Source organism: Enterobacter mori LMG 25706 (assembly GCF_000211415.1).
Classification (GTDB): domain Bacteria; phylum Pseudomonadota; class Gammaproteobacteria; order Enterobacterales; family Enterobacteriaceae; genus Enterobacter; species Enterobacter mori.
This window is the reverse complement of record NZ_GL890779.1, coordinates 77012-124404: the sequence shown is the minus strand read 5'-3', so window position 1 is coordinate 124404 and position 47393 is coordinate 77012. Positions and strand designations below refer to the sequence as shown.

General features: G+C 56.2%; 33 protein-coding genes. 25 read left to right on the top strand and 8 right to left on the bottom strand.

The genetic code is table 11. From position 1 onward, the window contains the following. The first annotated feature begins 55 nt into the window (after positions 1-55). Positions 56-832, top strand: coding sequence for an enhanced serine sensitivity protein SseB (sseB, locus tag ENTMO_RS0117920; protein WP_010433977.1), 777 nt, complete (start codon positions 56-58; stop codon positions 830-832). Positions 833-849: 17 nt separating this feature from the next. Here the strand turns inward: sseB and ENTMO_RS0117915 are convergent, their stop codons facing one another. From ENTMO_RS0117915 to ENTMO_RS0117900, 4 genes are all read right to left on the bottom strand, one after another. Continuing rightward, a complete protein-coding gene (locus ENTMO_RS0117915; protein ID WP_010433975.1) occupies positions 850-1620 on the bottom strand; it encodes a MurR/RpiR family transcriptional regulator in 771 nt (256 codons plus the stop codon). Further along, on the bottom strand, positions 1620-2465 hold the full coding sequence (gene sseA, locus ENTMO_RS0117910; protein WP_010433968.1) for a 3-mercaptopyruvate sulfurtransferase: 846 nt from the start codon (positions 2463-2465) through the stop codon (positions 1620-1622). The genes ENTMO_RS0117915 and sseA overlap by 1 nt, the downstream gene beginning before the upstream one ends. A gap of 90 nt (positions 2466-2555) precedes the next feature. Next, a complete protein-coding gene (locus ENTMO_RS0117905; RefSeq protein ID WP_010433966.1) occupies positions 2556-3923 on the bottom strand; it encodes a 6-phospho-alpha-glucosidase in 1368 nt (455 codons plus the stop codon). A 12-nt stretch (positions 3924-3935) separates the two neighbouring features. Next, on the bottom strand, positions 3936-5480 hold the full coding sequence (locus tag ENTMO_RS0117900; protein WP_010433964.1) for a PTS transporter subunit EIIC: 1545 nt from the start codon (positions 5478-5480) through the stop codon (positions 3936-3938). Positions 5481-5766: 286 nt separating this feature from the next. Here ENTMO_RS0117900 and ENTMO_RS0117895 point away from each other — a divergent pair, with 286 nt between their 5' ends. The 13 genes from ENTMO_RS0117895 (at position 5767) to ENTMO_RS0117835 (ending at position 25356) form a co-directional block, all read left to right on the top strand. Further along, positions 5767-10719, top strand: a complete 4953-nt coding sequence (locus ENTMO_RS0117895; protein ID WP_010433962.1) for an alpha-2-macroglobulin family protein — start codon at positions 5767-5769, stop codon at positions 10717-10719. Between the two features lies 1 nt (position 10720). Continuing rightward, a complete protein-coding gene (gene pbpC, locus ENTMO_RS0117890; RefSeq protein WP_010433960.1) occupies positions 10721-13045 on the top strand; it encodes a peptidoglycan glycosyltransferase PbpC in 2325 nt (774 codons plus the stop codon). A gap of 156 nt (positions 13046-13201) precedes the next feature. Further along, a complete protein-coding gene (ndk, locus tag ENTMO_RS0117885; RefSeq protein ID WP_010433958.1) occupies positions 13202-13633 on the top strand; it encodes a nucleoside-diphosphate kinase in 432 nt (143 codons plus the stop codon). A 147-nt stretch (positions 13634-13780) separates the two neighbouring features. Next, positions 13781-14947 carry a bifunctional tRNA (adenosine(37)-C2)-methyltransferase TrmG/ribosomal RNA large subunit methyltransferase RlmN gene (locus ENTMO_RS0117880; RefSeq protein ID WP_010433955.1) on the top strand — a complete coding sequence of 389 codons (1167 nt, stop codon included), beginning with the start codon at positions 13781-13783 and terminating at the stop codon, positions 14945-14947. 293 nt (positions 14948-15240) lie between these two features. Next, positions 15241-16239, top strand: a complete 999-nt coding sequence (gene rodZ, locus ENTMO_RS0117875; protein ID WP_010433952.1) for a cytoskeleton protein RodZ — start codon at positions 15241-15243, stop codon at positions 16237-16239. 26 nt (positions 16240-16265) lie between these two features. Then, a complete protein-coding gene (gene ispG, locus ENTMO_RS0117870; protein ID WP_010433949.1) occupies positions 16266-17384 on the top strand; it encodes a flavodoxin-dependent (E)-4-hydroxy-3-methylbut-2-enyl-diphosphate synthase in 1119 nt (372 codons plus the stop codon). 80 nt (positions 17385-17464) lie between these two features. After that, on the top strand, positions 17465-18739 hold the full coding sequence (gene hisS, locus ENTMO_RS0117865; protein WP_010433947.1) for a histidine--tRNA ligase: 1275 nt from the start codon (positions 17465-17467) through the stop codon (positions 18737-18739). A 13-nt stretch (positions 18740-18752) separates the two neighbouring features. Then, the gene (locus ENTMO_RS0117860) at positions 18753-19373 is read left to right on the top strand and encodes a YfgM family protein (protein WP_010433945.1); all 621 of its coding nucleotides are present in this window, start codon (positions 18753-18755) and stop codon (positions 19371-19373) included. A 10-nt stretch (positions 19374-19383) separates the two neighbouring features. Continuing rightward, positions 19384-20562 carry an outer membrane protein assembly factor BamB gene (gene bamB / locus ENTMO_RS0117855; RefSeq protein ID WP_010433943.1) on the top strand — a complete coding sequence of 393 codons (1179 nt, stop codon included), beginning with the start codon at positions 19384-19386 and terminating at the stop codon, positions 20560-20562. Positions 20563-20674: 112 nt separating this feature from the next. Then, on the top strand, positions 20675-22147 hold the full coding sequence (gene der, locus ENTMO_RS0117850; RefSeq protein WP_029485161.1) for a ribosome biogenesis GTPase Der: 1473 nt from the start codon (positions 20675-20677) through the stop codon (positions 22145-22147). Between the two features lie 299 nt (positions 22148-22446). Continuing rightward, complete coding sequence (locus tag ENTMO_RS0117845; RefSeq protein ID WP_010433937.1) at positions 22447-23991, top strand: peptide MFS transporter; 1545 nt, start codon at positions 22447-22449, stop codon at positions 23989-23991. 58 nt (positions 23992-24049) lie between these two features. Beyond that, positions 24050-25084 (top strand): Gfo/Idh/MocA family oxidoreductase, encoded by a 1035-nt coding sequence (locus ENTMO_RS0117840; protein ID WP_010433935.1) that lies wholly within the window; start codon positions 24050-24052, stop codon positions 25082-25084. 50 nt (positions 25085-25134) lie between these two features. Further along, positions 25135-25356: a zinc ribbon domain-containing protein gene (locus tag ENTMO_RS0117835; protein ID WP_010433933.1), complete on the top strand. Its 222-nt coding sequence runs from the start codon at positions 25135-25137 to the stop codon at positions 25354-25356. On the opposite strand, the gene ENTMO_RS0117830 is transcribed toward ENTMO_RS0117835, so the two are convergent. The 3 genes from ENTMO_RS0117830 to xseA are packed head-to-tail and all read right to left on the bottom strand — an operon-like array spanning position 25353 to position 28155. Next, entirely contained in the window at positions 25353-25703 is a 351-nt protein-coding gene (locus ENTMO_RS0117830; RefSeq protein WP_006811517.1) for a protealysin inhibitor emfourin, read from the bottom strand. The two genes, ENTMO_RS0117835 and ENTMO_RS0117830, sit on opposite strands and share 4 nt — an antisense overlap. Next, on the bottom strand, positions 25704-26723 hold the full coding sequence (locus tag ENTMO_RS0117825; RefSeq protein WP_010433927.1) for a M4 family metallopeptidase: 1020 nt from the start codon (positions 26721-26723) through the stop codon (positions 25704-25706). A 58-nt stretch (positions 26724-26781) separates the two neighbouring features. Next, positions 26782-28155, bottom strand: a complete 1374-nt coding sequence (gene xseA, locus ENTMO_RS0117820) for an exodeoxyribonuclease VII large subunit (RefSeq protein WP_010433926.1) — start codon at positions 28153-28155, stop codon at positions 26782-26784. 159 nt (positions 28156-28314) lie between these two features. On the opposite strand from xseA, the gene guaB reads away from it, so the two are divergent. The 3 genes from guaB (at position 28315) to ENTMO_RS0117805 (ending at position 34939) form a co-directional block, all read left to right on the top strand. Continuing rightward, positions 28315-29781, top strand: a complete 1467-nt coding sequence (gene guaB, locus ENTMO_RS0117815) for an IMP dehydrogenase (protein ID WP_010433923.1) — start codon at positions 28315-28317, stop codon at positions 29779-29781. Between the two features lie 67 nt (positions 29782-29848). Next, positions 29849-31426, top strand: coding sequence for a glutamine-hydrolyzing GMP synthase (gene guaA, locus ENTMO_RS0117810; protein WP_010433920.1), 1578 nt, complete (start codon positions 29849-29851; stop codon positions 31424-31426). A gap of 156 nt (positions 31427-31582) precedes the next feature. Continuing rightward, on the top strand, positions 31583-34939 hold the full coding sequence (locus tag ENTMO_RS0117805) for an SIR2 family protein (protein WP_010433917.1): 3357 nt from the start codon (positions 31583-31585) through the stop codon (positions 34937-34939). 666 nt (positions 34940-35605) lie between these two features. On the opposite strand, the gene ENTMO_RS0117800 is transcribed toward ENTMO_RS0117805, so the two are convergent. Continuing rightward, a complete protein-coding gene (locus ENTMO_RS0117800) occupies positions 35606-36436 on the bottom strand; it encodes a MurR/RpiR family transcriptional regulator (protein ID WP_010433913.1) in 831 nt (276 codons plus the stop codon). 291 nt (positions 36437-36727) lie between these two features. On the opposite strand from ENTMO_RS0117800, the gene ENTMO_RS0117795 reads away from it, so the two are divergent. The 8 genes from ENTMO_RS0117795 to ENTMO_RS26705 all read left to right on the top strand — a co-directional run. Next, positions 36728-38233 (top strand): CoA-acylating methylmalonate-semialdehyde dehydrogenase, encoded by a 1506-nt coding sequence (locus tag ENTMO_RS0117795; protein WP_010433910.1) that lies wholly within the window; start codon positions 36728-36730, stop codon positions 38231-38233. An 11-nt stretch (positions 38234-38244) separates the two neighbouring features. Continuing rightward, positions 38245-40170 (top strand): 3D-(3,5/4)-trihydroxycyclohexane-1,2-dione acylhydrolase (decyclizing), encoded by a 1926-nt coding sequence (gene iolD, locus ENTMO_RS0117790; RefSeq protein ID WP_010433907.1) that lies wholly within the window; start codon positions 38245-38247, stop codon positions 40168-40170. A gap of 299 nt (positions 40171-40469) precedes the next feature. Further along, positions 40470-41456, top strand: a complete 987-nt coding sequence (gene iolG / locus ENTMO_RS0117785) for an inositol 2-dehydrogenase (protein WP_010433904.1) — start codon at positions 40470-40472, stop codon at positions 41454-41456. A gap of 31 nt (positions 41457-41487) precedes the next feature. Beyond that, a complete protein-coding gene (locus ENTMO_RS0117780; protein WP_010433901.1) occupies positions 41488-42417 on the top strand; it encodes a substrate-binding domain-containing protein in 930 nt (309 codons plus the stop codon). Positions 42418-42465: 48 nt separating this feature from the next. Next, a complete protein-coding gene (locus ENTMO_RS0117775) occupies positions 42466-44013 on the top strand; it encodes a sugar ABC transporter ATP-binding protein (protein ID WP_010433898.1) in 1548 nt (515 codons plus the stop codon). Positions 44014-44024: 11 nt separating this feature from the next. Further along, positions 44025-45053: an ABC transporter permease gene (locus ENTMO_RS0117770; protein ID WP_010433895.1), complete on the top strand. Its 1029-nt coding sequence runs from the start codon at positions 44025-44027 to the stop codon at positions 45051-45053. An 8-nt stretch (positions 45054-45061) separates the two neighbouring features. Next, entirely contained in the window at positions 45062-46195 is a 1134-nt protein-coding gene (locus tag ENTMO_RS0117765; protein WP_010433892.1) for a Gfo/Idh/MocA family protein, read from the top strand. A 12-nt stretch (positions 46196-46207) separates the two neighbouring features. Further along, positions 46208-47393 (top strand): bifunctional 5-dehydro-2-deoxygluconokinase/5-dehydro-2-deoxyphosphogluconate aldolase (locus tag ENTMO_RS26705; protein ID WP_010433887.1); only part of this gene is annotated, 1186 nt, incomplete at its 3' end.

Here is a 47393-nt window from a genome sequence, read left to right as displayed (position 1 = left end):
TCTCCCTTGAGGGAGAGGGCTGGGGTTAGGGGGATATGCATCATCTGGAATTGTTATGTCAGAAACCAAAAACGAATTAGAAACCCTGCTGGAGCAGGCGGCGACCGAGCCCGCCCACCGTCCGGCATTTTTCCGCACGCTGCTGGAATCCACCGTCTGGGTGCCGGGCACCGCGGCGGAAGGTGAGCAGGTCGTAGAAGACAGCGCGCTGGATCTGCTGCACTGGGAAAAAGACGACGGCACCTCGGTGATCCCGTTCTTCACCTCGCTGGAAGCGCTGCAGAAAGCCGTTGAAGAAGAACAGGCGTTCGTGGTGATGCCGGTACGTACCCTGTTTGAAATGACGCTGGGCCAGACGCTGTTCCTCAACGCTAAATTGCCGACCGGGAAAGAGTTCACGCCGCGTGAAATCAGCCACCTGATGGGCGAAGAGGGTAACCCGCTCAGCACTCAGGAAGTGCTGGAAGGGGGCGAAACGCTGCTGCTGTCTGAAGTGGCTGAACCGCCCGCGCAGATGATTGACTCTCTGACCACGCTGTTCAAAACGCTCAAGCCCGTCAGGCGCGCGTTCCTCTGCTCTATTAAAGAGCGCGCGGACGAGCATCCGGTACTGCTGATTGGTATTGAGGCGGACGGCGATATCGAGGATATCATTCAGGCGGCGGGAAGCGTGGCGACCGACACGCTGCCGGGCGATGAGCCGATCGATATCTGCCATGTGAAGAACGGTGAGAAGGGCATCAGCCACTTTATTACCGAGCACATCACCCCGTTTTACGAGCGCCGCTGGGGCGGCTTCCTGCGCGATCTTAAAACTAACCGCATCATCTGATTACGGCGGGGTGAATATCACCCCGTTGCTTCCAGCAGCAGTAAATCCATCAGCAGCACCAGATTTGACTCAAACGACGTCACACCCGCGGCTTCGGCGGCGTAGTGTACCGCTTCGTCATACAGGGCAAAGTGCACGTCCGCCATCCCCGCCAGCGTATTGGCCGAGGCGCGGGTAAAGGCAACGATTGTCATGCCGACGTTTTTGGCAATCCGCGCTTTATCCAGCACCTGCTCCGTTTCGCCGCTGCGCGAGACGGCAATAAAAACCTGATAGCGTGCGGCATTGCTGAGAAAAATATTTCGGCTGTCTCCCGGCCCGGAGATAAACGCCGTTTTGCCCAGCACCTGCAGCTTCTTGGTCAGGTACTCCGCAAACAGATAAGAAAAACCGGCGCCGTAGAGAAAGAAGCTCTCTTTCTGGCGCAGCAGGTCGGCAAACTGCTGGCGCTTCTCCTGCGTGACCCACCGGAAGGTGTGCTGATAGTTGGCGATAAACTGATTAAACAGCGCCGGGAGTTCTGGAAGGGAGGGCGCCTGAGCGGCAATATGCGGCGTGTCGGAAAGCAACTGCTTGCAGTGCCAGATAAACTCGCTAAAGCCGCTGAACCCCAGCTTTTGGCACAGCCGCATGATGGTGGCGGTCGAAACAAACGTCGCCTGCGCCAGCTCGCGCACCGTGATGTTGCCCACCAGCAGCGGATGCTCCGTGAGGTGGGCGAGGACGCGATACTCCGCGCGGGTTAGCGATGCCCCGCGCGTTAACAGCGTGGCCAGGCGGTTATCCATTATTTCGCGGGTTCGACAGGCAGATCGTCTCGCGCACCCCATTCGCTCCAGGCGCCGTCGTAAAGCGTGACGTCGTTCGCGCCGAGCGTGGCTAGTGCCAGGATCACTACGCAGGCCGTTACGCCGGAGCCACAGCTGGCAATAATCGGACGATGTAAATCCACGCCTGCACGGTCAAAAATGGCGCGCAGCTCGTCGGTGGTTTTCAGCTCGCCCTCAAATACCAGATCGCCCCACGGCACGTTCAGCGCGCCCGGAATATGTCCGCGCTTCAGCCCCGGACGCGGTTCATCCGCTTCGGCATTAAAGCGTGGAGCAGGACGGGCATCGACGATTTGCGCCGTTTTTTCATGGCTCACGACCAGCACGTCGGTCAGGCGTTTCACCACGTGCGCGTCGAACGTGGCATCAAATTCGCCTTCCGGCAGCGTCACGTCGCCCTGCTGAAGCGGCAGCTCGTCGCGCTTCCAGCCCGCAAGCCCGCCCGCCAGAATCGACACTTTTTCCACGCCGAAGTTTTTCAGCATCCACCACGCCCGCGGGGCGGAGAAGAGGTTACCCTCATCGTAAACAACGAGGTGTTTGTCTTTGCTGACGCCCAGCTCGCGCATCGCCACGGAAAATGCTTCCGGGCGCGGCAGCATGTGAGGCAGGGGAGAGGTGTGATCGGAGAGGGCGTCGATATCAAAAAATACCGCGCCAGGTAGATGTCCGGCACGGTATTCACCGGGCACGTCGCGATGCTCTTGCCCTGGCGGAGCCATACGCGCGTCAATAATTTGAACTTCCGGATCGTCGCCGTGCTCAATCAGCCAGTCGGCGGCGACGAAATATGAGGTGGACATGAGTTGCCTCCATTCTTTTCCGTAAAAAAGGATTGTCGGTGTTTTTTCTGACACCGACAAGCAAACCACGTTCAACTCGCGAGCAAGCCCCTATTTTTTCACCTTTTCGCCGTCCTGCCAGGCTTTTTGCAGTGCAGGCCAGTAGTCGCGGTTGGCTTCAATCATCTCATCCAGAATCGCTTTCGCGTGCTCCATGGTCGGCACGGTGCGGTTGAGGGTGAACGCCTGCAGCGCTTTCTCATAGCTGCCCTCGATGGTCGCCTCCACCAGCAGCTGTTCCGAGGTGAGCTGCTGTTGCAAAAGGGTCTGATGGAACAGCGGCACCTGACCGACGCGAATCGGTTCCGGGCCTTCGGAGGTGATATAAGCGGGCACTTCCACCACGGCATCGTAAGGCAGGTTGGTAATCGCACCGCGGTTTTCCACCATCACCAGATGGCGGCTCCGCAGGTTAAAGGCCAGCGAGCAGGCGACGTCAACGATGAATTCACCGTGGACGCCTACGTGGAAGGCATCCGGCAGAACCCCGGTGCGCTTGTACTCTTCGGCGGCGGCGAACAGCTTTTTCTCGCGCCCGTCCATCACTTCATTGGCGCGGGTATAGTCCGGGTTCTGATGCTCTACAATCTGGTTCGGCATCAGGTAGTACTGCAGATACGGGTTCGGCAGATACTCCGGAAAGTTGTCCATGATCGGCTTAATGTTGCGCCAGGTCTTCACCCAGGACGGATCGGAATGCTGCGGATCGGTTTTGGCCGCATCTTCCGTCAGCAGGCCAAACTTCGCGATATGTTTGCGCAGCTCCGGCAGCATGTCCTCGCCGTCCACCAGCACGCGGGTAAACCAGCCGAAGTGGTTCAGACCGAAGTAGTCGACTTCGAGCTTGCGGCGATCGACGCCCAGAATCGCCCCCATATTACGCATGGCAGCCACCGGCATATCGCAGATGTTCAGCACCCGCGCATTTGGCCGCAGGCGACGCACGCCCTCCGCGACGATCGCCGCCGGGTTGGAGTAGTTCACGATCCAGGCTTTCTCGTGCGCGTAGCGATCGACCAGATCGATAAGCTCGACCATCGGCAGGATCGTGCGCAGCCCGTACGCCAGCCCGCCGGGTCCGCAGGTCTCCTGCCCGACCACGCCGTGACGCAGCGGGATCTTTTCATCCTGCTCGCGCATCTTGTACTGGCCGACGCGCATCTGGGCGAAGACAAAATGTGCGCCGCTGAAGGCCACTTCCGGGTCACTTGTGACGGTAAATTTGATGCTCTGGCTGTGGTCGCGAATGACCTTCTCTACGACGGGCGCAATGGTGTTCTGACGCGCCTCGTCGATATCGTAAAGGCGAATTTCGGCCAGCGGGAAATCCTGCAGGCGCACCATCAGGCTTTTCACAATACCCGGCGTGTAGGTGCTACCGCCGCCGGCAATCGACAGGATAAATGGGGGTGTAAACATCTTTAGCTCCTCTCAGAGAAACGTCTCAACGGCTTCTCGCATTTTTTTGACGTGCAGCCCGTAGACCACCTGAACGTTGTTACCTTGTTTGATAATCCCTTTCGCGCCAGTCGCCTTCAGGCGCGGCTCGTCGATGATGGCGACATCCTTCACCGTGACGCGCAAGCGGGTGTAGCAGTTATCCACCACTTCAATGTTTTCCCGGCCGCCCAGCCCCACCACGATGGACTCGCCCAGCCCGTCGTTATTGCCTTTGGCCTGGTACTCCTGCTTGCTGTACAGGCGAGTCTCCTTATCGTCATCCTCACGGCCGGGCGTCTTCATGTTGAAGCGCAGGATCAGGAAGCGGAACACCACAAAGTAGAGGGCGAACATGATCAGCCCGACCAGGAGGTACATCGGCCAGTTGGACTTCTCCGTGCCGAGCGGCAGGTTGTAAAGGATGAAGTCGATAATCCCGTTGGCGCCGATGGCGTGAACGCCCAGCAACGAGAACAGCATCATGCCGATGCCGGTCAGCACCGCGTGCACCACGAAGAGCAGCGGGGCGACAAACAGGAAGGAGAACTCAATCGGCTCGGTCACGCCGACCAGCAGCGAAGTCAGCGCCGCCGGGATCAAAATGGCTTTCGCAATGGCTTTACGCTCCGGCTTCGCGGTCATGTACATCGCCAGCGCGGCGGCAGGCAGGCCGAACATTTTGCTGATGCCGCGCGCATCCCACACCACGGTGCTGCTGAGCTGTTTCACGTCCGGGCAGGCCATCTCGGCGAAGTAGATATTGCGCGCGCCCTGATAGGTTGCGCCGCATACCTCCTGCGTGCCGCCCAGCTCGGTATAGAGGAACGGCGTATAAACCAGATGATGCAGGCCGGTGGGGACTAGAATGCGTTCAAGGAAACCGTAGATTGCCACGCCAAACGGCCCGGAGCCTTTGATGGCCAGTGCCAGGGCGCTAATGCCGTGCTGGGCAAACGGCCACAATTCACTCATGACCACGCCGAGCAGCATGGAGACGGGGAGCATGACGATAGCGACAAAACAGTGGCCGGAGTAAATCGCCATCGCGCCGTTAAACTGCACGCCGGAGTATTTGTTGTAGAGATACCCGGAGAGCGCGCCGGTCAGGATCCCGGCGAACACGCCCATCTCCAGCACCTGCACGCCCAGCACCATGGTCTGTCCAGCCGCTTGCATCTGCTCGGCAGGCGCAAGCGCGCCCTGTAGTTGCAGCGTGACGTTCATGGCGTTGATGAATACCACAAAGGTCACCAGCCCAATCAGCGCGGCATAGCCTTTATCGCGCGTCGCCAGACCTATCGGGATACCGACGGCAAACACCAGCGCCAGGTTAACCAGTACCGATACGGCAGATTTCGCGATGAGCTGGCCGATATTCTGAATCAGAGGATGGCCAAGAAACGGCAGGTACTCGGCAAGATTGCCGTTACCCAGCACGTTACCAAAGGCGATAAAAAGACCGACAATCGGTAAGATAAGTACCGGTCCGTACAATGATTTTCCGAAATTTTGTAGGGCGTTCACGGCTCGTTTCATGGCTTTCTCTCTTATTGAACCGCGCACTCGGGGTGCGTCATGGTCATAAAACTAGCAGTCTTCAGGCACGCTTATCCAGCTATCTTCTTGTTTTAAAAACAAATGACGTGAAAGGTAACATGTGACGTTATGTGCTGTGATCGCGGTTCCATCACGGCGTAGCGGCGTGATGTCATTCTGCGAGGCGCTTTCAAGATCCTAAAATTGGACTTTTTGAATTAATGAAACTTGCGGATAATACTTATCCGGACGACGACCAACAGGCTCCATGGGCCAGGGACAAAGGATGAAACCGTTTCGCTTAGCCGCGCTCTCTCTTGCGCTGCTTACCACGTTTACGCTTGTCGGCTGTGATAACAGCGACGATAAATCTCAGGCTGCGGCTCCCGCGGCATCCACCGCATCAACACCGAAAGGCGCGGAAAAGCCCAATGCTGAAACGCTGGCTAAACTCGCCGCCCAGAGTCAGGGAAAAGCGCTGACGTTGCTGGATACCTCTGAGGTTCAGCTCGACGGTGCCGCCACGCTGGTGCTGACCTTTTCTGTTCCGCTGAATCCCGATCAGGATTTTGCGAAAACAGTGCATGTCGTGGATAAGAAAAGCGGCAAGGTTGACGGGGCGTGGGAACTTGCGCCTAACCTGAAAGAGCTTCGACTGCGCCATCTGGAACCTAACCGCAGCCTGGTCGTCACCGTTGAACGCGACCTGCAGGCGCTGAATAAAGCGACCTTTGGCATCGATTATGAAAAAGCCTTAACCACCCGGGATGTCGAACCGACGGTCGGTTTTGCCAGCCGCGGCTCACTGCTGCCGGGTAAAGTGGTGGAAGGCCTGCCGGTGATGGCGCTCAACGTTAACAACGTGGACGTGAACTTCTACCGCGTGAAGCCGGAGTCGTTAGCTTCCTTTGTCAGCCAGTGGGAATACCGCAATTCTCTAACCAACTGGGAATCCGATAACCTGCTGAAGATGGCGGAACTGGTTTACACCGGTCGATTCGACCTTAATCCGGCGCGCAATACGCGCGAAAAATTGCTGTTGCCCCTGAAGGATATTAAACCACTCCAGCAGTCTGGCGTTTATATCGCGGTCATGAACCAGGCAGGGCACTACAACTACAGCAACGCCGCAACGCTCTTTACCCTGAGCGATATCGGCTTGTCCGCTCACCGCTATCACAACCGCCTGGACATCTTCACTCAGAGCCTGGAAAACGGTGCGGCGCAGTCCGGCGTGACAGTTACGCTGCTGAATGACAAAGGCCAGACGCTTGCCGAGGCGAACAGCGATGCCGACGGTCATGCGAAGCTTGAAACCGACAAAGAAGCCGCGCTGATCCTGGCCAGCAAAGACGGCCAGACCACGCTGCTTGACCTCAAGCTGCCTGCGCTCGACCTGGCGGAGTTCGACATCGCAGGAAGCCCTGGCTACAGCAAGCAATTCTTTATGTTTGGCCCACGCGATCTTTACCGCCCGGGCGAAACGGTGATCCTTAACGGCCTGCTGCGCGACAGCGACGGAAAACCGCTTCCCGATCAGCCTGTGAAGCTTGACGTGCTGCGTCCGGATGGACAGGTTGCGCGTACGATTGTCGTCAAGCCAGAAAACGGACTCTATCGTTTTAACTATCCGCTGGACAGCGGGGCGCAGACCGGTATGTGGCATATTCGCGCTAACACCGGCGACAACCTGCAGCGGCTGTGGGACTTCAACGTTGAAGACTTCATGCCGGAGCGTATGGCGCTCAACCTGACCGGGCAAAAAGCCCCGGTATCACAGCAGGATAATGTCGACTTTAACGTGGTGGGGTACTACCTGTACGGCGCGCCAGCTAATGGCAATTCGCTGCAGGGCCAGCTGTACCTGCGTCCGCTACGTGAGGCGGTGGCTACGCTGCCGGGCTTCCAGTTTGGCGATATCGCCGAGGAAAACCTGAGCCGCAGCCTGGATGAAGTACAGCTTACGCTCGACGATCAGGGGCGTGGACAGGTCAGCACCGAAAGCCAGTGGAAAGAGGTACACTCTCCGCTGCAGCTGATCCTGCAGGCCAGCCTGCTGGAGTCCGGCGGCCGTCCGGTAACGCGTCGTGTTGAACAGGCTATCTGGCCTGCGGCTGAACTTCCGGGGATTCGTCCGCAGTTCGCCAGCAAGGCCGTTTACGACTACCGCACCGACACCACCGTCAACCAGCCGATTGTGGATGAAAACGGCAACGCCAGCTTCGACATCGTTTATGCCGACGCCAGCGGTACGAAAAAAGCGGTTTCCGGGTTACAGGTTCGCCTGATCCGCGAACGCCGGGACTATTACTGGAACTGGTCGGAGAGTGATGGCTGGCAATCCCAGTTTGATCAGAAAGACCTGGTCGAAAGTGAGCAGGAGCTGACGCTCAAGGCCGATGAGACGGGTAAAGTCACCTTCCCGGTGGAGTGGGGCTCATACCGTCTGGAAGTTAAAGCGCCTGATGAAATGGTCAGCAGCGTGCGTTTCTGGGCAGGGTATAGCTGGCAGGATAACAGCGACGGCACCGGTGCGGCACGCCCTGATCGCGTGACGCTAAAATTGGATAAGCCAGCCTACCAGCCAGGCGATACCATCAACCTGCACATGGCAGCACCGGCTGCGGGCAAAGGCTATGCGATGATCGAGTCCAGCGAAGGACCGCTGTGGTGGAAAGAGATCGACGTAACGGCAAACGGGCTGGATCTCTCCATTCCGGTAGATAAAGCCTGGAAACGTCACGATCTCTACCTCAGCACGCTGGTGGTTCGTCCTGGCGATAAATCCAAATCCGCCACGCCGAAACGCGCGGTTGGTCTGCTGCATCTGCCGATGGGTGACGAAAATCGCCGTCTGAATATTGCGCTGGATACTCCGCAGAAAATGCGTCCGAACCAGACGCTCTCTGTGAAAGTGAAAGCCAGCATGAAAGAGGGGGCTGTGCCGCAGAAAGTGAACGTCCTGGTCTCGGCGGTGGATAGCGGCGTGTTGAACATCACCGATTACGTTACGCCCGATCCGTGGCAGGCTTTCTTCGGCCAGAAGCGCTACGGCGCGGATATCTACGATATCTACGGCCAGGTCATTGAAGGGCAGGGACGTATGGCCGCGCTGCGCTTCGGTGGCGATGGAGATGAACTCAAGCGCGGCGGCAAACCGCCGGTGAACCACGTCACCATTATTGCCCAGCAGGCACAGCCGGTCACGCTGGATGCCAACGGGGAAGGCGCTGTTACGCTGCCGATTGGGGACTTCAACGGTGAGCTGCGCCTGATGGCGCAAGCCTGGACGGAAGACGATTTCGGCAGCAGTGAAAGTAAGGTGGTTGTCGCCGCGCCGGTGATTACCGAGCTGAACACGCCACGCTTCCTGGCAAGCGGTGATACCTCACGGCTGACGCTGGATCTGACTAACCTGACCGACCAACCGCAAACGCTGAACGTGGCCTTAACCACAACGGGTAAAGTGTCGCTGGAAGGCTCGCAGCCGCAGCCGGTTCAACTGCCTCCGGGGGCGCGCAGTACGATGTTTATTCCGGTGCGTGCGCTGGAGGGCTATGGTGACGGTGAAGTGACGGCTCAGGTGACCGGTCTGCAGCTTCCGGGGGAAACTTTCGCACCGCAGCAGAAGAGCTGGAAAATCGGCGTGCGTCCTGCATTCCCGGCCCAGACGGTAAACACTGGCGCGATGTTGAACCCAGGTGAGTCCTGGATTGCACCGGCGCAACATAGCAACGGTTTCTCGCCTGCAACGCTGCAGGGGCAACTGCTGCTGAGCGGCAAACCGCCATTGAACCTGGCGCGCTACATTCGCGAACTTCAGGCCTACCCGTACGGATGCCTGGAACAGACCGCCAGTGGCCTGTTCCCGTCGCTCTACACCAACGCGGCACAGCTGTCGGCGCTTGGCATTAAGGGGGATACGGACGATAAACGCCGTGCAGCGATCGATATTGGTATCTCCCGTCTGCTGCAAATGCAGCGTGACGACGGTGGTTTCGCCCTGTGGGATAAAAATGGTCCGGAAGAGTACTGGCTGACGGCCTACGTGACCGACTTCCTGGTGCGTGCGGGCGAGCAGGGTTACAGCGTACCTGCCGATGCAGTGAATAACGCCAATATCCGCCTGCTGCGTTATCTGCAGGATCCGGGCATGATGTCCATTCGCTATAGCGACGATACTCAGGCCAGCAAGTTCGCCGTGCAGGCCTATGCTTCGCTGGTACTGGCGCGTCAGCAAAAAGCACCGCTCGGCGCGCTGCGCGAAATCTGGGATCGCCACGGTCAGGCGGCTTCCGGGCTGCCGTTGATGCAACTGGGCATGGCGCTCAAACTGATGGGCGACGCCCCACGCAGCCAGCAAGCTCTGGGTCTGGCGCTCAAAACACCGCGCAACGACAGCAAAAACTGGATGGCCGATTACGGCAGCCAGCTGCGTGATAACGCGCTGATGCTCTCCCTGCTGGAAGAGTACAAATTGCTGCCGGAAGCACAAAACACTCTGCTCAATACCTTATCTGAAGAAGCGTTCAGCCAGCGCTGGCTGTCAACGCAGGAGAGCAATGCGCTGTTCCTGGCAGGACGTTCGCTGCAAACCTTGTCTGGTGCGTGGCAGGCAACGACCAGTCTTTCAGAACAAGCGCTGAGCGGCGATAAATCGCAGGTGCAAAACGTGAACGGCGACCAGCTTGGCGCGCTGCAGGTGACGAACACCGGTACAGAGCCGCTGTGGGTGCGCCTCGACAGCACCGGTTACCCGGAATATGCGCCCCAGCCAACGTCTAACGTGCTGCAGGTTGAACGCCATATCCTGGCAACCGACGGCAGCAGCAAGTCACTCTCTTCACTGAAGAGCGGTGAGCTGGTGCTGGTGTGGCTGGAAGTGAAGGCCAGCCAGAACGTGCCGGATGCGCTGGTGGTCGATCTGCTCCCGGCAGGTCTGGAGCTGGAAAACCAAAACCTGGCGAACAGCAGTGCCAGCCTGCAGGACAGCGGCAGTGAGGTCCAGAACCTGCTCAGCCAGATGCAGCAGGCGGATATTCAGCATATGGAATTCCGCGATGACCGCTTTGTGGCTGCCGTGCCGGTAAATGAAGGTCAGCCGGTCACGCTGGTCTATCTGGCGCGTGCCGTGACGCCGGGTACCTACCAGGTGCCGGTGCCGATGGTGGAGTCTATGTACGTTCCGCAGTGGCGGGCAACGGGTGCGGCCAGCGGCCCGCTGATTGTTGTTCCGTAATATGCAGATAGCTCGTCTGACACGCTCCCGCTGGCTTTGGCTGGCGGGAGCGCTTCTCGTTTTATGGGGGCTGATTATCGCCGCCGACCGCCTGTGGCCGTTGCCTCTGAAAGAGGTTAACCCCGCCCGGGTGGTGGTGGATGAGAAGGGCACGCCGCTGGGGCGCTTTGCGGACAGCGACGGGATCTGGCGCTACCCGGTTACGATTGAAGAGGTCTCTCCCCGTTATCTTGAGGCGCTGATCCAGTATGAAGATCGCTGGTTCTGGGATCATCCTGGCGTAAACCCGCTCTCTGTCCTGCGTGCCGCCTGGCAGGATCTCAGTTCTGGCAAAGTCGTCTCTGGCGGCAGTACGCTCACCATGCAGGTAGCACGCCTGCTGGATCCGCATCCGCGCACCTTTGGCGGTAAAATTCGTCAGCTCTGGCGGGCGATGCAGCTGGAGTGGCATCTTTCCAAGCGCGACATTCTCACGCTCTATCTCAACCGCGCCCCCTTTGGCGGTACGCTGCAGGGCGTAGGTGCTGCAAGCTGGACCTATCTGGGAAAACCACCATCGCAGCTCAGCTATTCCGACGCGGCGCTGCTGGCGGTGCTGCCGCAGGCACCGAGTCGATTACGTCCGGACCGCTGGCCTGAACGGGCTGAAGCGGCGCGAAATAAAGTGCTCGACCGTATGGTCACGCAGGGCGTCTGGTCTGCGAAGCAGGTCAAGGAATCGCGGGAAGAATCGGTATGGCTGGCACCCCGACAGATGCCGCAGCTGGCACCACTCTTTGCACGCATGATGCTTGGCAAAAGCCGCGACACTAAAATTGTCACCACGATGGATGCCGGACTACAGCGGCAGCTGGAAGAGCTGGCGATGAACTGGAAGTCCCGACTTCCTGCGCGCAGTTCGCTGGCGATGATCGTCGTGGATCATACGGATATGAAGGTGCGGGGCTGGGTCGGATCGGTGGATATTAACGATGACAGTCGTTTCAGCCATGTGGATATGGTCAATGCGATCCGATCCCCGGGATCGGTGTTAAAGCCCTTTATCTACGGTATGGCGCTGGACGATGGCCTGATCCATCCCGCCTCTCTGCTCCAGGACGTTCCCAGAAAAACCGGTGATTATCGGCCAGGGAATTTTGACAGTGGGTTTCACGGACCGGTCAGCATGAGTGAAGCGCTGGTGCGCTCTCTCAACCTGCCCGCGGTACAGGTGCTGGAAGCCTACGGGCCAAAACGTTTTGCCGGGATGCTCAGTAACGCGGGGTTGCCGCTGCTCCTGCCCGCGGGGGCGCAGCCGAATCTCTCCCTGATCCTCGGCGGTGCAGGCGCGCGGCTCGCCGATATAGCCGCGGCCTACAGCGCCTTTGCCCGACACGGTAAAGCGGGAAGGCTGCGGTTACAGCCGGGCGATCCGCTGACTGAACGTCCGCTATTGTCACAAGGTTCGGCGTGGATCATTCGCCGTATTCTGGCGAACGAGGCGCAGCCGCTGCCGGATAATGCGTTACCGCAAATCGTGCCGCTGGCGTGGAAAACCGGCACCAGCTACGGCTACCGTGATGCCTGGGCTATCGGCCTGAATGCCCGTTACGTGATTGGCATCTGGACCGGACGGCCGGACGGTACGCCGGTGGCGGGGCAGTTTGGTTTTGCCAGCGCGGTTCCGCTATTAAGCCAGGTGAATAACCTGCTTCAGTCTCGCTCAACGGTAGACGAAGCCCGTCTGCCGCGTGACCCTCGCCCGGTAAGCGTGGGGCGCGGGGTGATCTGCTGGCCGGGCGGTCAGTCGCTGCCAGAAGGCAGTGAAAACTGCCGACGTCGTCTTTCGACCTGGCTGCTGGAAGGGAGTGAACCGCCCACACTGCTCCTGCCCGAGCAGGAAGGCATACGCGGCATTCGCTTCCCGGTCTGGCTGGATAAAACGGGTAAACGTGTGGCGGCAGATTGCCCTGATGCAACAGAAAAAGTCCTGGATGTCTGGCCGCTGCCGCTGGAGCCGTGGCTGCCAGCAACAGAGCGTCGCGCGGTACGGGTCCCTCCGTCATCAACAATCTGTCCTCCGCTGTCGCAGGACGCACCAGCGCCACTCATCCTGACTGGCGTGCGCGAAGGGGCCGTCATTAAACGCCTGCCGGGCGAATCCCGCGTTTCGCTGCCGCTTCAGGCGACCGGCAACAGCGGTGAGCGCTGGTGGTTTTTGAACGGTGAACCGCTGAGTGTGAAGGGAAGAGTTTACACATTACAGCTTGATAAATCGGGCGATTATCAGTTACTCGTTATGGATGAGAGCGGGCAGGTCGCGACGGTGAATTTTACGTTGCAGTGATCTGAAAACAGCTTGCAGATGTGAGCTGTTGCTAAAACTCGTCTTATTTTAAAAAAATGTTACCTGAATCCATAGGCAATGGCGCTATTGCTCATTATAATCCGCGCCACACCATACTCAGGTATGCAAAACAACAGAACATTGACAGAGGTTATCATGGCTATTGAACGTACTTTTTCCATCATCAAGCCAAACGCGGTGGCAAAAAACGTTATTGGCAGCATCTTCGCTCGCTTTGAATCAGCAGGGTTTAAGATCGTTGGCACCAAAATGCTGCACCTGACCGTTGAACAGGCTCGCGGTTTCTACGCTGAGCACGAAGGTCGCCCATTCTTTGACGGCCTGGTAGAGTTCATGACCTCCGGCCCAATCGTGGTATCCGTACTGGAAGGCGAAAACGCAGTTCAGCGTCACCGCGATCTGCTGGGTGCAACCAACCCGGACAACGCGCTGGCGGGTACCCTGCGCGCTGATTACGCAGACAGCTTCACCGAGAACGGCACCCACGGTTCAGATTCCGTTGAATCTGCCGCGCGTGAAATCGCATTCTTCTTCGCAGAAGGCGAAGTGTGCGCTCGCACTCGTTAATATTTTCGTAAATGCCGCGTGCAAACGTGGCATCCCTGCGTCAGACTTTGTACAATGCAACGCCCCGGACGAGCAGACTGCTTTCCGGGGCGTTTCTTTTCAACCCTCCATGGGCCATAACGTGTAACAACGAGGCCGGATAAAATTATGTCTGAATTAGTGAATACCTCCGAAGTCGCCATTCCTGCGGTTCCAAATAAAAATGGAAAAATCAACCTGCTGGATCTGAACCGTCAGCAGATGCGCGAGTTCTTCAAAGATATGGGTGAGAAACCGTTTCGTGCCGACCAGGTGATGAAATGGATGTACCACTATTGCAGCGACAACTTTGATGACATGACAGACATCAACAAGGTCCTGCGCAACAAGCTCAAAGAAGTGGCTGAAATCCGCGCACCGGAAGTGGTGGAAGAGCAGCGCTCGTCTGATGGCACCATCAAATGGGCGATTGCCGTCGGCGATCAGCGCGTTGAGACTGTCTATATTCCGGAAGATGACCGCGCCACGCTGTGCGTCTCTTCTCAGGTAGGATGTGCGCTGGAGTGCAAATTCTGCTCTACCGCGCAGCAAGGCTTTAACCGTAACCTGCGCGTGTCTGAAATTATCGGCCAGGTGTGGCGTGCGGCAAAAATCGTGGGTGCAGCGAAAGTGACCGGTACCCGCCCAATCACCAACGTGGTGATGATGGGGATGGGAGAGCCGCTGCTGAACCTGACCAACGTGGTTCCGGCAATGGAAATCATGCTCGACGACTTCGGTTTTGGTCTGTCTAAACGCCGCGTCACGCTGTCTACTTCAGGCGTTGTACCTGCGCTGGACAAGCTGGGCGACATGATTGACGTTGCGCTGGCGATCTCCCTGCACGCGCCAAACGATGCGATCCGTGACGAAATTGTGCCGATCAACAAAAAGTACAATATCGAAACCTTCCTGGCTGGCGTGCGCCGCTACCTGGAGAAATCCAATGCTAACCAGGGCCGTGTCACCATCGAGTACGTGATGCTTGATCACGTCAACGACGGTACCGAGCATGCACATGAGCTGGCAGAATTGCTGAAAGATACGCCGTGCAAGATCAACCTGATCCCATGGAGCCCGTTCCCGGGCGCGCCTTATGGCCGTAGCTCGAACAGCCGTATCGATCGTTTCTCGAAAGTGCTGATGGAGTATGGATTCACCACTATCGTGCGTAAAACGCGTGGTGATGATATCGATGCCGCATGCGGACAGCTGGCGGGTGATGTGATTGACCGTACTAAACGTACGCTGCGTAAACGCATGCAGGGTGAGACAATCGCGGTCAAAGCTGTTTGATTATTATGCAGTCACGGCGCATGATCTGCGCCGTGAAGCATAATCTTACTGAATAATCAGTCAGATTCGTGATGTTTGATTAATAATTACGGTGCGTTTCATATGACTTTCGGGCAGTATGTAACGACGTAACAACAGTTTAGCCAGGCGGGCAGAGCTGCACTGTCATCTACCGGCTGACAGTCTTATACTGTCTGTTCAAGGTTAACTGACCAGAAGTTTCGCGGTGCGGGTGGCATTGTGACTCACCGGCACCTGAACCCTTATTTTTCACGTACCAGTAGTTGTAGCGAATGAATACTGAAGCCACTCACGACCAAAATGAAGCACTCTCCACTGGCGTTCGTCTTCGCAACGCCCGTGAACAACTCGGACTCAGCCAGCAAGCCGTTGCAGAACGCTTGTGCCTGAAGGTTTCCACGGTTCGCGATATTGAAGAAGATAAGGCGCCTGCCGATCTGGCTTCAACATTTTTGCGCGGTTATATCCGCTCTTACGCAAAACTGGTGCATATCCCCGAAGAAGAATTACTGCCAATGATGGAGAAGCAGGCACCGGTCCGTGCAGCAAAAGTTGCGCCGATGCAGACCTTCTCTCTGGGGAAACGCCGTAAAAAACGTGACGGCTGGCTGATGAGCTTTACCTGGCTGGTGCTGTTTGTGGTGATTGGCCTGACGGGCGCATGGTGGTGGCAAAACCACAAGGCGCAGCAGGAAGAGATCACTACGATGGCCGATCAGTCTTCTGCCGAGCTTAATCAATCCGGCAATGACAACGCACAGAGCGTGCCGTTGAACACGGACAGCGCGGCACCGTCAAGTGAACCGCAAACAGCTGCGACCGATGCTGCTCAGGCTCCGGCCACCACGCCTGACGCTGCACCAGCAACGCAGGCGCAGGATCAGAACGCGGTTGTTTCTCCTTCACAGGCCAATGTGGATACTGCCCCTGCGGCGACGGCGCCAGCGGATAATGCTGCTGCGGCACCACTGCCTACCGACCCGGCAGCCACTGCGACACCAGCAGTCGATCCTAACGCGCTGGTGATGAATTTCACCGCGGATTGCTGGCTGGAAGTGACTGACGCCACAGGCAAAAAGCTGTTCAGTGGCCTGCAGCGTAAAGATGGCACGTTAAACCTAACGGGTCAGGCACCTTACAAACTTAAAATCGGCGCTCCGGCAGCGGTACAGATCCAGTATCAAGGAAAACCTGTCGACCTGAGCCGCTTTATCAGAACTAACCAGGTTGCGCGTCTTACCGTTAATGCCGAACAATCAGCAGCACAGTAACAGACGGGCAACGCGGGAGATTTTTCATGCATAACCAGGCTCCGATTCAACGTAGAAAATCGAAACGGATTTACGTTGGGAATGTGCCAATCGGGGACGGGGCACCCATCGCCGTCCAGTCGATGACCAATACGCGCACCACGGATGTGGAAGCAACGGTCAATCAGATCAAAGCATTAGAACGCGTAGGCGCGGACATTGTTCGTGTCTCCGTCCCGACGATGGATGCAGCCGAAGCGTTCAAACTCATCAAGCAGCAGGTCAGCGTTCCGCTGGTGGCTGATATTCACTTCGACTACCGCATTGCACTGAAAGTCGCTGAATATGGCGTCGACTGCCTGCGTATTAACCCAGGTAACAGCGGTAACGAAGAGCGCATCCGCATGGTAGTGGACTGCGCCCGCGATAAAAATATTCCTATCCGTATCGGTGTGAATGCCGGTTCTCTGGAAAAAGACCTGCAGGAAAAATACGGTGAGCCAACGCCGCAGGCGCTGCTCGAATCCGCTATGCGTCACGTCGATCATCTGGATCGTCTCAACTTCGATCAGTTCAAAGTTAGCGTGAAAGCGTCCGACGTGTTCCTTGCGGTAGAGTCTTATCGCCTGCTGGCAAAGCAGATTGACCAGCCTCTGCACCTCGGTATCACCGAAGCGGGCGGCCTGCGCAGCGGTTCTGTCAAGTCTGCGATCGGTCTGGGCCTGCTGCTTTCTGAAGGGATCGGCGATACGCTGCGCGTCTCGCTGGCGGCCGATCCGGTGGAAGAGATCAAAGTCGGTTTCGATATCCTGAAGTCACTGCGCATCCGCGCCCGTGGGATAAACTTCATTGCCTGCCCAACCTGCTCACGTCAGGAGTTCGACGTGATTGGTACGGTGAATGCGCTGGAGCAGCGCCTGGAAGACATCATTACCCCGATGGACGTCTCCATCATCGGCTGCGTGGTGAACGGTCCGGGTGAAGCGCTGGTGTCAACACTGGGCGTGACCGGCGGTAACAAGAAAAGTGGTCTCTATGAAGATGGCGTTCGTAAAGATCGTCTGGATAATAGTGACATGATCGACCAGCTCGAAGCACGCATTCGTGCCAAAGCCGCAATGATGGACGAGACGCAGCGCATCAACGTTCAGCAGGTTGAAAAATAACGTGATGGGAAGCGTGCCGCTTCCCATGTATGATTGAACCCATTCTTTGGGTTTTTTTTGTATATAGAAAGAGAATAAACGTGGCAAAAAACATTCAAGCCATCCGCGGCATGAACGATTATCTGCCTGGCGAAACCGCCATCTGGCAGCGCATTGAAGGCACACTGAAACAGGTGCTCGGCAGCTACGGTTACAGCGAAATCCGTTTGCCGATTGTAGAGCAGACCCCGTTATTCAAACGCGCGATCGGCGAAGTCACCGACGTGGTTGAAAAAGAGATGTATACCTTTGAGGACCGCAACGGTGACAGTCTGACCCTGCGTCCGGAAGGTACGGCGGGCTGCGTACGCGCCGGCATCGAACATGGTCTTCTGTACAATCAGGAGCAGCGCCTGTGGTATATGGGCCCGATGTTCCGCCACGAACGTCCGCAGAAAGGTCGTTATCGCCAGTTTAATCAGCTGGGTGTGGAAGTCTTTGGTCTGCAGGGCCCGGATATTGACGCTGAACTGATTATGCTGACCGCCCGCTGGTGGCGCGCCCTCGGTATCGCCGATCACGTTTCCCTTGAGCTGAACTCTATCGGTTCTCTGGAAGCTCGCGCTAACTACCGCGATGCGCTGGTGGCGTTCCTGGAACAACATAAAGAGAAGCTGGACGAAGACTGCAAACGTCGCATGTACAGCAACCCGCTGCGCGTTCTGGATTCCAAAAACGCAGACGTTCAGGCACTGCTGAACGATGCACCTGCGCTGGGTGACTACCTGGATGAAGAATCTCGCGAACACTTCGCGGGCCTGTGCAAGCTGCTTGAAGCAGCTGGCATTGCCTATACCGTGAACCAGCGCCTGGTGCGCGGTCTGGACTACTATAACCGCACCGTGTTTGAGTGGGTAACGACCAGCCTTGGTTCGCAGGGCACCGTATGTGCGGGCGGCCGTTATGATGGCCTGGTTGAGCAACTGGGTGGCCGTGCGGCACCTGCTGTTGGCTTCGCAATGGGTCTTGAGCGACTTGTTTTGCTGGTTCAGGCAGTTAATCCGGAATTTAAAGCAGATTCCGTTGTCGATATATACCTGGTGGCCTCAGGTGCGGATACGCAGTCTGCGGCGATGCAGCTTGCCGAACGCGTGCGCGATGCGCTGCCGGGCGTTAAGCTGATGACCAACCATGGCGGCGGCAACTTCAAAAAACAGTTTGCTCGTGCCGATAAGTGGGGCGCAAGTATTGCACTGGTGCTGGGCGAGTCCGAAGTGGCTAACGGCGAAGGGGGAGGGAAAGACCTGCGCTCTGGTGAGCAAACAACGGTAACGCAGGACGGCGTTGCGGCGCACTTGCGCACTCTATTGGGCTAAGGAGAAAGACTGCGTGGAAATGTACGAGAACGAACACGACCAGGTCGACGCGATTAAACGCTTCTTTGCTGAAAACGGCAAAGCATTGGTTGTTGGGGTTATTTTGGGTGTAGGTGCGCTGGTAGGCTGGCGCTACTGGAACAACCATCAGGCTGATGCCGCTCGCGGTTCGTCTTTGAGCTACGAAAACACCGTTAGCGCCATTCGTGCCGACCAGCCGCAAACGCTGACGGCAGCGGAGAAATTTGCGGCTGACAACAAAAACACCTACGGCGCGCTGGCCGCGCTGGAAGTGGCTCAGCAGTACGTTGATAAAAACGAACTGGATAAAGCCGCTGCACAACTGTCACAGGGTCTTGCTGCTGCAAGCGATGAAAACCTGAAAGCAGTGATCAACCTGCGTCTGGCACGTATCCAGGTTCAGCAGAAAAAAGTCGATGACGCGCTGAAAACGCTCGATACCATCAAAGGCGACGGTTTTGCTGCCATCGTTGCTGATTTGCGCGGTGAAGCACTGCTGAGCAAAGGTGACAAAGCGGGCGCGCGTCAAGCGTGGCAAGCTGGCGTAGATAGCAAAGCTTCACCTGCGCTGAGCGAAATGATGCAGATGAAAATAAATAATTTGTCCGTCTGAGAGGGACCCGATGCAATTGCGTAAATTACTTCTGCCAGGACTGCTTTCTGTTACGTTATTGAGTGGTTGTTCACTGTTCAGTGGCGAAGAAGATGTTGTAAAAATGTCCCCGCTGCCAACGGTTGAAAACCAGTTTACCCCATCCACCGCGTGGGACGTCTCCGTGGGCAGTGGGATTGGCGATTTCTACTCCAACCTGCATCCTGCGTATGCGGACAGCGTTGTCTATGCCGCTGACCGCAAAGGTACCGTGAAAGCGGTGAACGCCGATGACGGGAAAGAAGTATGGTCCGTTAACCTGGCGGAAAAAGACGGTTGGTTCTCCCGTAAACCTGCGCTGCTTTCCGGCGGCCTGACCGTCGCTGGCGGTCACGTTTACGTGGGAAGCGAAAAAGCGCAGGTTTATGCGCTGAACACCAGTGACGGTTCTGTTGCATGGCAAACGACCGTTGCCGGTGAGTCTCTGTCTCGTCCTGTGGTGAGTGATGGTCTGGTGCTGATCCATACCAGCAACGGCCAGCTGCAGGCGCTGAACGAAGCGGACGGCCTGGTGAAATGGACCGTTAACCTGGATATGCCAGCGCTGTCTCTGCGTGGAGAATCCGCCCCGGCAACGGCTTTCGGTGCTGCGATTGTTGGCGGTGATAACGGTCGTGTGAGCGCGGTACTGATGCAGCAGGGCCAGATGATTTGGCAGCAGCGTATCTCCCAGGCGACCGGTTCAACAGAAATCGACCGTCTGAGCGACGTGGACACCACCCCGGTCATTGTTGACGGTGTTGTTTATACGCTGGCGTATAACGGCAACCTGACCGCGCTGGATCTGCGCAGCGGCCAGATCATGTGGAAACGTGAACTGGGCTCCGTGAATGACTTCATCGTTGACGGTAACCGCATCTATATGGTTGACCAGAACGATCGTCTGCTGGCGCTGAGCACTGAAGGCGGCGTAACGCTGTGGACGCAGAGCGATCTGCTGCACCGTCTGCTGACCGCACCAGCCCTGTACAATGGCAGCCTGGTGGTCGGTGACAGCGAAGGGTATATGCACTGGATCGATCCAGAAAATGGTCGCTTTGTTGCACAGCAAAAAGTTGACGGTTCTGGTTTCCTGACCGATCCGGTAGTCGCTGACGGTAAACTGCTGATTCAGGCAAAAGACGGCACGCTGTACGCGATCACGCGTTAATTACCCGGCGGTTGTAGTATACTAAACGGCTCCTGTTCACTCAGGAGCCGTTTTGACATTTTTAAAAACGCCGCAAAAGCGACGTTTATTTGAATTTTATGAGGCTTCAAACATGGTACCTGTGGTCGCGCTTGTCGGGCGCCCTAACGTTGGAAAATCCACTCTTTTTAACCGTTTAACACGCACCCGTGATGCGCTGGTTGCGGATTTCCCGGGGCTGACGCGTGACCGTAAGTACGGTCGTGCAGAGGTGGAAGGACGCGAGTTCATCTGTATCGATACCGGCGGTATCGACGGCACAGAAGACGGCGTTGAAACCCGTATGGCGGAACAGTCTCTGCTGGCGATTGAAGAAGCAGACGTGGTGCTGTTTATGGTGGATGCGCGCGCTGGCCTGATGCCTGCAGACTCCGCTATTGCCAAACACCTGCGTTCACGCGAAAAGCCGACTTTCCTGGTGGCGAACAAAACTGACGGTATCGATGCCGATCAGGCCGTCGCGGATTTCTGGTCTCTGGGCCTGGGTGAAATCTACCCGATTGCGGCATCGCATGGCCGTGGCGTCACCAGCCTGCTGGAAACCGTGCTGCTGCCGTGGGTTGACGAAGTGAACCCGCCGGAAGAAGTGGACGAAGACGCTGAGTATTGGGCGCAGTTCGAAGAGAGTGAAGAGGGCGAAGAAGAGCCTGAAGACACCTTCAACCCGCAGGACCTGCCGATCAAGCTGGCCATCGTCGGTCGTCCAGACGTAGGTAAGTCTACGCTTACTAACCGTATTCTGGGTGAAGAGCGCGTCGTCGTTTACGACATGCCGGGCACCACACGTGACAGTATCTACATCCCGATGCAGCGCGATGAACGTGAGTTTGTCCTCATCGACACCGCGGGCGTGCGTAAGCGTGGGAAAATCACCGACGTGGTGGAAAAATTCTCCGTTATCAAAACGCTGCAGGCGATTGAAGACGCCAACGTGGTGCTGCTGGTCATCGACGCGCGTGAAGGTATCTCCGATCAGGATCTCTCTCTGCTCGGCTTTATCCTCAATAGTGGGCGCTCACTGGTGATCGTGGTCAACAAGTGGGATGGCCTGAGCAACGAAGTGCGCGAGCAGGTGAAAGAGACCCTCGACTTCCGTTTGGGCTTTATCGACTTTGCGCGCGTGCACTTTATTTCTGCGCTGCACGGCAGCGGCGTGGGTAATCTGTTCGAATCCGTGCGTGAAGCCTACGACAGCTCCACCCGTCGTCAGAGCACCGCGATGCTGACGCGCATCATGAATATGGCAGCAGAAGACCATCAGCCGCCGCTGGTGCGCGGTCGTCGCGTGAAGCTGAAATATGCTCACGCCGGTGGTTATAACCCGCCAATCGTGGTGATCCACGGCAACCAGGTGAAAGACCTGCCGGATTCCTACAAACGCTATCTGATGAACTACTTCCGCAAATCGCTGGACGTGATGGGTACGCCGATCCGTATCCAGTTCAAGGAAGGGGAAAACCCGTTCGCCAACAAGCGTAATACCCTGACGCCAAACCAGATGCGTAAGCGTAAGCGTTTGATTAAGCACATTAAGAAAAGCAAATAAATATTGCCGATCTCACGAAAACCCGCCTCTGTCGCGGGTTTTTTTTCGCGCTTTCACAACGATTGCTAACCCTGTGTGAAGTCAATCACTATTCACTCCCAACCATCTTTAAATCCAGAAAAGTAGACAATCATCGAATTTTCGTCTTAAAGTCCAGGGTTCAGTACTGGACAAAACTAGCGTCTGGTTATCAAATGGTTAACTAATTTTTCGCCACATGTAAAAAATCGGTCGGATACGTAACTGACCGGCGTACATGCTGGTGTTTACAAGCACGACACATACCTTTCGGGAGAATTATGCAATCCTCTGTTAATCCAAAAGAGAGCCGAACGTTCTTCGGCCATCCGTATCCACTCGGTTCACTGTTCTTCACCGAGATGTGGGAACGTTTCTCGTTTTACGGCATTCGCCCGCTACTGATCCTGTTTATGGCTGCGACCGTTTATGACGGCGGCATGGGGCTGGCGCGTGAAAACGCCTCGGCCATTGTCGGTATCTTTGCCGGTACCATGTACCTGGCCGCGCTGCCGGGCGGCTGGCTGGCCGATAACTGGCTCGGTCAGCAGAGAGCCGTCTGGTACGGTTCGATCCTGATTGCGCTCGGTCACCTGTCGATTGCGCTCTCTGCAATCATGGGCGACAACCTGTTCTTTATCGGCCTGATGTTCATTGTGCTCGGTTCTGGCCTGTTCAAGACCTGTATTTCGGTGATGGTCGGCACCCTGTATAAAAAAGGCGATGCGCGTCGTGACGGCGGTTTCTCGCTGTTTTATATGGGCATCAACATGGGCTCGTTTATCGCACCGCTGATTTCCGGCTGGCTGATTAAAACTCACGGCTGGCACTGGGGCTTTGGTATCGGCGGTATCGGGATGCTGGTGGCGCTGATTATCTTCCGCGTGTTTGCCGTTCCGGCAATGAAACGCTATGACAGCGAAGTCGGTCTCGACTCCACCTGGAACAGCCCGGTGGTGAAGCGCAACGGCGTGGGCGCATGGCTGCTGGCGCTGGCCGTCGGCGTGGCAGTTATCGTGACGCTGATTGCTCAGGGCGTGATTGTGATTAACCCGGTGGCTGTTGCCAGCGTGCTGGTCTACGTGATTGCAGCGTCCGTTGCGCTGTATTTTATCTACCTGTTCCTTTTCGCGGGTCTGAATCGCAAAGAGCGCGCCAGGCTGCTGGTCTGCTTTATCCTGCTGGTCTCCGCCGCGTTCTTCTGGTCTGCGTTTGAGCAAAAGCCAACATCGTTCAACCTGTTTGCCAACGACTACACTAACCGCATGATCGGTGATTTTGAAATTCCGGCGGTGTGGTTCCAGTCGATCAACGCCCTGTTTATTATCCTGCTGGCCCCGGTATTCAGCTGGGCATGGCCAAAGCTCGCGAGCATGAACATTCGCCCGAGCAGCATCACCAAGTTTGTTGTTGGTATTCTGTGCGCGGCGGCAGGTTTTGGCCTGATGATGCTGGCGGCACAGAACGTGCTGAGCAACGGTGGGGCGGGCGTGTCGCCGTTCTGGCTGGTGGGCAGCATTCTGATGCTTACCCTTGGCGAGCTGTGCCTGAGCCCGATTGGTCTGGCGACCATGACGCTGCTTGCGCCGGAAAGAATGCGCGGCCAGATGATGGGGCTGTGGTTCTGCGCCAGTGCGCTGGGTAACCTGGCTGCAGGCCTGATTGGCGGCCACGTGAAGGCCGACCAGTTGGATATGCTGCCGGATCTCTTTGCGCGCTGCTCCGTCGCGCTGCTGATTTGTGCCGCGGTACTGATCGTCCTCATTGTTCCGGTGCGCCGCATGCTGGAAAATGCGCAGACTAAACCGGCAGCTAACGCCTCTTAAACCTCGATCTTGCCGGGGCGGCGTTATGCCCCGGCAATTCACTCAACGAGGTAAGAACATGCTGTTAGGGTTTGTTGGACTTGGCGCAGTCGTTGAAACAGCTTACCTGCCCGCGATACGAAAACTTTTTGATACTCCCCCTCACTGTTTAGGCTTTGATATCCAGCCCGTAAAACAGCCGGAGGGTGTAACGCGCTGCTTCACGCTGTCTGAACTTCTCTCCCAGCCGCTTGATACCCTGTTTATTACCACGTCGTCGCTGCACCATCTTGAGGTGCTTGAACACGCTCTCGCCTCATCGGTTTCCCGCATCGTGGTTGAAAAACCGATTGTCGCCACGCTTCCCCAAACAGAAAAACTCAACGCGCTGCAGGCGAGCCCCGACGCCGCCTCCCGCGTGCTGGCGCTCGATCACTGGATGGCGCGCATGGAAACGGTGAAGCGGTCACTGGTTGGCAATGTCTCTGACATCATCAAAATCGACGGTTTTTTGCAGGAGCCGAGCGGATATAACGCCGCAGGGGAGCCCATCGCGCTTAACTTTGCCACTGGCGAGCCGGATACCCGAACGCTTCGCCACCCTGATGGCGTGATTCTGGATATCGGTACGCACGTGCTGGCGATGCTGCGCGAAACGGTGCGCTATCTGGGCGGGAATGATGAGATGACGTTGCAGGTGGTCACGGCTAAAGACCGCCTGGGGCGCGATATCGCGAAAGGTGACCTGACCACGGCGGAAGGCGAAGCGCATCTTCAGGGGAAAATCAGCGGCGTGCCGGTGGATATCTGGCTTAACAAATACGCGGGACCCGAAGGCGGGCAAAAAGGCTTACGGCTCTGGTTGCGCGACGGGCGGACCATCAGTTACGACCGGCACGGCGCAGAAGATGTGCTTGAGCTGATAAATGGCGACACGCGTCAACGCTGGAACATTCCCGGCACGATCTACGAGCACTGTCTTGCAGAGCATATTCTGGGCGCCAACAGCCTGTTTGAACGGGATCCGCACGAGGTGAGCCGCACGACGCGCCGCAGGATCGAGGAAGTGACGCTGCTGCTGACGTTACAGCAGCAACTGCGTGGCCCGCACTGACCGCGACGTGGTAAAATTATCGCAGACCTCAACGCTTTGAAGGAGTCACCATGACGATTATCTGCCCGGATTGCCAGGCAGCGCTTGAGCCTCAGAATGGGGTAGCGCACTGCGAAAGCTGTAATAAGGATATTGCGCTCGAAGCCCGCTGCCCGGAGTGTCATCAGCCACTCCAGGTATTAAAAGCCTGCGGCGCGGTGGACTATTTCTGCCAGAACGGCCACGGTCTTATCTCTAAAAAACGCGTGGAGTTTGTTCGGGCCGAAGGTTAATCGCACACGCAGCCTTCGCCTTTCTGCCACAGCTCGACCAGCGACTCGGGCGCTTCCTGCTCGGGCACCAGCACGATGATATCGGCGTAGTGCGCCTGATTTTGCCCGGTCCAGATAATCTGGATGCGGAAATAGCGCTGGTCGCCGCTGCCGGGTGAAGAGGCTTGCCCTGGAGGCTGGCCGCGTGGAAAAGCCTGCTCCAGGATGCTCACCAGGCGCTGGCGCTGGGCCTCATTGAGCGAGGAGAGCGCGATGGTGCGCTGCCCGCTCAGCTTGGGAATAAAAGCGACGCCGCCTTCCCGGGCCAGCTCAACCACGGCGTCATCCGTCAATTCCGGAACCTGCATTTACAACACTCCCACCTGTTCCCAGGCTTGTTTAATGGCCGCCCCAGCGTCGCCGCCGGAGCGTTTTTCTGGGTGCGCGATCGTCAGTTTTGCGAAGGCCTCAAAATCCGCATCCTGCGCCAGATTGCTATCGCAAACCGTGTCGTACCAGGCATATCCCGCTTTTTCCCAGGTGTAGCCGCCGATCGCCGTCGCAGCCAGATAAAATGCCCGGTTGGGGATGCCGGAGTTCAGGTGCACGCCGCCGTTATCCTCGCGCGTTTTAATGAAATCTTTCATGTGCGCGGGCTGCGGGTCTTTCCCGAGCAGAGGATCGTCATAGGCGGTGCCGGGTTCAGACATTGAGCGCAGCCCTTTGCCATTGATCCCTTTCGCCAGCAGCCCTTCACCAATCAGCCAGTCAGCGTTATCGGCGGTTTGCTTCAGATGGTACTGTTTGACCAGCGAGCCAAACACGTCCGACAGAGACTCGTTCAGCGCGCCCGACTGTTCAAAATAGATAAGCCCGGCTTCGGTCTCGGTCACACCGTGGCTCAGCTCGTGCGCCACCACGTCGATGGCGATGGTAAAGCGGTTAAATATTTCCCCGTCCCCGTCGCCGAATACCATCTGCTGACCGTTCCAGAAGGCGTTCTGATATTCCCGGCCGTAATGTACGGTGCCGGTCAAAATAAGCCCTTTATTATCGAGCGAATCACGCTGATATTCTTTCCAGAAGAAATCATGAGTAATACCCAAATAATCATAGGCTTCGTCCACCGCCACATCGCCGTTTGAAGGCTGGCCTTCATAACGCACCTGCGTACCCGGCAGCTCCTGGGTCTGCTTCGCGTCGTAAATATCGCGCTCCAGCTGTCCGGCTTTATTCACGTGCGGCGCGGCGGGTTTTCCCGGCATGTGGGCCATCAGCGTCTGGACGTGGGTTAACGTCTGGCGGGCATAGCGTTGCTGCGGCTCGGAACCGCTTTCGATAATACGACGAAGGATATAGGGGGGAATTACGCTGTGAAGATGGGGCATGCTGCTCTCCTTATTAAAAAAGGGAATAGCAGCAGTATAGTAAGTAACCAGCGAAGAATTATCCGGTTTTACGCTGACGCGTCTTTTTCACCGGTTTAATTGATTTCACTTCGCTTTCTACCCAGCCGTCGGAAAGACGCGTCGTCAGCACATCACCGGTATTCACCTGTTTGGTTTGCTTCAGCACTTTGCCGTCCGTCGCCGTCGTCACGCTATAGCCGCGCGCCAGCGTGGAGAGGGGGCTGACCGCTTCAAGATGGGTCACCGCATTGCCAAAACGCTCGCGTGTGGTGCTCAGGCGCGCCCGAACAGTCTCCGCAAGAAGGTACTCCAGCTGCTGGATCCGCGTTTGCGCGCGATAAATTTTCGGCTGCGGGTTCTGCTGGTTCAGGCGCTGCGTCACGCGCTGCTGGCGTGATACCGCGCGCTTAAGCTGGCTATCCAGCGCGAAGTTCATGCGCTGGCGCAGGCGCTCAAGCACGGTCTGCTGACGCGCCAGACGCAGCTGCGGGTGCTGCTGCTGAAGACGATGATGAAGCTGGGTAAAGCGGCGAGTACGGTTGGCAAGGAAGTAGTCCATCGCCATCTCAAGGCGCTGCTGTCCGTTTTGAATCTGACGCAAAAGTTCCAGCTGGTTGCGGCTGACCACTTCCGCCGCCGCGGACGGTGTAGGCGCGCGCAAGTCCGCGACAAAATCCGCAATCGTGACGTCCGTTTCGTGGCCGACGGCGCTCACCACAGGGATCTGACTTGCAAAGATTGCCCGCGCCACGCGCTCGTCGTTGAAGCTCCACAGGTCTTCCAGCGAGCCGCCGCCGCGCCCGACGATGAGCACGTCGCACTCCTGACGGGCGTTTGCCAGCTCAATGGCGCGTACAATCTGGCCTGGCGCATCGTCACCCTGAACGGCGGTCGGGTAGATGATGACGGGCAGGGAAGGGTCGCGACGCTTCAGCACGTGCAAAATATCGTGCAATGCCGCACCGGTTTTCGAAGTAATGACCCCAACACAGTGGGCAGGTGAGGGCAGCGGTTTTTTGAACTGCTGGTCGAACAAACCTTCCTCAGAGAGTTTGGCTTTAAGCTGTTCGTACTTCTGCTGCAGCAGACCTTCGCCCGCAGGCTGCATGCTCTCGACGATAATCTGATAATCACCGCGCGGTTCATACAGTGTGATATTGGCGCGAACCAGAACCTGCTGACCGTGCTGAGGGCGGAACGTCACGCGGCGGTTGCTGTTGCGGAACATCGCGCAGCGCACCTGGGCGGTGTCGTCTTTTAAGGTAAAGTACCAGTGTCCGGAGGAGGGCTGCGTGAAGTTAGATATCTCACCGCTGATCCAGACCTGCCCCATTTCCTGCTCAAGCAGCAAACGCACCGTCTGATTAAGGCGGCTGACAGTATAAATTGAGGGGGATTGAGAGGATAACATGTGAGCGGGATCAAATTCTAAATCAGCAAGTTATTCAGTCGATAGTAACCTGCTGAGGGGCGATCGCAAGCATTTTTTTCAAAAAAGTGTAGATGCAATCGGTTACGCTCTGTATAATGCCACGGCAATATTTAACCACCCAGGTCAGAGATATTGCCCATGCTACGTATCGCTAAAGAAGCACTGACGTTTGACGACGTCCTCCTCGTTCCCGCTCATTCCACCGTTCTGCCGAATACTGCCGATCTCAGCACGCAGTTGACGAAAACCATTCGCCTGAACATTCCTATGCTCTCTGCGGCAATGGACACCGTGACTGAAGCGCGCCTGGCTATCGCCCTGGCACAGGAAGGTGGCATTGGCTTTATTCACAAAAACATGTCAATCGAACGTCAGGCGGAAGAAGTTCGCCGCGTGAAGAAACATGAATCCGGCATCGTGTCTGACCCACAGACCGTTCTGCCAACCACCACGCTGCACGAAGTGAAGGCCCTGACCGAACGTAACGGCTTCGCCGGTTACCCGGTTGTGACCGAAGAAAACGAACTGGTTGGTATCATCACCGGTCGTGACGTGCGTTTCGTGACTGACCTGAACCAGCCTGTCAGCGTATACATGACGCCGAAAGAGCGTCTGGTTACCGTTCGCGAAGGTGAAACTCGCGACGTGGTGCTGGCAAAAATGCACGAAAAACGCGTTGAAAAAGCGCTGGTTGTCGACAGCAGCTTCCACCTGCGCGGCATGATCACCGTTAAAGATTTCCAGAAAGCAGAACGTAAGCCTAACGCCTGTAAAGACGAGCATGGCCGTCTGCGCGTCGGTGCTGCGGTTGGTGCCGGTGCAGGCAACGAAGAGCGCGTTGACGCGCTGGTTGCTGCAGGCGTTGACGTCCTGCTGATTGACTCCTCTCACGGCCACTCTGAAGGCGTTCTGCAACGTATTCGTGATACCCGTGCCAAATACCCTGACCTGCAGATCATCGGCGGTAACGTGGCCACTGGCGCAGGCGCTCGCGCGCTGGCTGACGCTGGCTGCAGCGCGGTGAAAGTGGGTATCGGCCCTGGCTCCATCTGCACTACGCGTATCGTGACCGGCGTGGGCGTTCCGCAGATCACCGCCGTGTCTGACGCGGTTGAAGCGCTGGAAGGCACCGGTATTCCGGTTATCGCTGACGGCGGTATCCGCTTCTCTGGCGACATCGCCAAAGCGATCGCCGCGGGCGCCGCTGCCGTGATGGTGGGCTCCATGCTGGCCGGTACCGAAGAATCCCCGGGCGAAATCGAACTTTTCCAGGGCCGTTCTTACAAATCTTACCGCGGCATGGGCTCCCTGGGCGCGATGTCCAAAGGTTCCTCTGACCGTTACTTCCAGACCGATAACGCCGCTGACAAACTGGTGCCGGAAGGTATCGAAGGTCGCGTTGCCTATAAAGGCCGTCTGAAAGAGATCATTCACCAGCAGATGGGCGGCCTGCGCTCCTGTATGGGTCTGACAGGCTGTGGTACCATTGACCTGCTGCGTACCAAAGCGGAATTCGTACGCATCAGCGGTGCGGGTATCCAGGAGAGCCACGTTCACGACGTGACGATCACCAAAGAGTCCCCGAACTACCGTCTGGGCTCCTGATAAGTTTCCGCGCCCGGCTTCTGCCGGGCGCTCTGTTTTTGTTTCACTTGCCTCGGAATTAGCGTCAATGACGGAAAACATTCATAAACATCGCATTCTCATCCTGGACTTCGGTTCTCAGTACACTCAGCTGGTGGCGCGTCGCGTACGTGAACTGGGCGTTTACTGTGAGCTGTGGGCATGGGATGTCACGGAAGCACAGATTCGCGAATTCAATCCAAGCGGCATCATCCTGTCCGGCGGCCCGGAAAGCACTACCGAAGAGAACAGCCCGCGCGCGCCGCAGTACGTGTTCGAAGCTGGCGTGCCGGTATTCGGCGTCTGCTACGGTATGCAGACCATGGCAATGCAGCTGGGCGGCCACGTAGAAGGCTCTAACGAGCGCGAGTTTGGCTATGCGCAGGTAGAAGTTGTCACCGACAGCGCGCTGGTGCGCGGTATCGAAGACTCCCTGACCGCAGACGGCAAACCGCTGCTGGACGTGTGGATGAGCCACGGTGACAAAGTTACCGCCATCCCGTCTGACTTCGTGACCGTTGCCAGCACCGAAAGCTGCCCGTTCGCGATCATGGCGAACGAAGAAAAACGCTTCTACGGCGTGCAGTTCCACCCGGAAGTGACCCACACCCGTCAGGGTATGCGCATGCTGGAGCGCTTCGTGCGTGACATCTGCCAGTGTGAAGCCCTGTGGACCCCGGCAAAAATCATCGACGACGCCGTTGAGCGTATCCGCCAGCAGGTTGGCGATGACAAAGTGATCCTCGGCCTCTCCGGCGGCGTGGACTCCTCCGTGACCGCGATGCTGCTGCACCGCGCCATCGGTAAAAATCTGACCTGCGTCTTCGTGGACAACGGTCTGCTGCGTCTGAACGAAGCCCAGCAGGTCATGGACATGTTTGGCGACCACTTTGGTCTGAACATCGTTCACGGGGAAGGCGAAAAACGCTTCCTGGACGCGCTGAAAGGCGAGAACGATCCAGAAGCCAAGCGTAAAATCATCGGCCGCGTGTTCGTAGAAGTGTTCGACGAAGAAGCGCTGAAGCTGGAAGACGTGAAGTGGCTGGCGCAGGGCACCATCTACCCTGACGTGATCGAGTCTGCCGCCTCCGCAACCGGTAAAGCACACGTCATCAAATCTCACCACAACGTGGGCGGCCTGCCGAAAGAGATGAAGATGGGGCTGGTTGAACCGCTGCGCGAGCTGTTCAAAGACGAAGTGCGTAAGATCGGTCTGGAACTGGGTCTGCCGTACGACATGCTCTACCGTCACCCGTTCCCGGGCCCGGGTCTGGGCGTGCGCGTGCTGGGCGAAGTGAAGAAAGAGTACTGCGACCTGCTGCGTCGCGCGGACGCTATCTTCATCGAAGAACTGCATAAAGCTGACCTGTACAACAAAGTGAGCCAGGCGTTCACCGTGTTCCTGCCGGTTCGCTCCGTCGGCGTCATGGGCGATGGCCGCAAGTACGACTGGGTTGTTTCCCTGCGTGCGGTGGAAACCATCGGCTTCATGACTGCGCACTGGGCGCACCTGCCGTATGACTTCCTGGGCCGCGTGTCTAACCGCATCATCAACGAAGTAAACGGTATTTCCCGCGTGGTGTATGACATCAGTGGTAAGCCACCGGCTACGATTGAGTGGGAATGATCGAGCTTCCGATCTAGTCAGAATATTTAAAAGTCCGCAAAAAGCGGGCTTTTTTTTAACTTGTGCTTTATAGTTTTGGTACTTTTTTATAACTTTCTTATAATCCATTAAACTGATTGGTCTTTGCTTCTATAATTTATTTAAAAGGACAATTTCATGAGTGCCTCAGCAATTGAAAATATTAAAGAGTCTATTTTAAAAGACGAATTAGTTGTCGTTATAGGTACTGGCTGCAGTATCGCGTTGACCGACAACTTAAATAAAATTCTTTCGTGGAAAGGATTAATAGAGAGTGGTTTTGATTATGCAACGGTAAAGGGTAAAATATCAAATGAACAAAAAGGATTTTGGAGTAATCAATTAGCATCTAATGATATTGATGATCTGCTTAGTGCTGCTGAGTTCGTTGGGAGGAAACTAGATTCTCCATCCGGTGATCTATATTCTAGGTGGCTATCAGAGTCATTTGATAAAATAAAACCTACTAATAAAAATATGATGGAAGTAGTAAGGAATATTTCTAATTCTGGCGTATTAATTTGCACATTGAATTATGATTCTCTTTTGGAAAAAACGACTGGATTATCGACAGTATTACTTTCAGAAACTCGTAAAGCTACCGCATGGCTCAGAGGTGAAGAAAAAGGTATTCTACATTTGCATGGCCATTGGGAGCAGCCAAATTCATGTGTTCTAGGTATAAGAGATTACGAGAAAACTATTGATAACGAGTTGCGTGATTTGTTCCAGAGAACATTAGGTGCTTTCAAACGTTTGTTATTTATAGGTTGTGGGGATACATTTTCAGATCCTAATTTTTCAGCACTTAGTGATTGGTTGCGAACTCAGTTGAGTTCTAATTCTTTACAGCACTATGCATTGGTAGATGAAAAACAAATATTAATGCGTCACGCAGATCCAAAATGGCAAGGTTTTGTTGAGCCAGTAAGTTATGGTGCTATTCACACTGAGTTACCTGCTTTTTTAAATAGTTTATTTATACAAGAATCACGCAAAAGAAAAACAAAGAAACAACCGATAGAAAAAAATAATAGAAATCAAAAAAACATAAAACTTTTATCTGTATATAAAGAATTCTTGGTTAAAGACTGTGGCCAGATGACGATTGAAGGTGTTCGTGCTGATATGGATACAGCACAGAGAAGATTCGATTTAGAACGGTTGTTTGTACCTTTAGAACTTTTACCCTGCCCACCTGATATTTCTCTTGATGACCCAGAAAGAGAAAAAAAATTAAACAACTGGCTAGAAAAAAATAAAGAAGTTAAACAATTTGGTGATGTTTTCTCAAAAACGAAAGGTATTGCTCTTTTAGCCTTACCTGGTGGAGGGAAAAGTCTATTACTAAAACGGTTAGCTGTCGCCTATGCAAGCCCTGATAGACGTTCAAGTAGCGACGATAATTTACCAGATGTTGATTTAATGCCTGTGTTAATTAGATGCCGCGAGTGGAGGGATTATATCACACTTCCTATTGCAACAATGTTGAGAAAACTACCCGATATAAGTGGCCAGTCTGTACTTGAAGGGGTTGGTACTGCGTTAATTTCGCAATTTAGTAAAGGTAATGTACTTCTTTTAGTTGATGGTTTGGACGAAATTCATGATGATGGCGAACGTACCATTTTTGCTGAAAATCTAAGAAACTTTATAGATCAATACCCGAAAACTAAACTTGTAATAACCAGTCGCGAAGCTGGGTTTAGTTTGGTAGCTCCATTTTTAGCTTCCTACTGTGAACAATGGAGAGTTGCACCTCTTAATCCTCAGACAATAAAAATACTTTGTAATTACTGGCATCAATTGATGGTAGGGCAGTCTCCTGAAGCCATATCTGATGCAGAAAGGTTAGGAGAAGTGCTTGTTTCTAATCAATCATTGAAAAGATTAGCAGAAAATCCGCTTCTATTGACAATGTTATTAGTTGTTAAGCATGGTGCGGGCCGATTGCCACCTGATAGAGTGAGTTTATATAGTAGAGCCGTAGAGGTATTATTAGATACTTGGAATATTAAAGGTCATGAGGCACTTAATACAAAAGAAGCTATTCCTCAATTGTCTTATATAGCCTTCGAATTAATGAAGGCTGGCAAACAAACAGCGACTGAAACAGAATTATTAAATTTATTAGAGCAAGCAAGAGAAAATGTTCCTCAAATTAAAAGGTATGCAAAGGATACTCCTTATGAGTTCTTAAAGCGAGTCGAGTTAAGGTCTAGTTTACTTCTTGAAGCGGGGCATCAGGTTGAGAATGGAAGAGCGGTTCCTTTCTATCAGTTCCGTCATTTAACTTTTCAAGAATATTTAACAGCCCTTGCCATTGTTGACGGAAATTATAATGGTTATGATTCTAAATCCCCGATGAAACCATTAAATTCTTATCTTGATTCAGAAGAATGGAAGGAAATTGTTCCAATGAGTGCCGTCCTTGCAGGAAAGCAGGGTGATATTATTTTGAGAGTACTTGTGCAGAAAGGAAAGGCGCTTAAAAGAAAAGTCGATTTAGGTCATAACTTTAAAGAGAAAGCAAACTGGATATCTTATCCCCGAGTATTACCAAATGTAATTGGAAGGCTGGTTCAAAGCCTAATAGAAGAGGCACAAGCTGAACCAGAGACACTTACTGAGGCACTAAATCTTGTAGCCTATTTTTCAAGGGGATGCGAAGCGGCTTTAGATTGGCGAGCACTATGTAGTGGGCCATACTCTGATGAGTTGATAAAACAAGCATGGATTTTGTATGAACCAATGAATTTACCTTTTGAAACATGGATAAGAAACAGTTATGCCAGTTTTGCGGTTTATCGTAAACAATCTAGCTATTGGTTCAGTGATGATGGATATAACGAAATTTCTGAGTTGCTTAGTAGTTCTTCAGATGAGAAAAAATGTTTGGGATTAATGATTTGTGCAGGTATTAATTGGGCAATGTCTTTGCCTTCCAATTTAGTTAATGAGATTATATCGAAAGTGTTTCCTAGAGTTGAACAATTAGTACTTGATAAAAACAAGGCAATCTCCAACGTTGCCTTATGGGTATGGGGATTGAGATGTAATTCTTCAGATTTCAATTACACTCCACCTCTTAATATCCTTGATGAGATTTTGAAAGGATTGTTATGTGCTTGTGGAAAAATTCCTTTTGATATTTATTCATTTAGCATGGGAGCCTGCTTCGGATTAAAACGGGATTACTGGAGTCCTGTTTTAAATCAAGAAGAAATAGACCTATTGCGAAGTTGTTATGATGGTTTAGACGAAAATTCGTATGAAAAGCATAGAATGGGAGGTGCAATAGTTGTAGTTGCATTTCATTCAAAAAGTATTTTAACTGATGAGCAGATAGTGTCGTATATTACTGAAGTATGTAATGGGCCTAAAGGTATAAGTGAATATAATCTTGAAAAATTGAATAAAACGATTTTGCAAATTAACCCTCAAGCTTTGGGTTTTTTGATTTCACAGGAGGAGGGTAATGACATCACATCCTAGTTATGGAGATGGTTTAAATTAAAAAGATTTCCTTCACTTAGTTTTTTGGTTTTTAGAATAAGTTCTAAAAATCATTTGAAATGCACTTTTAAATATGATGGTTTTCTTAACCGGAGACTGTCATATTTGTTGGTGGGCTTGATGTTCTATCATTAAAAGTTTGATGAATAATTTTTATTTAATAGTTGTTTTTATTTATTATGATTATATCTACGATAGACTAATGCAAATATGCAGCAAACAAAATTAGTATTAAATTTATAAGTGTGAGTACAAAAAGTGATGTGGCATGAATAATTAAAGCACAATTCTAATTGATGCTGAACAAGTTTTAGCTAATGCTTTCATAAATTTTTTATTGTATTTATCTAATGCTCTTTGCTCTTTTTAGATTACAATTTTTATCCAATCGTCGTATAAAAAAAAGCAAAAATAAATACGATCCTTTCTTAGCTTATTGATATTTGAGAGGAAATCAATAGTAAACTATAGACATCGCATGATTCATCATTCGGTTAAGGTTGACCTGTGGAAATGACGGACTAAAAGATAATTTTATTCTTCGGTTTGATCGTTCCTGTTTAGTATACCAATGACTGTAGACATAATGATAATTGATACTTCACCATGTCCAAAACTCCAAGTCATCACATATGGGTGAAATGATTATTTCCCTTCACCCAACCTATACGCCAGCGCCACCACCAGCGACTGCACCAGGCACAGCGTTGCCGACTGAGACCGGAACGCATCCACCTGCGCCTCTTTCACCACAAAGCAAAGATCGCTAAACGTCGCCAGCGGGCTTATCTGGCTGTCCGTAATCACAATCTGCCGCGCGCCGACGCTGGCGGCGGTTTCGCTCACCATCACCGTCTCTTCCGCGTATGGCGAGAAGCTGATCGACACCACAATGTCGCGCGCCTTGATGCGACTGATCTGCTCGCGCAGCATGCCGCCCATGCCGTCGAGCAGGATAGGGCGACACTCGAGGTGGCTCAGGGCGTAGGTGAGGTAGGCCGCGACGCTAAAGGAGCGGCGCAGTCCGGCAATGTAGATGGTGTCGGCGTCGGTCAGCAGCTGTACCGCGCGCTCCAGCATCTCCGGTTCGGCGCGGGCGGCCAGCTGCTGAAGCGCCTGCGCGTTTGAACGGGCGAATTCCTGCAGGATATCGAGCGGTGTCTCCGGCACGGCCTCGCTCTCCATTTCGCGGAACAGCCGGGCGCGGTCGCTGTAGCTGGCTGTCTCTTCTACCAGGTTCATGCGAAACAGCTGTTTCATTTCGTTGAAGCCGGTGAAGTCAAAGGCGTTGGCAAAGCGGATCAGCGTCGAGGGCGGCACGTCGGCGCGCTCGGCAATGACGGCAACCGTATCAAAGGCCACGCTGTTGGTGTTATCCAGCACGTAGCGGGAGACCTGCTGCAGCCTCTTGCTCAGGCTATCGTAGCGATCGCGGATTTGCTGCTGCAGTTCGTTCAGGCTGGTTGCTGTCGTCATCTTATCCCCCAAATACAGTCTTATGATTCTAAACGCAAAACCGCGTCTTTTAAATGTCGGCCATCCATCTGGCAGCAAAAATGAAACAGAAACTTCAGTCATTTCCTCGCCCGAAATTCCTTAATAGCGCACGCGGCGTCAGTGTTGTTGGCTGTTAACATAAAAATCCATCCTTGATCACAATAATCATCATTTATTTTATTTCAACTTAAAATGGAATATTTGTTTCATATATAGTGTTCTGTACACAGTGTTCAGTCACAGTCACGTATCAACAGCGAGAGGTTAAGGATGGAGACGGTAGCGAATTTTATTCACGGCGAATGTGTCACCGGTTCAGGCCAGCGCGTTCAGGCGATCTTCAACCCGGCCACCGGCGAGCAGATCCGCCAGGTGGTGATGAGTACGGTGCAGGAAACCGAACAGGCCATTGCCGCCGCGCAGCAGGCGTTTCCGGCGTGGGCGCGCCATGCTCCGCTTAAGCGCGCGCGCGTGATGTTCCGCTTCAAGGCGCTGCTGGAAGAGAACATGGAGCGACTGGCCCGTATCATCAGCGAAGAGCACGGCAAAGTCTTCTCCGACGCGGTGGGCGAACTGACCCGCGGCCTGGAAGTGGTGGAGTTTGCCTGCGGCATCCCGCATCTGCAAAAGGGCGAACACTCGGCGAGCGTCGGTGCCGGCGTCGACAGCCACTCGCTGATGCAGCCGCTTGGGGTCTGCGTCGGGATCACGCCGTTTAACTTCCCGGCGATGGTGCCGATGTGGATGTTCCCGATTGCGCTGGCTACCGGCAACACCTTCGTGCTGAAACCGTCGGAAAAAGATCCTTCTCTGGCGCTCGCGCTGGCGCAGCTGCTGAAAGAGGCTGGCCTGCCCGACGGCGTGTTCAACGTGGTGCAGGGCGATAAAGAGTCCGTTGACGTGCTCCTGACCGACCCGCGCGTGCAGGCGGTGAGCTTTGTCGGCTCCACGCCGATTGCGGAATACATTTACCAGACCGCGTCCGCCCACGGTAAGCGCTGTCAGGCGCTGGGCGGTGCGAAAAACCACTGCATTCTGATGCCGGACGCCGATATGGAGATGGCGACCAACGCCATCATGGGCGCGGCCTATGGCGCGGCGGGCGAGCGCTGCATGGCACTCTCGGTGGTGCTGGCGGTGGGGGATAAAACCGCCGATGACCTCTGCACCCGGCTGGAAAAACAGATTGCCGCGCTGCGCGTTGGGCCGGGTCTGGACCAGACGCCGGAAAACGAAATGGGGCCGCTTATCTCCTCCGCGCACCGCAGCAAGGTGCTGGGCTATATCGACAGCGGGGAAGCGCAGGGAGCGAAACTTCGCGTGGACGGTCGCGGCTTCAGCGTGAAGGGGCACGAGCAGGGCTACTTCGTCGGGCCGACGCTGTTCGATAACGTCACCCCGGAGATGACCATCTATAAAGAAGAAATTTTCGGCCCGGTGCTTTCTGTGGTGCGCGTAGCAGATTACGCCAGCGCGGTGGATCTGATTAACCGCCATGAATATGGTAATGGCTCAGCGATCTTCACCCGCGACGGCGGCTGCGCGCGCCGCTTCTGTGAAGAAGTGCAGGCGGGCATGGTGGGGGTCAACGTGCCGATCCCGGTGCCGATGGCATTCCACAGCTTCGGCGGCTGGAAGCGCTCGATATTTGGCGCGCTCAACGTCCACGGCAACGACGGCGTGCGCTTCTACACCCGAATGAAAACCATCACCGCGCGCTGGCCGGAAATGCAGCAGGAGACAGGCGCTGCGTTCTCCATGCCGACGCTGGGCTGACAGGAGGTTTTATGCAAACCGAACGTATTACCATGGCCCAGGCGCTGGTCCGGTTCCTGAATCAACAGTACGTCAGCGTGGATGGCAACGAAACGCCCTTCGTGGAGGGCGTCGCCACCATCTTTGGGCACGGCAACGTGCTCGGTATAGGCCAGGCGCTGGAGCAGGACCCGGGCCATCTGCAGGTGATGCAGGGCTGCAACGAGCAGGGCATCGCCCATATGGCGACGGGATTCGCCAAACAGCACCGGCGTCAGCGTATTTTTGCCGTCACTTCCTCCGTCGGGCCGGGGGCCGCCAATATGGTGACCGCCGCGGCCACCGCCACGGCGAACCGCATCCCGCTGCTGCTGTTGCCGGGCGATATCTACGCCAGCCGCCAGCCGGACCCGGTGCTGCAGCAGATCGAGCAGTATCACGACCTCAGCATCAGCACCAACGACTGCTTCCGTCCGGTCTCCCGCTACTGGGACCGCATTAACCGCCCCGAGCAACTGATGAGCGCCATGCTAAGCGCGATGCGAACGCTTACTGACCCCGCCAATACCGGCGCGGTGACCATCTGCCTGCCCCAGGACGTGCAGGGGGAGGCCTGGGACTATCCGCTGAGCTTCTTCGCGCGTCGCGTGCACCACATCGAGCGCCGTCCGCCTGACCCGCAGCGTCTGGCGCAGGCGCGGGCGATAATCGCCCGCAAGCGTCGTCCGCTGGTGGTGTGCGGCGGCGGCGTGCGCTATTCCGGCGCGCATGAGGCGTTTCGCGAATTTGTCGAGACGCTGCGGCTGCCGTTTGCCGAAACCCAGGCCGGAAAGGGGGCGCTGGTAAGTGACCACCCACTTAACCTGGGCGGCGTAGGGGTGACGGGGGGAATGGCCGCCAACCAGCTCGCGCCACAGGCGGATTTAGTGATTGGCGTCGGCACGCGCCTGACCGACTTTACTACCGGCTCCAAGGCGCTCTTTTCCCTCCCGGACGTCGAATTCCTGCTGCTGAACGTGGCCGAGTTCGACGCCCTGAAGCTGGACGCCACCGCGCTGGTTGCCGATGCCCAAACCGGGCTCCAGGCATTAACCCACGCGCTCGGCGATTATCGCAGCGGCTGGGGAGAGGCGATCGCCGAGGCGAAATCCGCCTGGCGCGACGAGTGCCGTCGCCTGTGGGATCGCCAGTGGCGTCCTGACGATGCGCCCGAAGTGGCGGGGCATCTGGATGCGCAGTTAGCGGAATACGGCGAGACGCTCAACACCCGCCTGACCCAGACGCGGGTGCTGGGGCTGATCAACCAGCATGTTGAAGATAACGCCATCGTGGTGGGCGCGGCCGGTTCGCTGCCAGGGGATTTACAGCGCCTCTGGCAGGTCAAAACGCCGGACAGCTATCACCTGGAGTACGGCTACTCCTGCATGGGCTACGAGATTGCGGCAGCCATCGGCGCGAAGCTCGCCAGGCCAGAGCAGCCGGTGTACGCCATGGTGGGGGATGGCTCCTACATGATGCTGCACTCCGAGCTGCAAACCGCGGTGCAGGAGGGCATTAAGGTCACCGTTCTGCTGTTTGATAACGCAAGCTTCGGCTGCATTAACAACCTGCAGATGGGGCACGGCATGGGCAGCTTTGGCACGGAAAACCGTCGGCGCAACCCGGAAACCGGGCGGCTTGACGGGCCGCTGGTGAAGGTCGACTTTGCGCAAAACGCACAAAGCTACGGCTGCCGCGCGTGGCGGGTGAACGATGAGCAAAGCCTGCTGGCGGCGCTGGAGGCGTCACGCGCGCATCCGGGCCCGACGCTGCTGGACATCAAGGTGCTGCCGAAGACTATGACCCACGATTACGCCTCATGGTGGCGAACCGGTGATGCGCAGGTGGCGGCGTCGTCTGCCGTGCGCGAAGCCGCCGAGCAAACGCAGGTACAGGTGAAAAAAGCCCGTCAGTATTAAGTTTTTCCATCGTAACGAAATTTTCATTTCATTTCCCCTCACCCTAACCCTCTCCCCAAAGGGGAGAGGGGATGGTTCGGTGCGGCCTTTTCTCCCTCGCCCCTTTGGGGAGAGGGCCGGGGTGAGGGGGCTTCTGTACGTCTTTCCATGTTGTGAGATTGATAACAAAATTTATCTCATTCATCTCAAAAGTGTTAACCCACACTCAAAAACATAATTTTCACTATTTATAAAAATGAAATAAATGTTTTATTTATAGGGTCGTTAGTTCACAGCATTCACCAACACCGGGAGCCGTTATGTTTAACATTGCTTTACTGGGCGCTGGCCGAATTGGCCAGGTACATGCAGCTAACATCGCCAGCCACGGCGCGACCACGCTCTGGTCCGTGGTTGACCCCAATCAGGAATTTGCCACCCGTCTCGCCGCGCAGTATCAGGCCCGCCAGCAGAGCCTGGATGAGGCGATGACCGACCCTAACGTTCATGCCGTGCTGATCGCCTCCGCGACCGATACCCACGCGGACCTCATTGAAATGGCCGCCCGCCACGGCAAGGCCATCTTCTGTGAAAAGCCGGTACACCTCGATCTCGCCCGCGTGCGCGACTGCCTGAAAGTGGTTAAAGAGTACGACGTGCCGCTTTTCATTGGCTTTAACCGCCGCTTTGACCCGCAGTTCCGCCGCGTGAAAACCGACGCGCAGGCCGGGCGCATCGGCAAGCCGGAATCGCTGCTGATCATCTCCCGCGACCCGTCCCCGCCGCCTGCTGAGTACGTACGCGTTTCCGGCGGCATGTTCCGCGATATGACCATTCATGACTTTGACATGGCACGCTTCATCATGGGCGAAGAGCCGGTGTCGGTGTATGCCCAGGGCAGTAACCTGGTGGATCCGGCGATTGGCGAGGCGGGGGATATCGATACCGCGTTTATCGTTCTGAAATATGCCTCCGGCGCGGGGGCGACCATCGTTAACAGCCGCCGTTCATCTTACGGCTACGACCAGCGCCTGGAGCTGCATGGCTCCGAAGGGCTGCTGTGCGCGGGCAACATCCTTGAAAACCAGGTGCAGCACTACGGCAAACAGGGCTGCACCAGCGCGCTGCCGGAACACTTCTTCCTGCAGCGCTACAAATCCGCTTACGCCGCGGAATGGGAACACTTTGTTGCGGTCCTGCGCGGCGAAGCGGTGCCTGACTGCAGCGGCGATGATGGTGAACGTGCGCTGTACCTCGCGGATAAAGCGCTGGAGTCGCTGCGCAGCCAGCGCGAGATCGTCCTCTAAACACAACAACCCTACACAGAGAGACATAATAATGAAAAAACTGATCGTAGCCGCCCTCATCGCCATGACGTCCGGGGCCGCCCTCGCCGAAAACGAGCAAATTGTTTTCAGTACGCCAAACCTGGCCATGCCGTTTGAAGTTCACATGCAGCGCACGGCGGTGAAAGCCGCAAAAGAGATGGGCGTGAAGCTTCAGGTGCTGGACGGGCAGGGCAGCTCACCGAAGCAGGTGGCTGACCTGGAAAACGCCATCACCCGCGGGGCGCAGGGCTTTATCGTCTCCCCGAACGACGTGAACGCGGTCTCCAGCGCGGTGGATGAAATTCAGGATGCGAAACTGCCGATCGTCACCCTCGACCGCTCCGTCGATAGCCAGAAGAAAGTGCCGCACTTCGGCGCCAACAACTACAAGGGCGGCCAGGCGGTTGGCGACTTCGTTAAAACCAAATTCCCCAACGGCGCGGACATCATTCTCCTCACCGGCCAGCCGGGTTCTTCCTCCAATATTGAACGCACCAAAGGGATCCGCGACAGCCTGAAGTCGGGTGGGGATAAATACAAGATCGTCGCCGATCAGACCGGGAACTGGATGCGTTCGGAAGGGATGCGCATTGTGGAAAGCGTGCTGCCTTCGCTGCCGAAGCGCCCGCAGGTGATCCTCTCAGCCAACGACGATATGGCGCTGGGCGCGATTGAAGCGCTGCAGAGCCAGGGCGTGAAGCCGGGCGAGATCCTCGTGACCGGCTTCGATGCGGTGCCGGAAGCATTGGCCCGCGTGCGCGACGGCTGGCTGGCGGTAACGGCGGATCAGCGCCCGGGCTTTGCGGTGCAGACGGCGATGAGCCAGCTGGTGGCCAACGTGCGCGAGAAAAAAGCCATTACCGGGGCCGACTATCCTCCGACGCTTATCACCAAAGAGAACCTGCAGCAGGCTGAGCGTATCGGTGAGGCCGGTAACTAATATGTCCCGAGCCGCCTTTGGCGGCTCATCATGAGGAGGAGCAGACTGATGTCGCAACCCTTACTGAAAGTGACCGACCTGGCAAAAAGCTTTTCCGGCGTCTGGGCGCTGAGCAGCGCTCAGCTGACCGTCGGCAGCGGAGAAATTCACGCCCTGCTGGGGGAAAACGGGGCGGGGAAATCTACGCTGCTGAAGGCGCTCGCGGGCGCGCAGCCGCAAACGCGCGGGGATATCTGGTTCAACGGCGAAACGCTGCCGGTGGACGACTCCCCGGTGGAGCGCCAGAACAAGGGCATTATTACCATCTATCAGGAATTCAACCTTCTGCCCAACATGACCGTCGCGGAAAACATGTTTCTCGGGCGCGAGCCGCGTAAACGTAACCTGATCGTCGACGAAAAGGCGGTAAACCAGGAGGCGCAGGTCATCCTCGATTACCTGCAGCTGAACGTTGCGCCGACCACGCCTGTCGCCCGCCTGAGCGTCGCCCAGCAGCAGATGGTGGAGATCGCCCGGGCGCTGACCCTCAACGCCCGGTTAATCATTATGGACGAACCGTCCGCCGCGCTGAGCGACAGCGAGGTGGAAAGCCTGCACCGCGTGGTGCGGGAGCTTAAAAACCGCGGCGTGAGCATTATTTACGTTACCCACCGTCTGCACGAAGTTTTCCAGCTCTGCGATCGCTTCACCGTTTTCCAGGACGGCCGTTTCACCGGCACCGGCGCGGTGGCGGAGACCAACGTAGAACAGCTGATCCGCCTGATGGTCGGACGCGACGTGGCCTTTAACCGTCGTCCCGCCAGCGAAACGCATCATGAAGATAAACCCGTCCGCCTGGCGGTGAAGGGACTGAGTCGCGAAAAGCCGCCGCTGGATCCGCACGGCATCGCCCTGCACGACATCAGTTTCCACGTCCACGCCGGGGAGGTCCTGGGCATTGCCGGGCTGGTGGGCGCGGGACGTACCGAAGTGGCCCGCTGCCTGTTTGGCGCTGATGCGTTTACCTCGGGGAGCTTTGAGCTGGACGGCGTGCCGTACCAGCCGCGCGATCCGCTGTATGCCCTCGACCACGGTGTGGCGCTGGTGCCGGAAGATCGTAAAAAAGAGGGGGCGGTGCTGGGGCTGTCGATTCGCGACAACCTGTCGCTCTCCTGCCTCTCCTCGCTGCTGCAGTGGCGCTGGTTTGTGAACACCCGCAAAGAGGACGATCTGATTGAGTCCTACCGCCAGGCGCTGCAGATCAAAATGGTCAACAGCGCGCAGGAGGTGCGCAAGCTATCCGGCGGCAACCAGCAAAAAGTGATCCTCGCGCGCTGTATGGCGCTCAATCCACGGGTGCTGATCGTCGATGAGCCGACGCGCGGCATCGACGTGGGGACCAAATCGGAAGTGCACCAGGTGCTGTTTGACATGGCGAAAAAGGGCGTAGCGGTGATCGTGATCTCCTCCGATCTGCCTGAAGTGATGGCGGTGTCTGACCGGATCATCACCCTCAGCGAAGGCCGGGTGACTGGCGTGATCCACGGTGACGACGCTAACGAAGAACGGCTGATGACGATGATGGCCATCAACCACAACGCCCTGAACGCGGCATAACGGAGTTTCTCATGACGCAGATGATTTCTAAAACGCAGGCCCCGGTCAAACGCGCCGGACGCATCGATCCCATCGCCTTCTTCGAGCGATTCGGGGTGCTGATTTTCATGATCCTGCTGCTGATCTTCTTCCAGTCGCAGAACAGCAACTTTTTCTCTGAACGCAATATTTTCAACATCCTGACCGAAGTGTCCATCTACGGGATCATGGCCGTGGGGATGACCTTCGTCATTCTGACCGCCGGGATCGACCTCTCCGTGGGCTCCATTCTGGCGGTATGCGCCATGACCGCGGCGTACGTGATCAAAGGCGACAACTTCACCACCGTCGACCCGAACGCCTGGGGCGGCATGAGTTGGCTAATCGGGCTGGGGATTTGTCTGGCCATGGGCACGGCGATTGGCTTCCTGCACGGTCTGGGCGTCACCCGCCTGCGCCTGCCGCCGTTTATCGTCACCCTCGGTGGGATGACCATCTGGCGCGGCCTGACGCTGGTGATTAACGACGGTGCGCCGATCGCCGGTTTCGACCCTGGCTACCGCTGGTGGGGACGCGGGGAGCTGCTCGGCATCTCTATTCCGATCTGGATCTTCGCCATCGTCGCCATTGGCGGTTATCTGGCGCTGCATAAAACCCGCTGGGGCCGCTTCGTCTACGCCATCGGCGGCAACCCAGAGGCGGCACGCCTGGCGGGGGTGAACGTCAAGCGTGTGCTGGTCAGCGTCTACGTGCTGATTGGCTGTCTGGCGGGTCTGGCAGGCTTCATCCTGAGCGCGCGTCTGGGAAGCGCCGAGGCGGTAGCCGGGATCTCCTTTGAGCTGCGCGTTATTGCCTCGGTGGTGATTGGCGGCACCTCGCTGATGGGCGGCTATGGGCGCATCGGCGGCACCATTATCGGCTCCATCATCATGGGCATTCTGATTAACGGCCTGGTGCTGATGAACGTCTCGGCCTACTACCAGCAAATTATCACCGGATTAATTATCGTTCTGGCGGTGGCATTCGATACCTATGCCAAAAGCCGTCGCGGCGCACTGTGAGGATCACGATGAAAGAGGTTCGTATTGGATTGATTGGCACCGGGTATATCGGCAAGGCACATGCCATCGCCTATGCCCAGGCCCCGACGGTGTTCAACCTGCGCGGCAGGCTGGTGCGCGAGATGGTGGCGGAAGTCACGCCGGAGCTGGCGGCAGCGCGCGCGCAGGCGTTTGGCTTCAACCGCTCCACCGGGGACTGGCGGGCGCTGGTAGCCGACCCGGCCATTGACGTGGTGGATATTTGTTCACCCAACCATCTGCATAAAGAGATGGCGCTGGAGGCGATCCGCCACGGCAAGCACGTCTACTCGGAGAAGCCGCTGGCGCTTAATGCCCACGACGCGCGCGAGATGGTCGACGCCGCGAAGCGGGCCGGGGTGAAAACGCTGGTGGGGTTCAACTACATGAAGAACCCGACGGCACAGTTGGCGAAGGAGATTATCGCCCGCGGCGAGATTGGCGAGGTGATCCACTTCTACGGCACCCACAACGAAGACTATATGGCCGACCCGCTGTCGCCCATTCACTGGCACTGTTTTAAAGAGACCGCCGGGCTGGGCGCGCTGGGCGACCTTGCGGCGCACATCGTCAATATGGCCCAGTACCTGGTGGGGGATATCGAGCAGGTCTGCGGCGATCTGAAGATCGTGGTCCCGGCGCGCCCGGCAAAGGCCGGATCGTCAGAGATGATCGCCGTCGAAAACGAGGATCAGGCCCACGCGATGGTGCGCTTCGCGGGCGGGGCGCAGGGCGTCATTGAAACCTCCCGCGTCGCCTGCGGCCGCAAGATGGGGCTGTCGTATGTCATTACCGGAACGAAGGGCGCCATCAGTTTTACCCAGGAACGCATGGCGGAGCTGAAGCTCTATCTGCATGACGATCCGGTGAACCGTCAGGGGTTCCGCACGCTGCTCGTTGGCCCAGCGCACCCGGACTACGCCGCGTTCTGCATGGGGGCGGGACACGGGATTGGCTTTAACGATCAAAAAACGGTGGAGGTGCGCGACCTGGTGGACGGGATTGCCGCCGACGCGCCGATGTGGCCGGACTTCGAAGAGGGCTGGAAAGTGTCTCGCGTGCTGGACGCGATTGCACTCTCGCACCGGGAAGGCCGCTGGCTGAACGTGAACGACATTGTCTGATGAGGTATTAACGTGGAAAAGCAGTTTGATGTGATATGCATGGGCCGCGTGGCGGTAGACCTCTACAGTCAGCAGATTGGTGCCCGTCTGGAGGATGCGTCGAGCTTCGCCAAATATCTCGGCGGCTCGTCCGGCAACGTGGCGTACGGCACCGCGCGTCAGGGTTTACGTTCGTCGATGCTGGCGCGCGTCGGCGATGAACATATGGGCCGCTTCCTGCGGGAAGAGCTCAACCAGGTGGGCTGCGATACCCACCATCTGATTACTGATAAAGACCGCCTCACGGCGCTGGTGTTACTCGGCATTAAAGACCGGGACACCTTTCCTCTGATTTTTTATCGCGATAACTGCGCGGATATGGCGATTACCGCCAGCGATGTGGACGAAAGTTACATTGCCTCCGCTCGTTGTCTTGCCATCACCGGGACGCATCTTTCTCATCCGCAGACCCGCGAGGCGGTGCTGACGGCGCTGGGCTATGCCCGCCGTCACGGCGTGCGCACGGTGCTGGACATCGATTATCGTCCGGTGCTGTGGGGGCTGACCGCCTTAGGCGACGGCGAAACGCGCTTTATCGCCGCCGATAAGGTCACCCGCGAGCTGCAGGAGGTGCGGCACCTCTTCGACGTTATTGTTGGCACCGAAGAGGAGTTTCACATTGCGGGCGGCAGCACGGATACCCTGCAGGCGCTGGAGCAGGTGCGCGCCGTCAGTGACGCAACGCTGGTCTGCAAACGCGGCGCGCTCGGCTGCTCGGTCTACACAGACGCCATTCCGCCCCGTCTGGACGACGGCCTGACGGTGACCGGCGTGCGCGTGGAGGTGCTGAACGTCCTTGGGGCGGGGGACGCGTTTATGTCCGGCCTGCTGCGCGGCTACCTGAACGACGAGGGCTGGGAGCAGGCGTGCCGCTACGCCAACGCCTGCGGTGCGCTGGTGGTCTCGCGCCACGGCTGCGCCCCGGCGATGCCGAGCAAAATCGAGCTGGATGACTATCTCTCCCGCGCTGCGGATGTACCGCGCCCGGATCTCGACCCGCGTCTTAACCATCTCCACCGGGTGACCACCCGCCGCCGCGAGTGGCCGGAGCTGTGCGTAATGGCCTTCGACCACCGCAGCCAGCTTGAGGATATGGCGATGCAGTGCGGCGCGTCGCTTAAGCGCATTCCGGCGCTGAAGCAGCTGATCCTGCAGGCCA

What these genes read in the sequence shown, in the direction of transcription:
- sseB (WP_010433977.1), top strand. Translation starts at nt 56, where the DNA reads ATGTCAGAAACCAAAAACGAATTAGAAACCCTGCTGGAGCAGGCGGCG.
- ENTMO_RS0117915 (WP_010433975.1), bottom strand. Translation starts at nt 1,620, where the DNA reads ATGGATAACCGCCTGGCCACGCTGTTAACGCGCGGGGCATCGCTAACC.
- sseA (WP_010433968.1), bottom strand. Translation starts at nt 2,465, where the DNA reads ATGTCCACCTCATATTTCGTCGCCGCCGACTGGCTGATTGAGCACGGC.
- ENTMO_RS0117905 (WP_010433966.1), bottom strand. Translation starts at nt 3,923, where the DNA reads ATGTTTACACCCCCATTTATCCTGTCGATTGCCGGCGGCGGTAGCACC.
- ENTMO_RS0117900 (WP_010433964.1), bottom strand. Translation starts at nt 5,480, where the DNA reads ATGAAACGAGCCGTGAACGCCCTACAAAATTTCGGAAAATCATTGTAC.
- ENTMO_RS0117895 (WP_010433962.1), top strand. Translation starts at nt 5,767, where the DNA reads ATGAAACCGTTTCGCTTAGCCGCGCTCTCTCTTGCGCTGCTTACCACG.
- pbpC (WP_010433960.1), top strand. Translation starts at nt 10,721, where the DNA reads ATGCAGATAGCTCGTCTGACACGCTCCCGCTGGCTTTGGCTGGCGGGA.
- ndk (WP_010433958.1), top strand. Translation starts at nt 13,202, where the DNA reads ATGGCTATTGAACGTACTTTTTCCATCATCAAGCCAAACGCGGTGGCA.
- ENTMO_RS0117880 (WP_010433955.1), top strand. Translation starts at nt 13,781, where the DNA reads ATGTCTGAATTAGTGAATACCTCCGAAGTCGCCATTCCTGCGGTTCCA.
- rodZ (WP_010433952.1), top strand. Translation starts at nt 15,241, where the DNA reads ATGAATACTGAAGCCACTCACGACCAAAATGAAGCACTCTCCACTGGC.
- ispG (WP_010433949.1), top strand. Translation starts at nt 16,266, where the DNA reads ATGCATAACCAGGCTCCGATTCAACGTAGAAAATCGAAACGGATTTAC.
- bamB (WP_010433943.1), top strand. Translation starts at nt 19,384, where the DNA reads ATGCAATTGCGTAAATTACTTCTGCCAGGACTGCTTTCTGTTACGTTA.
- der (WP_029485161.1), top strand. Translation starts at nt 20,675, where the DNA reads ATGGTACCTGTGGTCGCGCTTGTCGGGCGCCCTAACGTTGGAAAATCC.
- ENTMO_RS0117845 (WP_010433937.1), top strand. Translation starts at nt 22,447, where the DNA reads ATGCAATCCTCTGTTAATCCAAAAGAGAGCCGAACGTTCTTCGGCCAT.
- ENTMO_RS0117840 (WP_010433935.1), top strand. Translation starts at nt 24,050, where the DNA reads ATGCTGTTAGGGTTTGTTGGACTTGGCGCAGTCGTTGAAACAGCTTAC.
- ENTMO_RS0117835 (WP_010433933.1), top strand. Translation starts at nt 25,135, where the DNA reads ATGACGATTATCTGCCCGGATTGCCAGGCAGCGCTTGAGCCTCAGAAT.
- ENTMO_RS0117830 (WP_006811517.1), bottom strand. Translation starts at nt 25,703, where the DNA reads ATGCAGGTTCCGGAATTGACGGATGACGCCGTGGTTGAGCTGGCCCGG.
- ENTMO_RS0117825 (WP_010433927.1), bottom strand. Translation starts at nt 26,723, where the DNA reads ATGCCCCATCTTCACAGCGTAATTCCCCCCTATATCCTTCGTCGTATT.
- xseA (WP_010433926.1), bottom strand. Translation starts at nt 28,155, where the DNA reads ATGTTATCCTCTCAATCCCCCTCAATTTATACTGTCAGCCGCCTTAAT.
- guaB (WP_010433923.1), top strand. Translation starts at nt 28,315, where the DNA reads ATGCTACGTATCGCTAAAGAAGCACTGACGTTTGACGACGTCCTCCTC.
- guaA (WP_010433920.1), top strand. Translation starts at nt 29,849, where the DNA reads ATGACGGAAAACATTCATAAACATCGCATTCTCATCCTGGACTTCGGT.
- ENTMO_RS0117805 (WP_010433917.1), top strand. Translation starts at nt 31,583, where the DNA reads ATGAGTGCCTCAGCAATTGAAAATATTAAAGAGTCTATTTTAAAAGAC.
- ENTMO_RS0117800 (WP_010433913.1), bottom strand. Translation starts at nt 36,436, where the DNA reads ATGACGACAGCAACCAGCCTGAACGAACTGCAGCAGCAAATCCGCGAT.
- ENTMO_RS0117795 (WP_010433910.1), top strand. Translation starts at nt 36,728, where the DNA reads ATGGAGACGGTAGCGAATTTTATTCACGGCGAATGTGTCACCGGTTCA.
- iolD (WP_010433907.1), top strand. Translation starts at nt 38,245, where the DNA reads ATGCAAACCGAACGTATTACCATGGCCCAGGCGCTGGTCCGGTTCCTG.
- iolG (WP_010433904.1), top strand. Translation starts at nt 40,470, where the DNA reads ATGTTTAACATTGCTTTACTGGGCGCTGGCCGAATTGGCCAGGTACAT.
- ENTMO_RS0117780 (WP_010433901.1), top strand. Translation starts at nt 41,488, where the DNA reads ATGAAAAAACTGATCGTAGCCGCCCTCATCGCCATGACGTCCGGGGCC.
- ENTMO_RS0117775 (WP_010433898.1), top strand. Translation starts at nt 42,466, where the DNA reads ATGTCGCAACCCTTACTGAAAGTGACCGACCTGGCAAAAAGCTTTTCC.
- ENTMO_RS0117770 (WP_010433895.1), top strand. Translation starts at nt 44,025, where the DNA reads ATGACGCAGATGATTTCTAAAACGCAGGCCCCGGTCAAACGCGCCGGA.
- ENTMO_RS0117765 (WP_010433892.1), top strand. Translation starts at nt 45,062, where the DNA reads ATGAAAGAGGTTCGTATTGGATTGATTGGCACCGGGTATATCGGCAAG.